The organism is Sphingomonas sp. GM_Shp_1 (genome assembly GCF_026540895.1).
Lineage (GTDB): Bacteria > Pseudomonadota > Alphaproteobacteria > Sphingomonadales > Sphingomonadaceae > Sphingomonas.
In genome coordinates this window covers 56557-109156 of record NZ_JALNUR010000007.1, presented here as the reverse complement: position 1 = coordinate 109156, position 52600 = coordinate 56557, and the positions used below count along the sequence as shown (strand labels likewise).

Below are 52600 nucleotides of genomic sequence, written 5' to 3'. Positions count from 1 at the left end.
CCTTAAGTTCCATCGGGATCACGTTGACGCTGAACGGGTGGACGGTGATCGAATGATCGTCCCCGTCGAGCACGACATGGGCATAGGCGGTGTGGTCGCGGCCGGGGTGGATGACGGTGCCAGGCCGGCCTTCGAGCTCCGCGCCCTCGCCCTCGATCGTCACCCGCGTCCCATGGTGCAGGTCGACCCCGTAATTGCGACGGACATAGGCATAGGGGTCACCGACCGCGCGCGTCGGACCAGCACAGCGCACCGAGACCAGCCGCAGGAAATCGCGGAAGGTGCAGTCGAAGGCGTCGGCATAGTCTAGGAACCGCGCGTAGACGGCAGCACTCCGACTGCGGGCGGCGATGACGGACGAACCGTATGGCTGCACCGTGACCTCGAACAGCGGCCATACAGCGGCGGCGGCGTCCCCCGCGCGATACTGGCTCGGCATTATGCCGCCTCCCGCGCGGCCAGCTGGGCCGCCATCCACGCCTCAATCTCATTCTGGCTCCAGCGCGACGACGTCCCGCCGACCTTGCACTGGACGGGGAAAGACCCGCCACGGATCTTGCGGTAGACCATCGCCTTGCTCAGTCCGACGGTGTCGAGGACCTCGCGCAAGGTCAGCAGCCGGTCGGCGGCGTCGATGCGCCCGATCGCGCTCATATCCAACTCTCCACGATGATAGGATGATCGGCCCCATTGCGGCCGAGATTGATGAGGCCGGGCGGGAGACAGGCACGCACCTGGTCCAGCTTGTCGGCGACGAAATGGTCTTCGGTCGGCCCGGCGGCGGTCAGCGGGTGGACGATGTGTCGCCGCGCGACATGCTTGCCTGGGAAGTCCGTTCGGTTCCGAGTGATCGTCCAGATCGAGAGCGATTCTTCCATCATAGTTCGATCCACACGGCATTGGGCCCGAAGGCGGCCTGCCGAGCCCGGAGCAGGTCCCCCAAACGGCCTTCGCTCGTGCGCGTGAACAGCATGTCACGGGCCACAGTGATGCGCTGCACCGGTCGCACTCGCAGTCCCCGCACGTCCAGCGCGGGCCACCAAGCCTGCAGATGAGGAAGATCGGGGTGACGCTGCCCAACAAACCCTGCGCGCCTCGCGTCCGTCTCGCAGTAGAAGACGATCAGTTCGGGCGGGAGCGAACGGCGGAACCCGAACCGGGCGGCGATACGGTCGATCAGCTTCGTCATGACGCGATCCCCAGGCGCGACGCGGGCCAAGCGATCTTGAGCGATCCAATGATCCCTCGAGCCGGATCGACGCGAAGGCCGAAGTCGCGGTCGACGGCTGGGCCGCCAATAATCGCGGATAGCACCTGATACCCGCCAGGCATTCGCTCGAGGTCGCGATCGCGGCCCCGAAGGTGCGGGCAGACGGTCAGCGCATAGTCCGCGCAGGCGCGGTGCACGGGCGCTTCAGTGGTCATGAAGAAGCCTTCCTGAACGCGCCCGAGGCGGAACCACCAGCGATCGGACGGCAAAGTCCGATCGCCACAAACCGTACAGCGCATTTCGGCGATCGACCGGCGCTGTCGCACCATGTGCGGCTTGGCGAAGATCGGCTTTCCAACCCCAGGACTATGGGGACTCCAAAGAGCCAACTTCCCCCCGACCCATCGGCATGGCCGGATCTCGTATCGATCCTCCGACGTCCAGCCTGCGTTCCAAGGTACGCGGGGCATGCCGGCGGCGGCGAAGGCGACGTGCTCAGCCACGGGTGATATCCTTCCATTCGGTCCAGCCGCTGGGCAGGATCACCTTCGCCCGGCGGCCGTCCCGCGTGATGGCGAGGGCGGGGAGGGTGCGACGTTCCTTGGAAGCGGGCAGGGTCCAATCGGTGGGGTGCTGCCGAAGCTGCACCGCGATCTCAACGGTTCGGCAGTGTTCCGGATCGTTGCAGCCATCCTGGTCGAGCACGATCAGCTGCTGGCGCGTCCATCGCGATCCTCGCACATCGGTACCGAACCAATGCGAGGACGGCGGCGGTGCCTGCTTGGTCGTTGGAATGCCCCGCGCAGCCATATCGCGCTGATAGCGCTGCATCCCTTCCGGACTGGGGAACCAGCGTTCGTTGCGCGGCTCGGCCCGCGTGCCGCGCCATTCGGCTAAGCCGCGCCGCTCGAGCGCGCACAAGACCGGATGCTTGCGCGGGAATGCGCGCCCCGTCGCCCGGTCAGCCACCAGCACCAGGAGCCATTTGTCCTGGGCATCGGTCAGGGGGATCAATTCCGCCATGGGAGGATCAGGCCATCACCTTGGCGCGCTCGACCATCCCGATCAGGTCGGCGATCGTCGCGGTCGGCTTCTCCAGGCGGACCAACTCCGCATGCGAAAGCTCGATGCCCAGGCGGTCTTCCAGATCGATCGCGACGCAGGCGATGTCGATATAGTCGACGCCCAACTTCGCGATCACCGTCTCCGGCTGGATGTCGTCGATATGGCGCGTGAAGCTGCGGCTCGCGATGCTGCGAACCTCGGATGCGATATCCATGGTCTGTCCTCGTTGAAGAAAAGGTTTCCCCGCTCGGCCAGCGGCGGATGGGAGGTCCGTCAGTGGGGACTTCGCCGGCCGAGCGGGCCGCGCCGGGGAGTGGCAGCGCGGATCTGTGAAAAGGGTTTGCGGCGATCCGCCTCGACATGGACGCGGCGCCACCGATCATCCGTGCCGGTTGACCGGCACACGTCGGAATTGCCCAACAATGCGTCGGCGATCCGCCGCCAGTTCGGGATGGTCATCACCAGGATGGTGCCGATCGCGACAAAGCCGGCGGCGCCGATCACGGCATATTGGAGGGCGGCGGCGATCACTTCGCGGTCGCCTTCGTTTCGCCGCGCCGGGCATAACCGGCAACGAAGCCAGCGCAGGCGCGGTCGGCGGCGACGCGCGCCTCGACAGCAGTGGCAAGGATCTTCTGGAGATTACCGACCTCGCGCTGGACCTGCCGCTCCTGGGCGACAGCCCGGCAATTCTCGTCGGCCAGATGGCGCGCGAACTCGCCGGTCGGCGCGAAGGTGTTAGCCTTCGACGCCGCCAGGTCCGCGTTGATCAGCCGCAGAAGCTCGTCGACGGTGGTGCCGAGTCGCTCGGCCCGACTGCCGATGTCGGCAAGCAGGCTCTGGATCTCGTCTTCCAGTGCGGCGCGTTCCCGCACCTTCGTCTCCGGCAGCGCGAAATGACTTGCCGAAAGCTGACGGATCCGAACGACCACCGGGCTGAACGCCGCGATCGCGTCGCGCAGGTCGGTATCCTCGTCGGCGGCCGCTTCAGCGAACAATGCTTGCTGCTGCATAATCTGCTCCTACGCCGGGCGTCCGGCTATGAGCAGATTTGTACGTCGCTAACGTACGTCCGTCAACGGTCTATGTACGTTTATTTCGTACTAGCCGAAAAAGGCCTCACGCATCGATATGATTCGGTGGAGGTGGGCTATTTGGCTATTGGGTACCTTGAACGTCAGTCGAGGCTCATACTGCTCCAACTCGATGAAATGAGCGGTGCGGCGGCGCAGGGTTTTGACCAATGATGCCACCACCTCCCCCTCACCATCGTCATTCCGCCGAAAAAGCTGAATGATCACATCGTCGCCGATCTGCGGAGGTCGTACCGGGTCAATGAAGACAGGTTCGCCTGGGCGGTATCGAGGCTCCATCGACGATCCGACGACGAAAAGGGCATAGGCTTTGTTCATGCCTTCCATCGCCGGCGGACGCCGAACATATGTAATTGCCTCTGTCAGTGTCAGTAGGGTCTGTTCGACTTCGACCTCCCCATCGCCGTCCGGAAACTTTAGGTCGGCTCCCAGCGCCGTTCCAAAGACTGGCAGGTCTCGTGGAGCCCCGCGAAGCGTTGGCATCGGCTGATCTATGGGGGCGACTTCGGTAGGCACGGGAATGCCTACAAGTGCCATGATCTCATGTCGCTCTATCGGCGGTGTGCCAAGTCCAACCAACGCCATGGCCAGTTTCTCGGCCACGACCGAGTCGAGTCGCGCCGGATCATAATGATTGGCGAAATAGGCTTGTACAGAGGATCGCCCTTTGTAACCGGCCCGTTTGGCGACATCGTCCAGCGACAGACCACTGCGCCGGCGAAGGTCGCCAAGGATAGACCCAACTGTTTGCTCTGCCATGCCGGACGTGTCCGACATACGGCGTCCGTTTTCATCGTTGACTGACGTACGGTCAAAACGTACATAGCGCTTATGGGCATTCGATCTATCATCACGCGCTTTGGCGGCATTCGACCGATGGCTGAGAAGCTCGGTCATCGCTCGCATACCACAGTGCAAGGCTGGTGGGACCGGGATGTCATTCCGGCGCAACGTCAGCGTGAGGTATTAGAGGCGTCAAGGCGCTTGGCCTTGGGCCTCGATGCTGAGGAGCTGATCGCAGCCGGTCCTAATCCGGTCGTCGCCATCTGCGCAAACTGCGAAATCCGGTCGGAGGACCATCGCGTCCGGTCGTGCACGTCGCCGCAATGCCCGCTCCGCGCGAAGGACGCGGCATGAGCGCGCTCACCCCCGAAGCCGAGAGGCAGGTTCGCGCGATCGTCGCCGAGATGATCGGCCGGGCGCTGAACGGCGCCGACGCACGCCTGCGCGCACCAGCACTCACCGAAGCGGATGAGAACGGCCGTCAACAGATCGTCGACGCCGCCCGCGGTTTGGTCAGGACCCTGGACGCGATTGCAATAGCCGAGGGGCGCGCTCCTCGTTGCGAAGAGCATGTTGAGCCTCGAGAATGTGGTGGTGCGCCCCGCGAAGATGCGCCGCACGCAACTTCGCCTCGAGTTCCGAAAGGAGTTCACTGACATGGTCGGGATCATGCCCGTCAAAGGCGCCCGTCCTGGCGACAGCGGTCGCGGTTTCCGCCACGAGCCGTGCCATGGCATCCACGACACTTCGCAGTTCGTCGAAATAAGGTCCCATCGTAATAGCCCTTCGTTGGTCCGGTGCAGCCCAACGATAGCCGAAGCCGGCGGCGCGTCCAGCGCCGCCGGTGGAGGGCATTGCGCATGACCACGGCTCAACGCTTCACCGGTCGCGCCGCCATCGCTGTGCTGGCGGTCACCATCGCCCTGTATGTCGGCGGCGCGTTTCTGGAACTCACCTGGGATTTCCGCGCCTGGACCCTGTCGACCAGGGGCTCGCTGGCAGTGCTCGACCTCTTTCTCGGTGGCTTCACGGCGCTCGTCGCCGGCGCCTCGGCTTTGGAGGATTGATAAATGCTCACCTGGGAAATCGTCGATGCGATCGCCGCCGAGCTCGGCGCGACGCCCGCGAATCGCCGCAAGTGGCGCCAGACCGGCCGACAAGTCCCGACCGCCTGGCGTATCCGTATTGCCGAGGCGCTGAAGGCGCGCGGCGAGGGGGTCGAGTTCACCGCATTCGACGACCTTCCGCCGCGTCCGGGTAAGTTGTGTGTCCATGGCGGCGACGAATGCCCGGCGGCGGCAGCGCTCGCACCGGGAAAGCGCAAGGCGAATTCCCTCACCCCCGAACGGAACCAGAACAATGGCTGATGCGCGGCTCACTGCCGATGAACAGGTGCTCGCCGCCGCCACCAAGCGGGCGGTGCAGGCTCTTGGTGGCCTGGATATCGCGTCGCGGGAGACGGGCCTTTCCGACACCCAGTTATCGCGCTGTTGCTCGCCCAACCATCGTGACAGCCTGACGCTCCGCGCGGTCGCCACGATCGAGAGCCTGACCCATGGCGCCGACGGCCATCCGCACATCCTTCACGCCCTCGCGCGCGTGGTCGGCGGCGTCATCGTCGTTCCCGTTCCGGAGTTCTTCGGCGATGGCGCCGGGCTCGTGCAGTCCACCTTGGACATCGCCACCGAGCTCGGCGGCCTGTCCTGCTCGATCAGCGATGCGATGCACGAAAGCAGCGCCGCCGGGTCGGAGGTGACGCCCGGAGAGGCCGCAGTCGCGCGGGAACGCCTGGACGCGCTCGATCGCGCAAGCGCCCGCCTCCGCCTTCGCCTCAACCATATCGCGGAGGGAGGGAAGTCGACGGAGTGACGGCGATCTAACCGCTGGCGGCGCCAGCATCAGGAGGAATTGATGGAAGACCAGAACAGCGCGCCGCCGTCCGCCGGCGCGACGGATAACGTGCGTCCGGCGGATATGCTGCCGGACGGAGATTACGCGATCGTCGAGGTGATCGGTCACCGCACGATCGTCGGCCGTATCAGCGAGGTCGAGCGGTTCGGCACGAAGCTGCTCGGCGTGGAGCCGATCTTCGCCGGGGCCTTGCTGCCGGTCGTGCTGATCGGCGGCGGCTCGATCTACCAGCTGACCAGCTGCACGCGGGAGGTGGCGGCCAAGAAGGGGCCGACGCGCCTTTACCAACTGCCCGGCAGCATCTCGTCGACGCTGCCCCCGGAGGCCGATGGCCTTCCGCGCCTGGGTTGGGTGGATCCGGTCAAGGGCGATATCATCGCGGACCTCGACGAGCTCGACGAAGACGGGATGCCGTTCTGATGGCCGCCCGTCATTCATTTTCGTCCGTCCAGGGGCTGACCCCGATGGAGGCTGCGGTCATGGAAATGCATGACGGCGGCGCATCGTTGGGGGACATCGCCACGGCCCTGGGCAAGCCTGTCGGGGCGGTGCGGAAAGTCATCTACACCTATTCCGATCGCAACGAGGAACAGCGCGCCCGATCGGCGGCCACGAAGAGCAGCCTGCGATTGCTGATCGCCCAGCTGCGGCATGGTCAGCACGATCTGCCGGGCGAGGATGCCTTCAATCTGTCGGCGCGGCTTGCCTTCGCCGGGGCGGCGCAGTGATGGCCGCGTCGAAGCGCCTGACCCCGATCGAGCGGTTGGCCGAGCATATGGCCGAGGGCTGCCCGACGGTGATCGAGGCAGCGCATCGCATGCGGCTGCCGATACAGGATGCCGAACGGCTGTGGACGCGCATCGTCCGTAGCCTGGGCGCGCAGGCGCGATGATGGCGGCCGAACCGGCGGCGATCGCGCGCACCCTGTCGCCTGCGATGTGCCGGACCTTGCTCCGGCGCCAGGAGGACCTGTTCGCCGACGACGCGATCCTCACCGGCCACGGCATGACGCTGAAGGCTCTTCGGCGGCGCGGGATCGCCGCTGGCAAGAAGCCGTGCCGGCTGACCGATGGGGGCCGCGCCGTCATCGCCATCGATCCACGAATATCGGGCGGGCCGCCGTAGCGGTCCCGCCCGACGATCCGAAACCGCTGACAGCCAGACAGCGGTGAGCGCGAAAACGCCCGAACGGACCAGGCTATAACGCCTGTGCGCTCCGGGCTCCGTACCAGCCTCGGAGAACACCCGTGACCAATAGCAGTATTCCCCCCGATCCCACCAGCATTAGCATGCTGCCGCTTTCCAGCCTGAAGCCGGGCGCCAATCCCCGTCGCTACTTCGACGAGGGCAAGCATCGCGAGATGGTGGCCTCGCTGCGGCTTCGCGGCATGCTCCAGCCCATCCTGGCGCGTCCGGACCCCACGGAGGCCGACGCCTATCAGATCGTCGCCGGTGGCCGTCGCCATAAGGCCGCGGTGGACGCCTTCGGACCCGAGGGTGTCGTGCCGGTCCGCATCCTCATGATGACGGACAGCGAGGCGTTGGAAGCGGCGATCGACGAAAACGACATTCGCGACGATGCCTCCGAGACCGAGCAGGCGGATGCCGCCGTCCGCATCCTGTCGGCGTGCCAGGGCGATCGCGCCGAGGCGGCGCGACGGCTTGCTTGGTCGACCGCGAAGCTTGATCGCCGCCTCGCGCTGGCGAACCTTGCCGAGCCGGTCAAAGCGGCACTCGATCAGCGTCGCATCAAGGTCGGGCATGCCGAGCTTCTCGCGGCGGTGCCTGGCGACAAGCAACCCAAGGCCCTGGAGACGATCGTCACCGCCGGGCTGGATGTCGCCAAGACCCGCGAACTGCTGATGCGGGTGACGCAGAGCCTTGCGGCCGCCGTCTTCGACAAGGCGGAATGTCTGACGTGCCCATTCAACTCGGGCTCGCAGCGCGTGTTGTTCGAAACGCACGTCGACGACGGGCATTGCACCAATCCGGGCTGCTACCAGCTGAAGGCCGAAGCGGCGCAGTCCGGCAAGGATCTCCACATTCGCGGGGATCAGCTTGCCGGATCGAGCATCCCCGCCGCTGGGCCGGGCCAGGACGGGCAGGCTGCACCCTCGGCGGCGGCAAGTGCGAAACCCGCGCCAAAACCGGCGCCCCCCCATGTCACCGTCACCGCAAAGACCCTCGCGGCCAAGACGATGACGATCCGCGATGCCGCATGGCGCGTCGCCCTGGTCAAGGCGGCCGAGGGCGATCCCGACATCGGTCGCGCGTTCGAAGCGACGTTGCGCGACACCTGGAAGGTGGATGCTGCCTTCCTGGGCCGCTTCGGGAAGGAAGAACTGAAGTTCATCGCCCGGGAATGCGGACTGATCGCGCACATGGGCGAGAAGGCTTTCGCCAAGCTGCTCGAAGCCAAGATCCCCGACATCATTGCCGGAATGCTGAACGCCAAGGGCTTCCGCTGGGAAGGCCGCCTGCCGAGCGCGATGACCATCGACGGCAACTATGGCGCGCCGCCGGCCGCCGCCGCTCTCGCATACAAGGATTGATGCCATGCTGATCACCAGCCTGTTGCCGCTGCTGTCTCGCTACTCGCTTGGCTTCGACCTCGTCGCCGGACCGGACGAGACGGTCACGCTGACCATCCTCCCGCGCAAGGCGGAGGGATCGAAGGTCGTCACCCCCGGCGAGCTTCGCCTGATCTCCATCACCGGTACCGCCGCCGAGATCGACGCCGAGCTGGCGCGCGGCGAGGAGGGCGCGCTTGGGCAGCTGATCGCCACCCGCAAGGCCATGGCCGATCAACTGGCGGAGCAACGCGCGGCGGCCGAGCAGGCCAAGAGTGCGACCGCGAAGGCCAAGCCGGCGGCGAAGCCGTCCGCCGAAAAGCCTGCCGCGTTGGCCGCACCGGCGCCCGCTGCGCCGCCTCCTGCTGAAACCAAGCCGGGCGAGCCCGCCAGTCTCTGGTGAGCGCCGCCTGACCGACCCCACTGAGTTTTCGAGGCCATCATGCAGATCAACCAACTCACTCGCGCCTATCGTTACGACGGCATCGACCTGCCGATCCCGCCGCATCTCGCCGGAGATCCCCAGGCCCTGCGCGCCTATCACGCCACCCTCTACCCGGCGATTCTGAACGCGGAGGCGATCGACGTCGGGGTGGCGGGCACTGTGCACGTCACCGAGTATCGGCGCGCCGTCGGCACCAAGGGCTGACCATGGCGTCCGCGCGACGCGGCGCCATCGCGCCCGCAACCCGAAAAACTCTCCTCGAATGGATCGAGATCGATGATGGCCACACAACTGGCACCACCCACCCCGTTTGCAGCGCCGCCGTCCAGACGCTTCACGCGCAGATCCTCCTCCCGGCCGGCGGCGGTCGGGGCTTTGTCGAGCCGCTCGAGCCGCCGCCCGGTCTCCGCCTCGCGCCCCTCGGTTGATATCGTCGGCCGACCGGTCACGATCTCGATGGAAGTGCCGGCGATCTTCGACGCGTCCCTCGCGCCGCATCACAAGTTGATCGGCCGTTGGGTCGCCGCGCGGGCGGGTTCGGATGAGCTATACACGCGCCACGAGGCGCGGCGGCACATCGAGCAGGTGTTTAAGGCGGCGGTGCTCGACATTCTCAAGCCCTTCGACCTCGCCGATCTCAGCGTGGTTGCTCTTGTCGGCGAAGCGAACCTGCCCCCGGCGCTGGCGGTAATCTGCGACAGCGTCGGCCAGATCGACCTGGGTTGGATCGAGAAGAGCAATGTCTTGTCGGATACCCTTTCGGGCCCCGTTGCCCCGGTAGGCTGGAGAGCGGCCGCTTACTCGCTGCTCGAGTCCACCCTCGGCACCGCGCTGCCGGTGTTCAGCTATGCCGATCTCTTCGAAGAGGTGTCCGCCTATTATTGGGATGGTGCCACTGACGACGCCGGGGCGCGCGCGACCCTGATCGAGTATCACGGCGAGGATCCCGACGTCCTGTACGACATGACCCTGCCATCGGAGATGAACGGGCGGCGTCCTGACTGGATGACGGGAAAGCCCGCGCCCCTGAAGGATATGCCGCGTCCCCTGCGCCTCGCGATCGCGCACGTCCGTGAGACGCATGCGGCGCTCAAGGCCGCCGGGCGCGGTAACAACGCGTGGTGCGTCGACCGGGAGCATTGGTCGGAATACCTCCCCGGGCTGGAGGATAGTTCCCACCTGCCGCCGCTGACCCTGGTCCCCTTCGACCATTTCGCGCGCGAGCTCGACGACGTCGGTCGGTTCGGGATGGAGCAAGGCTTCGACAACGTCGCAGGCCTGTGCCCACTGACCGACGCCGCCACGATCGATGCTTGGTTCGCAACCCTGAAGCTCGGTGCCGACTTCCTGCTCGCCGCGCAGCAGCTGATCAGCCTCGATCCCATGAACCGGGAGAGTGCACGATGACCGTTTCCGCATCTTTCGAAGCCACGGACGGCGGCCTGGTGCTGGCCAACGCGATCCTGCTCTATCGCAGCGAGGCTCCGCTATCATATGCAGCCAAAAAGTCCGGCGGCCCCACGTTCGCGAGCATGCACGTCGTCGACCATTCCGACGGCCAACCCATGATTGCCGCCGGCGTGCCCCTGTCACGGGCGCATATTCGCCAGTGGACGGCGGCGCTCGGCCAGACGGTGTTGCCGGAAATCCTGCCCGCCAACGTCCTGGTCTCGCATCCCGATATCCTCGTCTGGTGGGTGCCGGCGGCGGTGCGCACATCTTACTTCGCCCTGACGTCGCCGCCGAAGGGCCTTGCGGCACTGGCGGCGCGAACGGTCATGCCGTTGCCCTATCCGGCGCACGTCTTCATCGCCACCCGAGGCCGGCTCTGGGTCTATGCCTTGCCGACCAGCGAGAGGCCGGCGGCGGACACCGTGTTGCTGCATTCCCCGGTCCTCAACGTCTACACCGACGGCAGCCTCTGCTGGGGCAACATCGCTTTCCCGAAGACGATCACGGTGGCGGCGATCCCCGAGTTCGAGCGGGCCGTGTTCGATTCCTGGTCGACGCACCCCAATCCGGGGCAGGAGGCGACGGTTTCCGGCAAGGGCGGACTGGTGCGGCTGTGGGACCGTCTGGCCACGCGCAAGGCGGTGCGCTTCCCGACGCACCGCCTGAAACCCTTTCGCCCTCGGTCCGGCGGCAACGCGGCACCGCCGATGACGCTCGGCGAAGTGATCAAGCGGAGCGCACGCTCATGACGTGGCTCGCTGATGATCCCACGGCGGCGGCGGTACTGGCCGCAGTTCCTTGCCATCCCGTGCCGCCGACCGGTCGTTCGCCGGCCATCAACGCCTTGCGTGCCGCCCAGGCTGGTCATGGCCTGGCCGTCGGCCGCGACGGCATCATGCTGATCCTGCGGCGGCCATGGCTCGCGCTCGACGTCGTCGTCGCACCGCCGATTGAAGCGCACCTGCCTTACGGCAGCATCGGCGCGCCCCAGGCGTTCCTGCGCTGCGGCCTGATCCCCGGCTCGATACAGGACGCCATCGTCGTGCACCTGCGCGCAGCGCTGCCCAACGAGGCGGCGGCGTTCGTGATGTGGTGCGAAGCCACCGGCGAGTTCGCGATCGACTTCCCGTTGATCGACGAGGCCACCCCTTCGCGGCTCGTCTACCGAACGCCGGCATTGGCGGCCGGCTGGCACATGGTCTGCGACATCCACAGCCATGGCACCGCACCGGCGTTCTTTAGCGGCACCGATGATGCCGATGACGCGCACAGCACCAAAATCGCCATCGTCTATGGCCGCCTCGATGCACCCGGCGGCCCGGTGAGGGTCGCCCGTCTCTGTGCAGGCGGCATGTTCCTGCCGATGCCGCGCACTCCTTTCGCAGGAGATACCCATGCAGAATGACACGGCGAGCCGGCACTATCTCCCCGACCAGTATGGTCACCGTGTCATCAACGTCCTGCTGGTCGGCTGTGGCGGCAATGGCGCGCAGATGCTGATGGGATTGGCGTCGCTCGATGCGGCGATGCGCGCGATCTCGTCGCGATCGCTGCACGTCACCGTCGTCGACGACGATACGGTCAGCGAGGCGAACCTTGGGCGGCAACCCTTCTATCGGTGCGATATCGGCGCCTCAAAGGCCCGGACGCTCACGGAACGGATCAACATAGCGCATGGCCTGGATTGGCAGGCGGTCCATGGCCGCGCGCCAGCGGCGATCGGGCTCGATGGTATCGACCTGCTGATCAGCTGCGTCGACACGGCGGCGGCGCGACGCGCACTCGGCGGCGCGATAGGCGAGGGCCGTACATCGCCACGGTATTGGATGGACCTCGGTAATCGCGCGACGGACGGGCAGTTCATCATCGGTTGCCCCGAGCCGGCGCATGGAAGGAAAGCGAACCGCCTCCCGACCGTCCTGGAGTATTTTCCCGAGATCGCGGACGAAGGCATCGCCGAGGATGATGCACCATCCTGCTCCGTGGCCGAGGCGCTCGAGCGGCAGTCGCTGTTCGTCAATCGCGTCGTCGCGAGCCACGCCCTGGCACTGTTGTTCGACCTGCTGGGCCGTGGCTCGATTGGTCACGCCGGCGCCTTCATCAACCTCAGCAGCGGCCAGAGCATGCCCATACCGCTGCCCCGGGCACCATTGGCAACGGGAGCACCTCAATGACGGACGAGAAGATTAGCTGTGCCGCTCAACCGGCACAGAAGGGCCACCCTGTCGAAATAGCACGCATGATGGGGATCGAGACGGCGGCGGCCATGCTGGGCGGGGTCGGTGCGCTGGCCGTTGCCATGGGTATAAAGGAGCGCGGGACGCGCGCCAAGATGGATGGTGAGCGCGGCATATCCGATGAGAACCTGATCGATGTCGCCGACGCGCTCGACACCCGCGCCGCCGCGATGGTCGCCCGTGCCGACAAGATCGTCGAACATGCGCAAAAGCTGCGCAAGGAAGCGGGGTGTGCGTGACGCCTGAATGCGCTTCCTGGAATACCCGTATGGCCGACCGATGGCGTGCGCGCGCCGCCGTGTTGCGCCAGCAGCCTGACAAGGGGTCGCAGACCATTGCCGGCGTGCTGGAGCGCGTCGCCGCAGGCATGCTGGCCGAGGTGTCGGCGGCGGCCGTCGAACCTGCGCCCATCGCCGTCCCGGCGACAACGCATGACGCCGATTTCTGGTCTGCGCACCTCGCCGCCTGCCAGCCCTATCGCTGCCCGCGAAGCGGCGTGATGATCAATGAAGGGGAGATTATGGACCGCGTGCGCGAACGACTGCGCGCGCGGATCGACGGCCGCCCGCTGCCTCAGGGCCGGCAGACGACGAGTGTCTTGGTTTCGGCGGCTTCCGAGCCGGTGTTCGCGCCGCCGCCCGAGGTCATACCGTTCACCGTGGGTCCGCAGACCGACATGTTCGGGATGCTGGGATGAGCGTCGACCTGATCACCCGTTTGCTCGAGGCAGGCACGCCCGCACACCTCGTTGCAGAGGTCGCGGCGTTGTCGGCGGCGGCGGCGCTGGCCGACCAGCGTATCGCCGAAGCTATGACGGCCGATATGCGCAGCCCGGCCGCGCGCAAGCAGCAGCGTTATCGGGACAGGCTGAAGGCGGCGGCGCAAGGTAACGGCGTTACGGCAACCGTAACGGACGGTAACGACGTTACGGTCGATGACGGGGCAGGGGTAACGGTGCGTAACGGCGTTACCCAAGCGGTAACGACCGGTAACGCAGACCCCGCCCCTAATAAAAAATCCCCCCAAACCCCCAAAAAAATTAACCCCACCCCGTGTGTGAGCGAGGCGCGCACATACGCGAGGCCGATCCCGTTCGAGGTTGCGATCGCGCTGCTGGTCGCCGGTTGCGAACACCTCGCGGCCCGCCGCCCGGTGCGCAAGCCGATGCGGATCCCCGACGACTGGCAACCGCGCCAGCCCTATCCGGCCAGCGTCGCCGAGCTTGTCGCGCAGTGGCCGCCCGGCCGGGAGCAGCGGGAGCTCGATGGCTTCCGCGACTTCTGGCTGTCCCGGGGCAGGGACGCGACGAAGACGGATTGGGACCGCACCTGGTGGAACCGCATCCGCGACCAGCATGACAAGATCCTCTCGGAGGCACGACGCAATGACCACCGCACTCGCCAAGACCCACGACGCAACGACCGGAACGGCGGTTTCCGCGACCCGCTACTCGAGCGCTATGCTGGAGGCGGCGATCCCGAAATGGGTTGATCACCACATGCTCGATTGCTCGGTCCCCCACGGGTACGGCCTGCCCATCCCGACCGGCGCTGGGGAAGGGCTTCGCGCCGCCGCGATGGTGTATGCGGACGCTCTGGCGCCGAGCACGAAGGACGAACGGCATCGCGTGCTTTTGGGCCTGCGATCCGGGACGATTGTGCGGGATGAGCACGCGCAGGAAGCCGAGGCGACGCTGAAGCTGTTGCGCGTCCATCTCGAGGATGTGCCGCTCGACATACTGGAGGTGGCTTGCCGAGCCTATTGCAATGCGCCTGGTCGCCGGTTCTTCCCGCGATCCGCAGGCGAACTGCGAACGTTCATCAATCCCCTGATCCACCAGCGCAAGGCGCGCGCCGCACACCTCATACGGCTGGCCGACCAAGCCGACCGAGAGGACGCACGCGCAGCCGAACTCGCGGCCGATCCGCTGCGGCCAGGCGACGTGCAGGCGATCCTGGCGGAAGCCAGGATCAGTCGCGGGCTGGGCAATCCGATAACACCACCGGGTTTGGCAGCGTGAGGCGCATCGACTTATCGACCAGCATGGAGGAAATGAAAAAAATCGCCGGACCTCAAGGCTGCTGCAAGAAAATTGACCGCAGTTATGCCTTGGGCGACTATGACATTCGGCGCACGCGCCATCTGTTCGCCGGTGCGCGACGAATAGAAGCGTTTGACCTCGATCGCGATATCGAAGCCGGGAAGGTAGAAATCCAGGCGTGAGTCATTGCCGCCGCCGTCATCCGTGGTGAAGTCTATGCCAGCCTCGATCAATGCCTTCTCGATGATGCGTTCAACGGGATCATGCAATTGCGGCGTGCGCCTCAATGGGGCAGGTTTTAGCGCGCGGATAGCCGCTTCAGTGCGAGGTTCGATAGTGGCGGTACCGCGCTCAAGCCGCCCGATGAAGTCGCCGGTCAGGCCTAACGCCTGGCCAAATTCGGCTTGGGACATCTTGAGAGCCTTGCGCCGCGCTCGGATTTCCGCGCCGTCCATCTCGCTTCCTTATCAACTCGCCCATGGGAGGTGAGGCCCCGTTTGGACGGGGGCCTCCCTGCTCTATTGCCAGACCGGAGGTGGGGCCCCTTGTGGAAGGGGGCCCCGGTTGTTCACCCGATTCTGATGTCGATCTTCAGTGAGAGGTGGAACTTCACTTTGATCTGTTTCAGTTTCGAGATGAACCAGTGGAAGATATCCATCTTCGCCTCCGGTTCACCGAATGGCCGTATTGCCGTCCGGTGCATTCTCAATACGATGTGAGATCGCATCCGTCAATACAAATATGATGTGAAATCGTATTTTATGCCGGAGCCCCGAAGAGGTCAGGCGTAAATCGCCCTGACGAAACCCCATTTGTTCCGATATCAAGCATTCGGGGCCGATCCGGCCCTGGGCGGGGTTCACATGGACGGGAAGATTGGTGCGGCCGATGGTCGCAATGACGTAGCGAATGTTACGAACGACGGCTGGCGGCGGCCTAGCTGGATCATACTGCGGACAGCCGCGCCCCGGACCTTGCGCTTGGCCGAATCGCTTGCCGAGGCGGGCTTCGCCGTTTGGACGCCCCGACAGACGATCAGCCGCCGCATACCGCGATCAAAGGATAAGGAACGTCGGGAGGTTGAGACGCCGATCATCCCGACGTTCGTGTTTGCAGATGCCGAGCATAAGGATGCCCTACGAGCGTTGGCATCCCAGCCGCTCCACCCGCACCCGCCGTTCAGCCTGATGACCTACCGAGGGAAAGTCCCGGAGATCAAAGACAGCGAGGTCCATGGGCTGCGTATCGAGGAGCGCCGTATGCAGGCCGCCGCTGATGATCGAGCGCGACGTGCGCGGCGGAATGCGCGGGGCAGGGCGGTACCAGTCGGTGCGACGATCGGCGTCCCCACACCAGCGTTCAAGGGGATCAGCGGGATAGTCGAGGAAAGCGATGGCCGGTTCACCCTCGCGTTGATCGGCAATATGCGCCTCAAGATTGCGACTTTCCTCTTGGATCGTGATGAGGTAAATGACCCGTCATCCCAAGCGGGAGCCGCTGCCTAAGCAGCCTGCGAGCTAATCGGATGGTGTGACCACCCTCGCATATCGCGCACATCGATGATGTCGATGGGCGTCATTAAAAACTCGTCCAGAGAATGCGGGGGCCCGATGGCTCAACATGATGCACCGACAGGCGTTCGCCTGCGCCGACTGGCGCATGAGCTCGAGACCCTTGCCGAAGATTGCGACCAGCCCGCGCGCACGGCGTCGCGTGTCGAGCAGCGCATTGCTGAGGCTGAGCGTATCAGCCGCGCCGTCTGGCAGGCTGTCAGGGGCGGCTGACCCCGCCTAGGCACCATACCCCCCCTTTGGGTCCCCCCGGCGATCCGGGTGCGATGCGGGGGGCGAAGGCGCGGCCCGCGTGCGTTTCCCGTGTTCGGAAATCGTTACGCCTTATTATTACGGTTTTGGTTTTGCCCGCCCCCCGCTGAACGGGCGCTGGAGGCGTCATGGCGAGAGCAGCGACACCACGGCAGGCGCCGAAAAAGCGTAAATCGTCCGATCTCATTGTCAGCCTGGACGAGCTCGCCTCCATCTGCGGCGTCACGCCGGAGACGATGCGCAAGCATCTGGCGAACGCTCCGGCGGATGCCGAATGGATCATCGAGCGCGGGCGGCGCGGCGTCGGATACAAGATCGTCGCCGCCGGTGCCGTCGAGTGGTGGAAGTCGCGCGGGACCGCGAACGTTGAATCTGACGAGCGCAGCGCGGCGCTGGCCGAATGGCGGTTGTCTGCGCTCGGCGATGCAGGTGATGACGAAGGCCTCGGGCTCACCGGCAAACAGCGGTACGAAGAATTCAAGGCCGGTGAAGCCGAGCTCGCATACCGCCAGGCGATCGGCGAGCTCGCGCGCGTCGCGGACATTGAGGCCGAGACCGTCAATGCGGTGATTGAGCTCCGCCGCCAGTTGCAGGCGGTCGGCCGCGTCGTCCGCCGCCAGTTCGGTTTGGAAAAGGAGGTCGAGACGGCGATCGACGACGAGATCGCCAAGCGCCTGGCCAAGTTCGTCGCCACATTGGACGTCGATGTCGATCCCGGCAGTTAAGCCGGTCGCCGCCAGTCCGCGCCTGGGCGCGCTGTCGCTGCTCATGGAGCAGACGCGCGAGCCTCCCCGGTTCGCGAACGTGCGCGCAACGCTTCGTATCGCCTTCGGCGAGGTCCGCTTCCCCGAGAAGCTGACGCCGATGGAGGCGGCCGACCGGCACCGCAACCTCCGGAACCCGGGCGCCTATTCGGGGCCCTGGCGCGAGAGCCCGATCCCGATGCAGCACCTGGTGCTGCCGACCAACAATCTGGCGATGACCAGCCATTACGCGATCGTCGCGGTGATGGGGCCCAGCCAGATGGGCAAATCGGAGATCGGCAACAACTGGCAGCTGCATTCGGTCATCTACGACCCGGCTGACATGGCGTTCTATTCGCCGACCAAGGAATTGACCGCGTCGTACGTCACCACGCAGATCAACAAGCTCTTGGAGGAATGCCCCGACGTCGCCGCGCGTCAGCTGACCACCGCCAGCGCCGACAACATCTATCTCAAGCAGTTTCGCGGGTGCGACTGGCATTTCCTGTGGCCCACCGGGCCGAACTTTCGCGCACGTCCATTCTCGCGTGGGCGCCTCGACGATTACGACGACTTCGACGACGATATCGCTGACCAAGGCGATGCCGTGTCGCTGTTCTCCGGCCGCACCACCTCGTTTCTCGAGTACGGCTCCAAGCTCTACGTCAATTCGTCGCCGAAAAAGGGTCCGAAGCGCGGCATCGAGGCGCTGGTCGCGAGCGGTACCGCCCGGCGCTGGTGGGTCGATTGCCAGCAATGCGCCGAGCCGTTCGAGATGGCGTGGGAGCGACTGAGCTATCCCACCGATTGCTCCGCGATCGAGTCCGGCAAGAAGGCGGTGATGGTCTGCCCGCATTGCGGCCGACCCCATGAGCACAACGAAAAGTCGTTCCTCATGGCGACTGGGCGCTGGGTGGGGAAGGGCGAGATCGCCGTCTCGCGCGCCAGCGGCAAGAATGACGGCATCGACGGCGAACTCGAGCCCAACACCATCGATTCCTATTATTGGGACGGCGTGTTTGGCCTCGCGCCTTGGGCCAACATGGTCCAGCGCTTCCGCCTGGCCGAGCAGCGTTTCGAGGATCACCAGGACGAAGGCCCGCTCAAGTCCTTCTTCCAGACCGTGGTCGGCCGCAATTACGTCAGCCGGTCGTCGGGAGATGCGCCGATGACGGTCGATGCGCTGACCGAACGGGCCCGCGCGTCCGATTATCGCATGGGCGAGGTGCCCGACGGCGTGGTCGCGATCACGATGACCGTCGACCTTGGTGTCGATCGCTTTTCGGTGATGGCGGTCGGTCACGGTATCGGAAACCGCGCCTGGATCATCGATCGGTTCGACATCCTCACGCTCGATGACGGTATCACCAAGCTGGAGCCGTTCCGCCGTCGCGAGCATTGGTCAGTGCTGTATTCCAAGGTGCTCAAGCGGACCTATCCGCTGAAGCGCGACCCCTCGATACGTGTGCCGGTTTTCTGCACAGGTGTTGATACCGGCGGTTCAGACGACGCCACCGATAATGCCTTCGCTTGGTGGCATGACATGATGACCGGGAGCCGCCGCGAGCGCCGCCCGGCTCTGTCACCGACGCATATCACGTTGCTGAAGGGCGGAAACCGACCGAACGGTCGCATCCTGCCCTCCCCGACGCCGGATGCCAAACGCCAGATCCCGGGCGCGCCGCAGGTCGAACTGTTCGTCCCCAACGTCAACCGCGTGAAGGATATGGCTGATTATCGCCTCCGCCGAAAGGACCCGGGGCCTGCCTATATCGGTCTGCCCGTCGACCTAAGCGACAAGCATCTCGCGGAGCTCCGGGCCGAGGAAAAAGTCGAGGGCCTCTGGGAAAAGCCGGACGGCGCCCGCAACGAAACCTGGGACCTCTTCATCTACGCGATCGTCGTGATGATCCGCCTAGTCGGGTGGGATCAGAACCTGACGAGCGTACCCATGTGGGCCAGGCCGCCACGTCCTCCCGCGCCGGTCGCCGCGCCGCCGCCGACCCCTGATGACCCCAACCCGACGCCGACGCCACCCAGCGGCCCGCGCGTCACCGTATCCCGCCCGGCCGGGCCGCCGACAAGGCCCGGCGCTGGCCGATCAGGTGCCCGTCGCGGTGTCCGGGTGGTCCGATCACGCTGACAAGGAGATTGCGATGGTCGGCATCACGCTCGAGCTCGCGACCGCGAAGTTCAACCAGTATATGGCGGCCGAGGCCAAGGTGCTCGACGGCCAGTCCTATGAGATCGCCGACCGGAAGCTGACCCGCGCCAATCTGGCAGAGATTCAGGCCGGGATCACCTATTGGTCGGATCATATCGACCGACTGAACCCCGACAAGCCCGTCATTCCGCGTCCGCGCGCCGTCGGCCGGGTCCGTCGCGGCGGATATCGGAACCGCTGAGCCGTGAAGATCCAAGCGAAGCGGACCTTCTTGGATAAGGCGATCGGCTTTTTCAGCCCGAAGGCGGGGCTGGAACGTCAGGTCGCGCGCGTCCAGACAGCCGCCTCCGCCGCCATGTTCGGTGGCGGCAGCGGTGGTTATCGCGGCGGCCAGCCCGATCGGGCGGCGCGGCGCGGCTGGCGGGCCCGGGCGCGGTCCGCCAACGCGGATATCCTGCCGCAATCGGAGCGGTTGCGCGCCGAGCAGCGCGACGCGGCGATGAACCAGCCGATCGCGACGGCTGCCCTCAACCGGATGGTGACGTTCGTCGTCGGCACCGGCCTGATGGCGATCCCCGCGATCGATGGCGAGGCGCTGGGGCTGACGGCGGATCAGGTCGACGAATGGCACCGCCGTATCGCGACCGATTACGACGCCTATCTGTCGAGCAAGGATGTCGACGCGGAGCGCCGCTCGACCGGATATCGGCAACAGGCCGTCGCCTATCGCGGTACCGTCACCTCGGGCGACATTCTGGCGCTGCGCGTCATGCCGTCGGATCAACCCGGACGGGTGATGGAGACGGCCTGGAAGCTGATCGAGGCGGATCGGCTGAAGAATCCGCCGACCGTGTCCGACGGTGCGGTAGACCCGCGCACCGGCAACGTCATCACCGGGGGCGTCGAGACGGACGGCTACGGCGCCGCCGTCGCGTATCACATCCTGCGTCAGCATCCCGGAGATTTGCTACTGCGCCCGGGCGTCACTCCGATCCCGGAACGGATCGAGGCTTGGGATACCAAGCTGCAGCTTCCTCGGGTCGTTCATATCTTTCGCGCCGAGCGGCCGGAACAGGTGAGGGGCGTCGGCCTCCTCGCGTCCGTTATCGAGCCACTGCGGATGGCCTCGGACCTGTCCGACGCCGAGCTCTACGCCGCCGTCATGTCGGCCATGATCGCCGTCGTGTATAAAAGCCCGGGCGCGACCCCGCTGCCCGAGCCCGATTTCGGCGAAGAGGGCGAGGAAGGGGCGCCCGGCATCGGCCATAATGGCCCGCCCGATCAGCCGTCGGCCGACTATAAGTTCGAGGCGGGCTCGGTTCTCGAGATCGACAGCGAAGCCGAGGTCGACATCAAGAGCCCGGGTCGGCCGAACGTCGCGTTCGAGCCCTTCTTCAATGCGATCGTGCGCCAGATCGGTGCCGCGATCGGCGTGCCTGCCGGCGTGCTGATGCTGATGTTCAACAGCTCGTACACCGCATCGAAAGCCGAGCTCGAGGCCCTTTACATGATGATCCGAACCGAGCGCGCGTGGCTCGGCGGGGATCTCGCCGTGCCGACCTATGTCTGTTTCCTGGCCGAGAAGGTTGCGCGCGGCGATTATGTGATGCCCGGTTTCTTTGCGGATCTCCGCCGCCGCTCGGCCTGGTGCGGCGTCGATTGGCGCGGCGACGGCAAGATCTCGCTCAACCCGGCGCAGGAAGCGCAGGGCTTCAAGATCCAGCAGGATAATGGCTGGCGGACCGGTGAGGACATCACCGCCGAACTGACCGGCGGCAATTACCGCGAAAACGTCCGCAAGCGTGGTGCGGAGCACCGTGCCTGGGTGGCGGAGGGACTGCCCGTTGCCGTCTCGCCCGGCACTCCCGCCGCCAATTCGGGCAAAGCCAGCGCCGACGGTGGCGACGCCGGCGGCGGCGATCCGACGGACAAGGCGGACGAGAAGGACAAAAAGGCATGAGCTTCCGTTCATTCAGTCGCCCGGACATCATGCGGCGGCTGTTCAACACGCCGCTGGCCGTGATGCCGTCGACCGCCGCGATGGTGTTGGGCGTCGTGGGCCCGCGCTTCGACGTCAGCCAGCTGCTGATGCATGCCGGCGGGCAGGACCGCGATATCGCCGAGTTGGTAGCGCTGGCGCAGTCCAAGAATTTGCAGATCCAGGCCAAGCGCACCGCCGCCGAGGTCTATCCTGCCGCCGGCGCCGCCGACTGGCGGATGGATGTGCAGGACGGCGTCGCGCACATCAATATTCGTGGCGAACTGGTCGCGGAGAATGGCGGCGGTGTGAATCCGTCATCCGGTTTCACCGGCTATGACGCCGTACTGGCCGCCTGGACGATCGCGCAGCGCGATACCTCGGTGAAGGGCGTCATCGCCGACATCAATTCGCCCGGCGGGGAGGTCACCGACCTCAATGAGCTATGCGCCGCCATGATGGCGGACCGGGGCAAGAAGCCGTCGCGTGCGATCATCCGTGGCTGCGGCGCATCGGCGGCCTATGCGATCGCCGCATGCTGCGACGAGATCACCGTTCAGGATCTCGGCGTCGCGGGCTCGATCGGCGTCGTGACCATGCACGCCGATTTCAGCCAGAAGCTGGAAAACGACGGCATCAAGGTCACGATGATCCATGCCGGGGCGCACAAGGTCGACGGCAACCCCTTCCAGGCGCTGCCCGACGACGTGCGGGCGGTCATCCAGGCCAATATCGATCATGCCTATGGTCGCTTCGTCGGGCATGTCGCCACGGCCCGGGGCCTGTCTGAAGACGCGGTGCGCGGCACCGAAGCGCGTGTTTTTCGTGGCGAGGATGCGGTCAAGGCCGGTCTCGCCGACAAAGTCATGGGATGGGCGGCATCGCAGGCCGAATTCGTCGCATCCGTGAACGGCCGCCAGGCCAAAACCCAGCGGGGCGCCCGTTCCGGCGCCCGCGCCTCCATGGAGACAAAAATGGACCCCGAAACCGCGCTGGCGGCCGCTCAAGGCCTGTCCGGCATCACTTCCCTGACCGTCGTCGGCTCCGCTGCCCAGGCGACCGCCGTTTCCGCCGCCCTGACCGCCCTTGGCTGCAACATCGCCGTCTCGGCGATCGCCGCCGCCGGTGGTGAGGATGTCGCAGCGGCGCGCGCCCAGGCTTCGGAGGCCGCGACCGCCGCCGAACGCACCCGCGTTTCCGCCTTGGCCGCTCTCTGCCCCGAGACGAGCATGTCGGCCGGCCTTTCCGCCGCGATCGAGAGCGGTGCGGCGCCCGGTGATTTCGCAATCGGCCTCGCCCAGGCGGCGAAGACGCGCGGCGCGTCGATCGAGGACCTGCGCGCCGGCTCGGTCGATGAGAGCCAACTGCCGTTGACCGCGAAGACCGAGACCCCCGGCGGCAAGGCGCCCACCGGCCAAGCCCGCGCCGATGGCATCCTCGCGAAGGCCGCGCAGGTCGGCCACCGCGCCGTTGCGCATCTCAAGATCGGCTGATCCCCAGCCAAACCCCGCCGCGCTTTGCGGCGCCCTCAACATCAGGAGTGACATATGTACGAACGTGCTTCTCGCACGGTCGAGGGCGTCAACGCGCCCAAGACCTTCATTCGCGGGGATGCGCTACTGCGCACCCGCAAGGTCGTGCTGAACGGCGCGGCTTTTCTCGCCGCCACGGTGCTCGGCGCGGTCACGATCGGCGGTGCCGCCTCGGCGACCAAGGCGGGTGGCAACACCGGCACCGGGACCTTCGTCCTCGACGCCGCGCCGGTGCTCGCCCTCGCCAAGATCGGCACCTACACCCTGCGCTGCATCGCGGCGGCGGCGAACGGCGGCACCTTCCGTCTGGAAGATCCCGACGGCATCCCGCTCGGCGATTTCGTCCTGCCGGGCGCGGCGGGTGGGTCGATCGCCATCGCCGAGCATATCAAGGGCACGCTGACCGACGGCGCGACCGACTTCGTCGTCGGTGACGGCTTCGACATCGCCGTGTCGGCGGCGGCCAAGGTCGGCGGGCTCGACCGCGCCAAGACGGCCGTCCGCGCCGCGACCGACGGCAGCCAAGAGCCCAGCCTGGTGCTCGCCTATGATGTCGACGCGACCGGCGGCGATGTCGAGGCGATCGTCTATGAAAGCGGCGATTTCGTCCGCGAACAGCTGATCTTTGGTGTCGGCTGGACTGCCGACGCGGCCCGCGAGGGTCTGCGCCGCCGCAACATCACGATGGGCTGACGCGGGGACTGCCCGCGCCGCCTGATCCCCGCCGCCGTTCCAGGCGGCGCAACCCCGTTTCTCCCGGAGCCTTCCCATGGCCTTTTCGCTTTACGACACCACGACGCTGGTCGGCGTTATCCGCCCGCTCGCGACCCCCGGCAACTTCCTCCGTCGCCTGTTCTTCGGCACCGCCGCGCCCATCACCTTCGATACGCCCGACATCAAGTGGGACCGCGTGTTCGAAGACCGCCGCATCTCGCCCTTCGTCAGCCCCTATTCGCCGGGCAAGCCGCGCCAGGACAAGGGTTTCCAGACCGAAACCTTCACGCCTGGCTATCAGAAGCCGCTCGATCGCGTCGATCCGAGCAAGTTCCAGAAGCGCCGCCCGGGCGAACAACTGGGCGGCGAGTTGTCCCTGGCCGATCGTCGCGACCTGATGATGGTCGACTATATGCAGTCGCACAAGAACCAGATCGAGCGCCGCGACGAGGTCATGACCGCCGAAACCGTCCTGACCGGCAAGGTCACGATGACCGGCGAGGACTATCCGACCGCGATCGTCGACTACGATCGCGCGCCGAACCTGACCAAGGCACTGACGCTGACTGCGCGCTGGGGCGAGGCCGGCGTTTCGCCCGTCGCCAATCTCGAGGCATGGCTGGACGAGGGATCGACCGCCGCCGGTGCGGCCTACAGCCACGTTATCTTCGACAAGAGGGCGTGGGGTCTGTTCGTCGCCGATCCGGACTTCAAGACCAAGGTCGATACCACGCTGGGCCAGGCCAACAACTCGGTGCAGCTGGGCTTCACCCCGGGCGCGCCCGGCTCGCCCATCTTCAAGGGGCGGATCGGGACCGTCGAGCTCTACGTCTACAACGACTTCTATGAGGACGTCGACGGTACGACCAAGTGGCTGATCCCGGACTTCACCGTCATCCTCGGCGCACCCGCCGCCTATGAGGGAACGCCGACCTATGGCGCGATCCTGGATCCCGAGGCAGGCTATGTGCCCGTCGAGTGGTTCCCCAAGAACTGGATTTCGCAGAACCCCGCCGCCGAATGGGTGATGACGCAGACGTCGCGCCTGCTCGTGCCCAAGCGAGTCAACGCCACCATGGCTGTCGGCGTCCGGCGCTAACCGCGCAACCACCCTCCCAACTGTCCCACCGGCGCCGTCGATGCGGCGCCGGTCATGGAGTATTTCCTCATGGCTGCTACCACCAAGGCCGCGCGCGGCGCGGCGAAGCCCTCGCTTGCGACGATCGCCACCGCGATCACCAAGAACATCCTCGGCGCCGAGCTCGCCAAGCCGAAGACCGTTAAGCTGCCGCGCGCCGTTGCGGAAATTCACGTCTCCCCCGACGACGTGATCCCCGCCGGTACCGTCATTACCGACGAGATCGCCGAACTGGCGGGGCTCGACAGCGACGGCATCGATGCGCTCGAGGCGGGCGGCTATGTCGACTTTGTCGAGGTCTATGCTCAGCTGGGCGACGTCGAAGACGCCGACCCGACGCCGGCGGCCTGATCCCATGGCGATCGACTTCCTCGCGGATCTCGATGTGTTCTTCGACCCCGATGTTTTCGGGGAAGCGATCGCCTATACCGCCCCCGGCGCGCTGGCCCCGGTCGATGCGGTGATCATCGATGATCGGACCGTCGTCGCATTGCCGATGGGCGATACGCAGGTTCTAGCCGACTCCCACATCGTTCATTTCCCCAAGACGTCGACCAATCCCGTCCCCGCCCAGGGCGGGCAAATCCTGATCGTGAAGACGGGCGAGCATTTCATCATCATGGCCGAGCCCCGCCCGTCTCGTGACGGCGCGGTCTATGCCTGTGAAGTCGAGCCGGATCATGCTCCGCCCGCGCCTCAAGGCTCCTGACTTCGGCGAGGCCACGGCCGGTCTGGAAGACGAGATTGCCGGGTTCCTGACCGATGCGATGCGCGACACTACCGACGAGGTGAAGGAGGCGTTTCGCAATCAGGTCCGCGCCGCCGGTCTTGGTGAACGCCTGCCGAACGCCATCCGTGGCGTGACCTATCCGAACCGCGCCGGGCGGCGCAGCCTCGAGCCGACCGGTTGGATCTATGCCCAGCCATCGAAAGACGGGCGCGGCGCTGCCGCGATCATCGAGAGTTATGCCAACGGCCGCATGATCTATGCGCGGGGCGGCCGGAAATTCCTGGCGGTGCCGACCGACGACTGTCCCCGCAAGCGCAGCGGCAACGCGCTGACGCCGGAGGAGGTCGAGGCCAAATTCGGCCGCAAGCTGCAATTCATCAGCCCGAACGACAAGGGCTTCAAGACACCGTCCATCCGCCACAAGGCGGTCGGCTATCTCGTGCTCAAGGGGCTGGTGATCCGTAAGGCCTCCGGCCGGTGGCGCAACGCATCCGAGCGTGAGCGCGCGGGCAACACCCGCAACCCGCGCCCGGTGCAGGCGGTCATCATGTTCAGCCTCGTGCGCAACGTGAAGAAGCCCAAGTCTGTGGATCTCGCCGTTCCTGCCGCTCTCGCCGAGCAGCGTTTCGAGCCCAACCTCAACGCCCGCTGGAGATAAGCCGGATGAGAAAGCGTCTCGCTGTCCTCGCCGCCGCCAAGGCCATGGTCCAGGCTGCGCTACCCGCTGCGGACATCCGTGGCATGGACAATGACGAGGCGAAGCCGATCCGGGTCGGGGCGCAGGGGCTGGGCATCGTCCGGTCCGGCGATCCGGGGACGCCGGAGATCGACCTTTCGCCGCCGACCTGGTGGTGGGAGCACCGCATACCGATCGAACTCGCGGGTTATGAGGTTGCCGGCAAGACCAGCCAGCAGGCCCTGGATGAGATGATCGCTGCCATCGATGCGCGACGCCGCGCCGATCCGACGCTCGGCGGCCTCTGCATCTATCTCGACGCCGAACCGCCGACCGATGGCGAAACCGAAACCGTAGGCACCACGGTCCTCGGCTGGGCCGACTTCGCCCTCGTCGCCTCCTATTCGACCGATAGCCCGCTGGGCTGACCTTTTTTTAACCCCGCCACCACCTGGAGAAAGCCCATGGGCCGTCCGCTCGGCATTAACATGGTCATGAACGCCGTCGCCGAGACGTCGTATGGCCAGACCCCCGCCACCAACTTTTTCAAGCTGCCGCTCGTCAGTCATTCGATGGGCGAGGAACAGGCGCTGATCGAAGACGATCAGCTTGGGACGGGCCGCGAAGGTCTCGACCCGGTCTATGACGTCGTCACCAACGATGGTGATATCGTCGTGCCGGTCGACCTGCGCGCGTTCGGCTTCTGGCTCCGTCAGACCTTCGGCCCCCCGACGACCACCGGCCCGGTCAACGGCAAGTACACCCATGTTTTCACCTCGGGCGCGTCGTCGCTGCCGTCGACGTCGGTCGAGATGGGCAACCCGGATGAGCCTGCTTGGTCGACGAACTATGGCGCGGTCGTCAACACGCTGAAAATCTCGCTGTCCCGATCGGGCATGCTGAATGCCACGATCTCGCTGATTGCGCAGGGCGAGACGGACCCGGTCACCGTGTCGATCGCGGGCGTCGCGACGCTGCTGCGCGGTCCGCGCTTCGCCCAGGCAGTCGGCAACATCACGGTCGAGGGCGCGACCGCCGCCGATATCGTGTCGGCCGACCTGTCGTTCAGCAACAACCTGGACAAGGTCGAGGTGATCCGATCCGATGGCCGGATTGCTGGCGTCGACCCCGGCAAGGCGATGACCAGCGGGTCGCTCACGGGGCGCGGGCCGCGCGGCATCCTGTTCACCAAGGCGCGCGCCAAGCTGCCCGCCGGTGTCAGCTTCGGATGGACCCAGGACGGCGGCAGTCTCGTCTTTTCGCTGCCCCGCGTCTTCCTGCCCAAGCCCAAGCGGCAGGTGACCGGCCCGAAGGGCATCCAGGCGACTTTCAACTATCAGGCATCGGGTGCGAACGGCGCGCAGCTGACCACCACGCTCGTCAACGACGTCGCGTCCTACGCCTGACCCCGAGGAGACAGAGCATGGCAAACCAATTCCCCGCGGCGCTGGTCGCCGCTGTCACCGCGATCGCGGCGGGCGAAACGTCCGACGAGGTCCTGCGCAATATCCGCGTGGTCGACGCTGCGACCGGCGAGGAGATCATCCGCGTCATCAGCGCTGACACCGTGGCGGGCACCGTCACACGCTTCGTCGTCGAGGATGGCAACCTCGTGCGCGAAGACAATGCGTTCGCCACCGTGACGGAGGAGCGGGCGATCCGCATCGAGTGGATCGTGCCCCCCGAGGCCTCCGATGACGCCGAGCCGTCGGTTGCCGGCGATCCGGCGGCCCAGGATGAGGGCCGGGCCTGATGTGGGCACTCGCCAAGCCTGAGCCGGTGACCAAGGAATTGATCCCCGCGCGCGGGGATCATCCGGCGGTCACCGCCACCTTCAATCCCCAGCCATCGCCCTTGTCGCTGCGAGCCGCGCGCCGTGCCGTCGCCGAGGTCCTTCGCGCCGACCCGACCGCAGTTGAACGAGCCGGTGACGCCTTCACCGCGGCGATTATCCGCTACAACCTGCTCAGCTGGACCGGTATCGTCGGTCAGCAGGGCGAGGTGATCGAGCCCACGCATGACGTCGAGATCCGCGACGACGAGGATCGGTTCGTCGAGGTTCGGCCGGGCACCATCTCGGCCTTCATCGCCGAGCCACGCCTGTTCGAGGCGGCCGATCGCGAATATGTCCTGCCCTGGACGCAGCTGGACGCGGAAAAAAACGGCTATGCGCCCTCGCCGAATGGCACTTCGGAGGGGGCGATGCCGGAAACCGATACTGTCATCTCTCCTGCGACGCCGGAAAGCTCGGGCGATGTGACGAGTGCCCCTACCGCGAGCACGAAGCCCAAACGGAAGCAGGCGAAGCCGTCTGGCAAGTAATCACCGGGATCGGGTCGCAGATTCGGCCCGCTGTCATCCCCACGCCTGAAGGGTTCACGACCCGACCGCTCGGGCTCGATTTCGGCGCGATCATGATGATGGGCGCGGCGCGCGGCGTCGATACCGCCATGCTGGCCGAGATCCTGCCCCGGATCGAGGGGGCTGTGCTCAATCCGCCCGACCCCGACGCTTACGAAGAGGAGACCGACGATGGCGATGCGTAGCGTTGGTTTCCAGCTTCGAACGGACGGCAAAGCGGAGCTCAAGAACGACTTCGCCGAGGTCCGGAAGGCCGGCCAGGATGCAATGTCCGGTGTCGCGGAAGCGGCCGAGCAGGCTGCAGACCGCGCCGGCAAGGCGGCCGAGGCCCTCACCGAGCGGCAAATCGCCAGCTATCGCAAGCAGGCGAACGCGGCAAAGCTGGCGGCGGCGGGGGCGGACATCCGCTCGTCGATCGACGCCGCTAATGCCCAGCGTGGCAACGGCGCCCAGTTCGCGACCGTCAATCTGGATCGATCGACCGGCGCGGCGCGGGAATCGGCGGCGGTCTTCGAGCGCGAATTGAAGCTGCAGGATGAGCGAGCGGCCGCCCTCCAGAAGATCCGCGCGCTGCTCGATCCTCTTGCCGTCGCCCAGCGTCGCTATGACGACGAACTGGAGACGTATGCCGACCTGCTCGCGCGCGGCGACCTGAACGAGAAAGAACACGCGGCCGCCCTGGCGATTTCGCGCGACCGCCTGAACGCCGCCGCAAAGTCGCTCGATGCCCATAGCAATTCGCTGGGGCTGAACCGGATGCAGTTCATCGTCGGCGCAGCGGCGGCGCGCAACTTCATGGACAGCGTACTGGCGGGGGCCAGCCCCATGCGCGCATTCATGCAGCAGGCGGGCGACGTCGTCACCGTCATGCAGTCCGATGACGGTGGCGTTGCGGGCGCGCTGTCCAAGGTGCGCAACCTTCTTACCCCGACGCGCCTGGCACTCGGCGCGACCACCGCCGCTGTCGCGCTCGCGGCCAGTGCCTGGTACGACTATTCGTCGGCGGTCGACAAAATGAACGCCGTGTCGATGGGGTCGGGCCGGATGCTCGGCCTTTCCGGCGCGGCGCTGGAGGCGAACGCCGAAGCCGCAGCCAAAGCCGGCGATATGTCGGTGGCCGCCGCGCGCGAGATCGAACTGTCGTTCGTCGAAACCGGCAAGATCACGGGCGGTGTGCTGGTCGGGCTGACCGCCCTGACCAAGGATTTCGCGGCGGCGACCGGGCAGGACGCGAAGGGTGCCGCATCGCAGCTGGCCGCTGCGTTCGCCGACCCCATCAAGGGCGCGGAGGATCTCGCGACGCGCTACGGCGTCATCAACCAGTCGACCGCCGACTATATCCAGAAGCTCGTCGAGCAGAACGACATGACAGGCGCGCAGCGCGCGCTGCTCGATGCGCTCGGCCCCGCATTCAAGGGCGCCGCCGACAACGCCAACTTCCTCAAGCGGGCCTGGGACGGGATCGCCGATTCCGCGTCCAATGCCTGGACCTGGATGGGCAAGGCGATCGACCGCGCCGTCACGGGTGGGACACTGCAGGATCGCATCGCCGACCTCCAGAAGCAGCGGACGCTCGGGCCATCGGTCGGCCAGATGCTGTTGGGCACGACCACGGCATCGTTCCAGGCCGATATCGACCGTCAGATCGCCGGTCTGCGCATGCAGATGACCGCGGAGGCCCGCCGCGCCGATCAGGCTCGCGCCAATGCCGCCCAGGCAGGCGGCCAGCAGCTGGTCGACCAGTTTACCGGGGCGGATCAGCTGAGCGGCTATCGCGCCAATGCGGGCCGCTTGCGCGCGGCGCTGAACACCGGCGTCTCCGGCGAACAGCGCCAGCAGCTGACCACGACGCTCGACGCCTACAGCCACGCAATCGACACCTTCATGCCCAAGCAGGAGAAGGCCAACCAACTGGCGGCGATCGACGCCAGGATCGCCGCGGCGAAGTCGCCCGCCGCCAAGGCCGCACTGGCGTCCGAGCGCGCGCGGATCGAGATGTCGGGCGAGGTCGTGACCCGCGCCCAGGTCGAAGCGCAGGCCCTGGCCCAGGGCAACCGCGCCCGCACCCAAGCCGCGAATAGCGGCGCGGGCCATGCCGCCACGCTCGCACGCGAAGCGGAATCGATGGAAGTCAGCGCCCGCGCCGCGCTCGATGTCGCTGACGCCTATCTCAAGAGCAGCGCGGCCGGGGTCGAGGCGGAAGCCCGGCGCAAGGCCGCCACCGATGCGACCCGCAAGGGCATCGATGTCGACGCGCAGGTTCGCCGCCAACTCAACCTGCAAGTGTCCGAAGGCGTCGCGAACAGTGCCAAGACGATTGCGGGTCTTCGGGAGGAGACGGCGGCCCGCCGCGCGGCGAACGACAATGTCGCGGCAGGCAAGATCACCGCCGCGCAGTTGAACCAGACCCTTGCCGACGAGGCCGCGTTGCGCCCGCTGATCGCCATGCAGGTGATCGCCCAGGCACAGGGCCAGACCAAAGCCTATGAGGAGATCACGCGCGCCATCGCCGCCTATCGCCAGGCGCTCGCCGATGCCCATGCCGAGGAGGCGCGCAGCGCTGGCGCCGCAGCGGTCGACGCGACGAAGCAACGGACTGCCGAGACGGTTGCGTCCATTCTGGACCTCAGCAAGTCGCCGCTGCAGCAGGCTATGGAGGCGGCGCGCCGGGCGGCGAACAAGGAAGCCGACGACAAGCGATATACCGACGCCGATCGTGCCGCGCTGGTCGAGGCGCGGGTCGCCGATGCCCGTGCCAACAATGCCCAGGCGATGGCGCGCTACATCCTCGACGCCAGTCGATCGCAGGCCGACCAGCTGGAATTGTCGCAGCGTGAGCTCGAGCTCGCCGGGGTCAGCGACCAGGTCCGCGCCCGCGAACTGGAGAAGTTGCGCGTCCAGCAGCAGATACGACGTCAGTTCCCGGATATGGAACAGCAGGACATCGACGCCCGCATGCGCGGCATCGATACCCAGGACGCGATCAACACCAAGCTGAAGGTGACGGCGGCGGCGATGAACGAACTGCGCGGCTACGGCGCGGAGTTCGTGGACAATGTCCTGTCACCCCAGGCTTGGTCGGACTGGGAGACGCTGGGCAAGACCGCCACGAACAGCATCCGTAACGAGTTCATCAAGCTCGCGCTGCTCAACCCGTTGAAGAACCTGATCAACGGCAACAGCGACCTGCCGACGCTCGGTTCGGTATTCGGGAACATCAGCAAGCTGTTCGGCGGAGCCTCGGTGATGCGCCCGGATGTCGACCTCGGAAACTGGAGCGAGATCGACCCGACGAAGATCGGCCGCAACGCATCGGGCACCGCCCGTTGGTCCGGCGGACTGACCTGGGTGAACGAGAACGGCGGCGAGATCGCGGACCTCCCTGACGGCACGCGCATCTATCCGGCGGCGGAGACCCGGCGCATGCTGTCGGGCAACGACAATGGCCCGGCGCCGTCCTTCAATTTCGACCTTCGTGGCGCCGTCCTGACGCAGGACCTGCTCGAGCAGATGAACGCGATCGGTGCCGGCGCGGCGATGCGTGGCGCGGCCGGCGGCGCGGCCATGGCCGGTCGCAACGCCAGCCGAAGCGCTCGCCGACGCCTGCCGGGGACCTGATCTATGGCCGTCGAACTCCCTCAGCCGCGCTTGCCCCAGGTGGCGGTGCCCAAGCTGCTCGATTGGGGCTCGGATCAGAAAGCCCCCATGGGCGGCGGCTATCAGCGCCTGAACCGGCTGGGCAATCGGTTCGCCCTCGACATCACCTATCCCCGCCTCAAGCCCGAGCCCGATGGTCGCATCCTCATCGCCCGCCTGCGGCGCGCGAAAACAGAGGGGGCGCTGTTCCCCGTGCCCCAGCCCGGCCTCGATATCGGCAACCCCGGCAATCCGGTCGTCAACGGGGCCAATCAGGCGGGCAATGTGCTGGTGCTGCGCGGCTTCACCGGCGGCTATGTCCTGCGGGAGGGGCAGTTCTTCTCCATCATCCATGGCGGCCGGCGCTACCTTCACAATGCCGCGGGCGATTTCGTCGCGTCTGCTGGCGGGCTGCTGACCATCACCCTGGACCCTATGCTTCGGATCGAGACCGTCGACGGCTCGGTTGTCGAGGTTGCCAAGCCGTACATTGAGGGCATCGTTTCCGGCGCGAGCGTCGATATCGAGCAGACGATCGCCAAGTCGAAGATTCCCACCATCACCATCACGGAGCGTTTTTGATGACCGCGCTCACCCCCGCACTCGACGCCGAACTGCGGAAGGATTCCCCGACCGTCTTCGGTGCGGTGAAGATCATGCTGCCCGACGGCACGATACGGCTGATCGACGGATCGGGTGTCCTCCGCTTCGGCGGCGAGACCTATGTCGGCGAAGACCCCACCTATGGCGTCATTTCCGACGTCGAAAATCTGACCGATGGCGTCGGCGATAGCGCGCCCGCGATCGGACTGACCCTGTTACCCGCAGGCGATGCGGCGGCGGCGGCGCTGGCCGCCCCATCTATGCAGGGCGCCCCGGTCGATATCTATGTTGGGGCCGTCAACCCGGCGACCGGCGGCGTCATCCCCGATCCGCACCTCATCTTTGCGGGCGAGGTCGACGTGCCCACGCTTGATGCGGGCGAGCAGGGGCGCACCGTCGAGTACGAAGTGACCAGCGTTTTCGAGCGCCTGTTCGAGGATGACGAGAGCGCCCGGCTGTCCGCCGGGCACCATCGCAGCATTTTCCCGAATGAGGCGGGCATGGATTTCGTCACCGGTGTCGCCGAGACGGTCTATTGGGGCGTGCCGGGCGTGCAGGGAGCGGTGCAGACCTTCAGTGGCGGCGGGGCAGGCTATGGCGGCGGCGGTGGCCGGATGGTCGAGCAATGACCGACGATCCATTCATCCGCCGCACGCGCGCCGCCCAGGCGACGCTCGATCAGTGGTCGGCCCGGCCGATGCGGCTCGGCACCTCGGATTGCGTTCGCATGACCGCGGCTCACCTCCGCCGCCTCGGTCATAAGGTGAAGCTGCCCGCATCAGGAGCATACCGCACCACTCGGAGCGCCCTTAAGGCGCTGGAGGAACGCGGCTATACCAGCCTTGCCGACGCGCTTGATGCCATGGAGTTGGAACGCATCGCCCCGGCCGAGGCGATCGTCGGTGATGTCCTGATGTTGCCCGCCGAAGACAAGCTGGGGGCGCTGGTGGTAGCACTGGGTAATGGTCGGGTGGTGGGATACCATTCCGACGCCGTCGGTGCAGCCGTCCTGCAGCCGGTGGAGTACATTGCCGCGTGGCGAGCCTTCTGACGGTCACCTATCATCCGATCCCATAGCTCGTTCTATCCGTTCCAATCTCTGATCCAGGGCGCAAAAATAGCGTAAGATAATACCCCAAAAGAGCAGGGACCCACCGACGGAGAAGCAAAGAGCGGCGACCGCCGCTGCCGAATTGTAGGGCGTGGATGCAACGGCGGCGAACAGGCCGAAGGCCAGAAGCACAAGGCCCGTTACTCGCTGCCAATGGCCGCTTGGGATTTTCACATCATTGATCCTTGGCTTGCGGGGCACATGGCTCGACTATCGTTGACGGCAGCCATGATTTGACGCGTGTGCTTTCCCCGGACCTGTGAAGGTCGACCCTGGCCGCCGCCGATCCGGCGGAGACGCCGCCTGCCATCCAAACAATCATGACGTCATCTGGTCGATCCGGCTGACGGTAAACCTGAGGTGGAGAAAGCTGCCTAACAAGGCATCGCTCGATGTCCTCCAGGCGCGCTGAAGCAAGATATTCCGCCTCCGGTTTCCGCCCTTCGAATTTCCCAATCTGACTGCTGCTGACCAGCAGCGTCGCGATCATCAACATTCTCGTCTCTCCAGACGGGCACTTTCGGGAGCCCCGCCATGAGTAACGTACTCAAGACGGCTGCCATTGTCGTGGGCGCTGTTGCGCTCGTCGCGACAGGCATCGGTGCAGCAGGCACGGCGGGCCTTCTCGGCACAGCTATCGCCGGTGGCGGCTCGATCGCTGGCATTGCCACAGCGGGTGCGTTGACTACCCTGGGGACGATCGCATCTGCAGCGGCCGGCGCTCTTTCTCTTGCGGCTGGCCTGACTGCCAAAAAACCGACCGCTGACGCGACGGGATCACAGACCAGTTTCTCGGCCGACCCGGATGCCGGCGTCCCGCTCGCGATAGGTCGAACAGGAACGGCGGGCGACATCGTCATGCGTCGTGGCTGGGACACGCGCGACGCGGGCGACAATGACCGCCAGGCGTTCGCCGCGGTGCTATCACTCGGCCCGATCGCCGCGATCGAGGGGCAGACCGTCGACCGTGTGCCGGTAGCGTACAGCGACACCGGCGCCGCGATCGGCGCGTTCGCGGGCTTCATGTGGTCGATGACCCAGCTTGGCGCGTTGGCGTCGCCGGCACTGGCATTCGGCGCTGGCGCCGGGACGCCGCCGGGCGTGGGCGCCGACTTCAAGCTGTCAGGCAAGGCGGCGGCGACCTGGACGCTGCGCTTCGACACGAAGGCCAAGCTGTATCAGAACGGCGTGCCCGCCCCCATGTGGACGGTGCGCGGCGCGCTGGCCTACGACCCGACGAAGGACTCGACCTATCCGGGCGGCAACGGTCCGCACCGCATGGCCGACCCTGCCGATACCGCAGCCTATGACGCCGCCATGGCGACGTGGGAGTGGACGGAAAACCCCTATCTGCTCGGCCTGCGCTGGGCGCATGGCTATTGGCAGCGCGACGTCAGCAACCCGAACAGCACCTATCAGCGCGTGATGGGCATGGGCTCGCCTTGGCGGCTGATCGACGTCGCCGCATTCGTCGAGGGCCGGAACATCGCCGCCGCCAATGGCTGGACCTGTGGCGGGATGATCTATTCCCGCGACGAGAAGTGGGCGACGATGAAGAAGATCCTGCAGGCCGGGATGGGCGAGCCCATGCCCCTTGGCGCGCGGATCAGCTGCCTCGTGAACGCGCCGAAGGTGTCGCTCGCGACCGTGACAATTCAGGACGTCATTGGCCAGGCGCGGGTGGCGACCACCCAGCCGCGTCGCAACCGCATCAATACCGTCACGCCGCGATACCGGCTGGAGGAGAACAACTGGCAATTCCTGCCCGGATCGCCGATCAGCATTGCCGAGCACATCGCCGAGGACGGCGGCAAGCGGTCGAAGGTGCTCGACTATCCGTTCATCCAGAACACGAAGCAGATCGGCACGGCGGTCCGCTATGACATCGAGAACTCGCGCGAGTTCGGCCCGATCACGCTGCCCCTCAAGCTGTTCTGGATGGGGTACAAGCCGGGCGATTGCGTCACCGCCGACCTGCCTGAGGTGGGCCTGAACCGGCAACCCATTCTCCTGCTCAACCGCGACCTCGATCCGGCGGGCGGCGTGACGACCTTCACCGCTCGCAGCGAGACGAATGCCAAGCATGCCTTCGCGCTCGGCCAAGCTGCGACCCCACCCCCGACGCCTGGCGTTACCGGACCGCCCCTCGTGCCCGTTCCTGCCGTCGACGCCTGGGCGATCAGCGCGACCAGCCTGATCTCCCAGGCGCAGACGGTTCCAGCATTGGTGGTGACCGGTTCGGTTGACGCGAGCACCGGCGATGCGGTGGTCATCGAGTATCGACCTTTCGTTTCGGGCCAGGCGCCGAACGTTGGATGGACCTCGGCGGGCATCTGGTCGGTCGGCGCCAGCCGCGTCGAGATCACGAGCGTTCGCAGCGGTGCCCCCTATGAGGTGTCGGTATCGTATCAGCGCAACGGCGTGACCGGCGGGCGACGCATCCTCGGGCCGGTGGTCACCTCCGGGGTGGCGGTCGACTACGGCGCTGTCGTTGGCCCAAATCGACCTGAAAACGGCGCGACGGTCGGGGCACCGGCGGGAACGACGATCGGCGGAGTCCGCCAGCCGGACGGCAGTTATGTCGGAGGGAAACTGGCCGCGCAGATCCTCACCGACATTCTGACTAATGCCGGAAACACGGCGGACCTGGGCGCCAATATCGGTGCCTACAAACTGTTGATCGATGGGCTGGCGCGCGCGCCGGATGGCAGGTCGCTGGTGGAGATGGTCGACCAGATCGGCATCAAAACCGAACAGAACGACTTGTTCATCAAGAACCTCCAGCGCCTCGATCCCGCCACCGGCACGGCCTTGGCGATGTGGTCGGTGGGGGCGAACGGCGTTGTCAGTGCGATTTCCCAGCTTGCGGGACCGGCGGGCAGCGTCGTCGGCATCTACAGCGATGTCTTCGTCCTCTGGGACCGCAATGGCGGCGGCCAGCCGATCGAGGTCTTCCGATATGCGGGCGGCAAGCTTCGCATGTACGACGTCGAGGTCGACACGCTGAAGGCCAAGTCGATCGATACGCCAGCGCTGGCCGACTATGCGATCCGGCGCAGCTACACCGCCGAGCTGGCGAGCAACGTGGCGCTCCCCGGCAGCGACGGCGGGCGGGTGCGCTATCTGACGCTGGGCGTCACCAAGCAGCGCGCAGACAGCAGCATCCGCCTGGAGTGCAACATGGCACCTCGCCCAGGCCGGGACTATGCGGGCTACTTCGTCTTCGGGCGGACCACCGATGGCGTGGACACCGTCATGGACACCAAATGGTATTGGGTCGCGTCCTGCGTTATCAACGGTTTCCGTTCCGTGCGGAGTCCCTTTTACTATGGCCGCGCCTTTGCCGGGCTACCGGTCGGCGCGCACAGCTTCTGGATTGATTTCGTCGCCTATGGCGGCGGCAACGACCAGGGCTTCATGGAAGCCGGCTCAAACTTCTACGTCGAAGAAATAAAGGTCTGACATGGTCCTGATCGTGATCTTTGGGCCGGACGGCACGCGCCTGCGCAAGGTCCTCTGTCCTCGCGAAGATATCGCGGCCCAGCTCGCCCCCGGTGAAACCTATGAAGAGATGGACCCGCTGGTCGACGGCTTCGGCACGGTGGAGCCGGAGTGATGGAGCCCGAGCTTTCGGCCCAGATCGTCAGCTTCATCGCGCGGGCGAACGACACGCTCCAGGACGTGCACGACTGGTCGACCGGCACGGCGACCGGCGGGCCGGGCGAGGATGGCTTCTACCCGATCCGCAATCTGTCGGGGCAGTCCAACCTTGCCTTGTCACCGGCGGGCGTCGCGGCCCGGATGCCGACCGGCCAGCCGTTCGACTGGCTGTTCGACTGCTACGGCCCGCGCGAAATGGTGCGCGTCGCCACCGGCCTGTCACCGCTGCGTGCGCCGCGCGCGTTGATTGTGACGGAGGTTCGGGCGTTCGCCATCGCCCCCGATCTGTCGCCCGCGCAAACCCTTGGCATCCGGCTCAATGTCCTGGTGAACGGCGGCTCGATCCTGTCGTCGCCGCTGCGCATCCTTCCCGGTCAGCTATCGAGCAAGGCGGACGGCACACCCCAACCGGTCATTGCCACGCCGCGCATTCCCGACGACGCTCCCGTCACCATCGAGGTCGAGGCGGCGGGCTCGGGCGCGCAGGGCCTGATGGTCTATCTGAAGGGCAACCACGAGTGATCCTCCAGAACCGAAAGGCGCGCATTCCGCTGCGCGCCAACTTCGTCACGGGCGACTATCAGGCGAACAACGCCTCGTTCACGTCCGTCATGTCGATGAAGGAAATCGCGATCTCGGGGCCGGGCGGCGTGTCGGCGGCATTGTCCGGCGCGTTGTATATCGCCCCGGCCGGGCAACCCCGGATCATTCCCGGCTTCGGTTTCCTGCGCGAACCGGCGGCCACGAACATGGTGTCCATGCGCAACGCCGCGCCGGTGTCGACCGCGGGGTGGACGCTTCTCAACAGCCGACCGAGCGGCGCGTCGGCGGCCCTTGTCGATGATACCGACAGCCTCCGGTTTGCCCGCACGCCTGACGGCAGCGAGTATATTTTCAAGGCGTTGCTGGATAGCGGCGACATGAACGGCAATGTCGTCGAGTTCTACAATCCCAGCACGACGACCGACTTTGCCATTCCGTTCTTCAGCGCCGGGGCGGGCGCGCAGGTGGCATCGAGCGTCTACGCCAAATGCATCACCGGGGCCTGCTATCTGACCGTCACGGGTGGCGGTGGTTCGACGCCTGACTATTTTGGCGGACAGTGGGCGCGGATAGGTCGCGTGCATACGGCGACGACCACGGGTGGACAGGGCCGCCTTGTGGTGCGGGCGGGTGGCCGGGTCCGCGTCATCCTCGCCCAAGTCGAAACGGACGTCATCACGAGCCCCATCATCACGCTCGGCCAGCCCGCCGGGCGTGGCGACGACTTTCTGGAGGTGCGCGGGCGCAACCTGTTCGATCGGCCGCATACGATCGTCGTCGAGGCGGAGATCGCGGCGCAGAACAATATCGAGCGCACGTTCATGCAGCTGGGCAACGCGACCGGCAAGGTGATGACGGTCGCGCGAACCACCGACCATGCCCTGACCGGCACGCAATGGAACAGCGCGAAGCGGCCTTGCGTGCCCCGGCTCTATGGACCGGGCAAAGTCCGCATCGCGCACCGGATCAGCACGCGCGGACACACGGTTGCGGCGGCAGGCCTAGCCGCCCATGCGCCGTTCCTGGAGCCGCCCGCCCAGCTCGATCGCCTGGCCGTTGGGGCCAGACTGGACGGGTCGCTGCCCATGTCCGGGTGGATACGCTCGATCGAGATCCTGGACGAGATCAGCGACGACGATCTTGAGGCGCTGGTCGCGAACGACAACGATGCTTTCCTGGGCGAAACCCGCCGGTACGTCAGCCCGACGGGTGACGACAGCAACGACGGACGGACGCCGCAAACCGCGTGGAAGACGCTCGCCAAGGCGGCGGACGGATCGCAGTTTTGGCCGGGCACCCATTTCTTTCTGGAACGGGGCGGATCGTGGTCGGAGACGCTGCGGCCCGGCAACCGCTGCACATACCGAGCATATGGCAACGGGGCCGCGCCCAAGGTCGGCACCGGCCAGTTGTTCGCCCTGGATGAGAACAGTGCCAGCGACTTCCGGGTTATGGGCCTCCACCTGACCGGCGCGACGCAGCGCGGCGTCAACGCCTATGGCGGCTACGGCATCATGCTCGTCGACTGCGAGGTGTCGGGCAACGGCTCGCGTACCGACAACAATTCGATCGGCATCGCGATCCGCGGCAATACCCGCAAAGCCGAGTCGGTGCTCGTGTCAGTGCCGTCCGGGGTTCAGGTCCAGTCCTACGCTATCACCGAAGCGGTGTTGACTGGCATAGTCCGGATCGAATGCACGACCGGCGGTACCGGGTCGGCGACCCGCTGGCGCGTGCGGCGGCCCGACGGGACGTTGCTGGCCGGTACCGCCAGTGGCGGCGTGGCCTTCGATCAGAATGGCATCGCGTTCACCCTGACCGGCACGGCGTCGGTGGGCGACGTGATCGAGATCCGGAACAAGCCCTTCAGCGAGATCCCGCTCCCTACGTCCGCGCTGGCCGAAGACGTGTGGATCGAGCGTTGCAACGTCCACGACAATATCGGTAAGGCGGCAGGCGACGCCATCTACATCGAGGGCATCGGCGGAATCATCGCCGTCATCGGCTGCAACATTCCGCCGCCCGAAGGTGTGCAAGCCGACTGTATCCAGATCGGCCGCGCCAGCGCGCTCTACGTGCGTCGTCCGGCCCATGCGATCGTCCGCAATAACCGCGTCGCGGCCTATACTGGCGGCGGCAAGGGCGCGATCGTGGTCAGGTCGGAAACATGCCTGATCGAAGGCAACCATGTGCGCGGGCACAATTTCTGCATCGCCGTCATGGCGAGCGGCATCATCCGCTGGAACTACTGCGAAAACGCCGATCTCTATAACTACTCCTGGGGGATCGGGCCGGGCGAGGATAACGATGTCATGGATCAGCAGATCTATGGCAACACCATCGTCGGCTGTCGTCGTGGCGTGTCGATCTCCGGCAACGGCAACTCCACCATGACGCTGGATGGCCGGGTGCCGCGCCAGCAATATCGCTCGCGCATCGCCGTCAACGACAACGACATTCGCGATGCGGATGCGGCCATCTTCGTCGACCGCGCGACCAGCGGGCGCATCCAGTTCAACCGCGCCAGCAACGTCACGACGCTGATCGATCGCCGAACCCAGGCGCTGCCGCCTGGCGAGACCGAACTGCGCATCAACTACAACATCGCTGCCTGAGGAAATGACCATGGATGGCAAATGGCTTGCGGCCGACGAGGCCGCGAAATGACCGCGCTCGGGCACATCATAAGCACGGCCGCCATATGGTGGCTGATGCTGACCGGCGCACGCTTCGGGGTCGCAAGCGTTCAATGGCTGGGGCCCGCGCGCCGGGCGCTGTGGCAGTTGATTCGGTGCCGGGAACCAGGCCGGGCGCAATGCCGCGCGGAATTCCGCGCCACGATCGAGCGGCTTCACGTCGACCTGCGCGACGCCATGACAGCGCCATGGTCTGCATCGCTGCTGTTCGTGGGATCGGCTCTAATCGGGTTCGGCTTCACCTTCGGATGCGCGGGCGACCTAGCGAAGCTCATCTCTCGCTCGCCCGCCACGTGGCAGACCTTCGACATCGTGACCGACTGCATCGCGGCGGCAATGGCCGTGACCGGCATGGCCTTCGTCCAGGCGGTCACCGCTACGCATCGCACCGTCAGCCTCATGGTGTCGATCGGGCTCGTAATCACGGGGTTGGGAATAGGGGTGGTGACGCTGTGAAAGAGTGGCAGCACTATGGCATCGGGGTCTTTGCCGTTGCGGCGGGGCAGTGGCTTCGCATCGGCCAGAAGATCGAGGCCAAGCAGCCCGTATCCTGGCGTGATATCGCCGTCCTCATTTCGCTGTTGCCCGCGTTCGGTGCGATCGGCGGCGCGGCGGCACAACATTTCGGCTGGCCGCTATGGGCCTATCTGACGGTATCCATTTCCTCCGGGTGGCTGGGGTTCGGCGCGATGAAGTTCGTGCTCGGTGCTGCCCGGGCGATCATTGGAACGGTCGCTGGCATGGCGACTGCCAAGGATAAGCCGGACACCTGACCAAGTCGCCTCGCCCCGTTGCTGACCAGGCGAGGCGACCTGCTGTCCGCCCGGGCAATGCCGGGCACTCAGTTGATAGAAATCAATATTGTCAGAATTGCGATGCAGGGCCTGCCAGTTGGGAGAAAGGGCAGGCCCTGCGACCGAGCGTCTTCGGGGGAAGTCGGCCCGGTGAGACCTGCATAGCGCCGCCTGACTTAACCGTCTCCAACAAAGGATAATTCGATGACCGAACCAACGTGGCTGACCGCCGCGCGGGCGAAACTTGGCGTGCGCGAGACGCCGGGACCCGCGAGCAATCCGACCATCATGGGCTGGGCGAAGACGCTGGGTGCCAAGGTGCTGGGGATGGTGTTCAATGCCGACAGCGTCCCGTGGTGCGGCCTGTTTGCCGCGAAGTGCGTCACCGAAGCCGGGCTGACGCCTCCCCCGATCGCGGTCCGTGCGAAGGCATGGGCGACCTGGGGCAAGCCGATCGCGGCCAACGCGCTGGCACCCGGCGCGGTGCTGGTGTTCGAGCGCGAGGGCGGCGGGCACGTCGGCTTCTATGTCGGCGAGGACGACACGGCGTATCGCGTGCTGGGCGGCAATCAGAGCGATGCGGTGACGATCACGCGCATCTCGAAAGAGCGGTGCGTCGCCCGGCGCTGGCCCGCTGGCCTGCCGGTCATCGGCAAGCCCGTCCGCCTGTCCGCCGCCGGGCAGCCGCTATCGGTCAACGAGGCGTGACCATGGCGAGGCTGGCCCGCCTATGGCCGTTCGTCGTGATCGCGGTGCTGGGCCTGTGGATCGCCCGCCTCGACTATCTCCGCGCCGATTACCGACTGACCCTGACCAACGAGCGCGCGGCGTGGTCGGACAGCCTCGCCGCCGCCGACCGGGCCCGCCTGAATGCGCAGGCCGGTTATTCGGACCGCCTGGCGAGCGCAGCGCAGGGATACGCCGCCGACCTCGCCAACCGGCAACCCATCATCCTCCGATCCAGAGACACGGTGACACGCTATGAACAGACCGATGCTGGCCGGGCTCTGTGCCTTGCTGCTGACCGCGTGCGGGGAGCGGCGGCCGATCGCGACGCCCTCTTTGCCGAACCTCCCCGATCGACCGAAGGCGGCGGCGGAGCCGTGCCTTCCGTTCCCGCTGACCACCCAGGCTGACGGCAGCATGTCGAGCGCCGACGCCGAGCGGGCCATCCGCAACGGCGACATCGCGCTGGCCGCCTGCGAGGCCAAGCGCCGCCTCTTGTGGGGCGGCTGGCCCACCCATTCCACGACCCCTCGAAAGGACTGATCTATGAGGATCCTCCTATGGGTGGGCGCTGTCGCGCTCGCCTGCCTGTCGGCAAACGCCGCCGGCCAGACGCAATTGCCCCCGGTAAAGGATTGGGCCGGACGCACGGTCCCCGGCGGCGCCAGCACGCTCGTCGACAGAACGGGTGCGGCCTATGATATCAGCAACCCTGTACCCATTACCGCTGTCCTGCCTCAGATCACGTCGACCAACCGGAGTGGCATCTTTGGTATGACGGCGACGCAGCTGATGCCGGCAAATCCTTCGCGCCGCTTCATCCAGGTGCAGGTGCAGAATTCGGCGACCTGTTACATCAGCGGCCTCGCGACTGCGACGGCCGATCAGAACAGCCTCTTGCTGCCCGGCGGAGGCCAACTGTACGAAAGCAGCACTCACGTCACCACGGGCGCGATTTCGATCATCTGCACCGCCGCCTCGACCCCCGTCTATGCGCGGGAGGGCTGACGCATGGCTTTCAAGTTCAGCATTGGAGGAAGTGGCGGGCCGGGTCTCTCGGCCAGCAAGTCCACCTATTACACCACCATCGCGCAAGGGGCGCTGATCGCCGCCCTGACCGATCCCTTTGGGGCCGGCTCGACCTACACCGTCGTAGGCAGCGCGCCCGCGCAGCTGGCCTTGGCATCGGACGGCCGGATTGTCGCCGGCATGGGTGCACAGGCCGTTGGGCAGGCGTACACGATCGTGGTTCGCGCGACCAAGGGTCAGCGGGCGGTCGAGGAACCATTGACCTTTACGGCCATCGCCGATCCACTCGAAACGCCGGTCACGGACGCGCAGCGCTACATGTTCTGGTCGACCCGGTCGCGCTTCCCCTCCGGCTCGCTGGTGACGGCAGCGTCGGCGACGAATTACGTGATGACGCGGATCGTGCTGGCGTCGACCGTTCACACCGTCACCAATCCCCGGTTCCATTTTTCGGGATTCGCCTCGACGGAGGGCGGTAACAGCCCGCAGGAAACCGTGCTGCCGGGCAACGCCACGGTGATTGATGGCGTGTGGATCAGCGTAAACGGGGCTGCCCCGGTGGCGCTGACGTTCGGGGGGCAGGCTGGCGTCTCGATCGCGAGCGGCAACATCGGCGCGTGGACGGATGAGCCGACGATCACCGTTCCGCGCGAGGCCAGCGTGGCAATCTACACCCTCTACCACACCGCCGCCGCGGAGAAGCAAATCCCGGTCTATCGCATCCAGACAGCGCGGGGTGAGCGCGTATGGGGTGCTACGGACGCCGCGACCCTTACGCCGATGCTGAGCGCGCCCGCGACCGCTTCGACCGCGTCGCTCGATACCGGTTTTGGGCAGAGCCAGCCTGCCTATTACGGGCCGGACATGACGGTCGCGCGGGGTTGGGATGGTCGTCCCGTCGTGCTGGGCGTTGTCGACAGCATCGGCGAGGCCCGGCAGGAATATGCTGCGGAGGCGGACACGCGCGGCAATCTCGGCTGGCTCCGGCGCTGGCTCGATAAGGACGATCCAAGCTATCGCCGCGTCCCCTTCATGATGATGGGTATGCCGGGGGCCGGATCGGCGCGCGAACTTGGCACCAATGCCACGCTTCGCTGGCAGGTGCTCGACCAGGCGGCGGCGTTCAATGCGAGTAGCGCGCTGCCGTTTACGGTCGCGGTCAACCAGTTGGGTCAGAACGACAGCAACTCGACCTATTCCACCATGCAAGGCAACTGGACCGGCTTCGTGGACCGGTTCAAGACGCGGTATCCCGGCATGAGGATGATTGCGACCGGCGTGCTGCCCCGCACCACCTCGACGAACTTCTGGACCACGCGCGAAGGGCAGACGGCGTCCCAGTACAATGAATGGGCATCCACGACCAACGGCTGGGGCAACGGCTTCAAATGGCAGTTGGAGGCGTTCAAGGAAGCGGGCGGCGGTGGTCGCCTGGCTGGCTATATCAGCACGAAGCCCTATTGGTACGACGCCGGGGCTCCGGGGACGTGGCCCATCGTCGCCGACACCTATACCTTAGCGGCACAGGCTGGCACGGACGGCACCACGCCCTACACGTCGTTTCAGACCACGACGCCGCCGAGAATCGCGGACATCCTCATCGGCGGCGGCGCGGCGCTATCCGTGCTGTCGGTCACGGGAACCGGCCCATACACCGTGACGACTTCGTCCAACACGGCGGTCGTTCCGTCGGGGACCGTGATGCGGCCCCAGGTCAGCCCCGAAGGGGTTCATCCTTTCCCTTCGGCAGTGCAAGCGATCGTCGCGGCCATTCCCCAGTCGCAAAAGGCGTTGCTCGCCCCATGATCGAGCCTTGTCCCCATTGTGGAGCGGATCGGCCGGATCGCGTGGAGCGGTTCGGCCTGGCCGTCCAGCGCGATCCTTACGCGGTCTATTGGCGGGGCGTTCGTCATCACCGGCCGCGCGGCGAGGTGGAGACGCTCTATCACCTCGTCCGCCGGGGCCGGGCCTCGCATCTGAGCTTGGCCATGCTGACTGTCAGCGAGGAGGCTGAGACGAACGTCGCCAAGGTCAGGATATGCCGATTGCGGCACTGGCTGCGCCGCCTGGGCGGCGAGATCGAGATCCGCAACGAACGGGGATGGGGCTACGTGCTGGAGCGAGCGCCACCGGCATAACCGCATTGACCAATGTTCCCTTTATGTTCCATCATGGCTGGTGTACCGATTCGCTGGAATACCAACATGATGCAGCACGATCCCCGGCTGCGCGCCGCTGCGCGCGCCATCTATGACGCATGCTATCCGTCCGATGAGTGGACACCCCTCTCCTTCATCGAGGCGGAGAAATATGCGACCGTCCAGTATCGGCAGGCGGTCGATGGCGCGCGTGCGGCGCGAGCGTGCTTCGCCTCGATGGGCGAGCAGCTCACGCTCCCTGTAGCGTGAACCGGGCTCAGAGGGCGCGGATCGTCTTTATGGGGCTGGTCGCGCTGGATGAAGCGGCTGAGCGCGCGGGCCGTCAAAGGGCCGGTCGAGACGTCACTGTCTGATCGCGTTATTCTCGCTACACTGTACGCGATCGCCGGGCGGGGCCGTTCGTCCTTCTATGGTTTCTGGCAGGCTTTACGGCGCCCGCGCGTGGAAGATCCTGGCAGAGGCACAGCGCATGACGGGATCGGCCGTAGCAACGATCTACACATGTATTTCAACGGAATGCTCAACGCGCTCGGTATCAAGAACACAATCGCCTTCAACTCGGCACTCGCCGAGGCCCGTACAGAACCTCTGCGGGGCTTCCGTAAACCAGAGCCATTCCCCGAGGACGAAGAGCGCGCCCGCTTCGCCGAGTTCCTGCGCGAGACGATGAACGAGCAGCGAGATGCCGATCGAGCGCGGCGCGTCGCGCGTGAATGTGGGCTCAGGGGCTGACCGGTTCGGAAATGCCACGTGTCGGGAAGATCGGCCCTCGCACCGTCATCCGCTCCGCTGGGTAGGGTTGCTGGAGCGCCACCACCTCGTCAGCTGGCGCGCGCAACCAGGTCGTCACGTCGTCGGGATGCAGGATCGTGATCATCGCCTTAGGGTGGATCGGCTCAACCAGGCTGTTCGGATCGCAAGTGACCATGGCGAACGAGCGTCCGTCCTTCGTCTCCTGCCAGAACCCGGCGACGGCGAAGACGGGCTGGTCCGTCACGCTGAACCACATCTCCCCTTTCAAAGGCGCCTTGCCGTCGTCTAGGTCGTGCCGGTCCGGCGTAAACTCACAGAATTCGGTGAGCGGGATGACGCACCGGTTCGCCGGATCGGCCGCCAGCTTGCGCCATTGCGGTAGCGCGAGGTTGCGAACGTTCGTCATGGGATAGGTCTTTCCGCCGAGCACGTCCCACGTCATCACGTCCCAGGCGCGCTCCCCGCCCGCCTCGCGGATCACATAGGACCGGGACCGGGGGCTGAGCTCCTGCGGGTAGAAGCGGTTATCGCGGGGACGCTCATCGAACAGCTTCGCCGCCGACTGGAACAGGGTGTCCGGTTCGCCCGCATACCGCGCTCGGTTGCACATCAGGTAACTCCCATCACGTAGCACACGGCGCCCCAAGCAAGCGCAATTGTGCCAGTGACGAGGAGAACCCCGAAGCCGAACACCTCGATCCATAGGGCCAAGTGATCCCACCGGCTGGGCGGCGGCTCATCATCGTTGTCCGGCACCATTGCCGGCGGGGTCGAGCGGCGGGGCATTCGGCGCATTCCTGGCGATTATCATCGCGCGATGGCGATCACCATTCGGGCCCGATTAGAATTTTACGAACACGTCCGATCCGGTCGAACGACCGGGCGGGGGTGCCGTGCGCCAACACGGCAACCGACGGACCTGGGATCCGTCACGCGCGGCTGGTCATGCCGCAACATCCGCCGCCCGGCCACGCGCCGGGCGGCTCCCAATGAGAGCAACAATCCCACTATGTCTCCAACAATCCCGGTTACCCCGGGCATCGACTTCACCCGGCATCATGGCGTGGCGGGGGAAACGTCTGGCTACCTCTTTCCAGTCGGCGGCGGCGACGCGATCGGGTTCGGTGATCGGGCATTCCACGTCACGATGCTTGATCGGCAGATCGCAAACGAGATCGTCATTGCCAATCACTACAGCGGGCGGATCTATCGCGGCTCGACCCTCCATCTCGGTGTCTGGATCGACGGCCGGCTGCTCGGCGTCCTGCAGTTCGGCTATGCGATGAACCCGGCCTCTGCCGGGAGCGTCGTGACCGGCACTGCCATGAGCGAGTATCTGGAGCTGAACCGCATGTGGCTCGATGACGAGGCCCCCCGGAACAGCGAAAGCCGGTCACTTGCGGCCGCGATCCGGCTGATCCGCCGTGTCCGGCCGACCGTGAAATGGATTCAGTCGTTTGCCGATGAACGGTGCGGGTTGTTCGGCACCGTCTACCAGGCCGCCGGCTTTACCTTCCATGGCGAGCATCGCGGCATCTTCTGGGAGTTGGACGGCGAGTTCTATCACAACACGCTGATGACGGCGGGAGGGCAACGAGCCAAAGCCCCGCGCGCTGCCCACCTATTGGCGAACAAGGATCGCGCGGTGCGTCACAACCTCCGCCAGTTTCGATACCTTCGCTTCCTGAAGCCGCGTTTTGCGAAGGGCTGCCGGTATCCCGCCCGCCCCTTCCCAAAGCCCGACTATGGCTGAGCAACGGTGTGACTAATCGGCCGGTGAAATATGTCACTCGATATGCCGATTAGCAGTTGCCTCTTTGTTCTCTTGAAGGCACGAGTTGGGTGCGGCCCGTCCAGCGGACGAGCGCGGTTCCCCCGCGTGCGAGGACGGTGCGACCCCGTCGGGCCGCTCCATTGCCGCAAAAGCGGGTACATTTTTCATCCATGGTATGATCCATGGACATTCCGTCCCACAGCGCTGGGAAGCGACGGAAATCCGCCACTCTTGGCGTTTAGTTTGACTGCCTCCGTCTCCGCCATTGTTGTGCTGAAATAATGCCCGCCGGCATCCCGCATTCGCGGCGCTTTTCCTAGAACCGATCGACATTCACGCGGAATGCTCGTCATTCCTCCCGGTAAGGGGAGAGGGACCATGCGCAGCATGGTGGAGGGGTGTCCTCCTATCAAGAGCGCGACACCCCTCCGTCAGGCCTTACGGCCTGCCACCTCCCCTTACAGGGGAGGAATGCGTGAATATCGATCCGCACCAGACATCGGTAAAGCCCGGCGAGCGCCGCTCGCTGGCCTTCACGCCCCCGTGGTCGTCGGCGCCGCGCATGGCACGTTATCGGCGGTCCAGTCGATTTCGTCGGGGGCGGGGACTTTTTCGCCCTTGCCGATCTCCGCTTTTTTTCCGGTCGGGGTGTAGGTGATATAGCCCTTGCTGTTGTCGAAGGCGGCGATGCGGGCATTGTCGCGTTCGGCGGTGGCGACGTCGATTTCCGTCTGTTCGGTGCGCGAGCCGCGGATCATGCGGATCGTGCCGTCGCGCATCTCCCAGGCGCGGTGATAATGGTGGCCGAACAGCCGCTGGTCGAAGCTGGCCGTCGCCGACCATTGCCGGGCCTCCGTCCCGCTGGGCAGGCGGATGGTGGTGGCGTGGCAATTATAGACGGGCTTGGCGTAGAAGGGGACGTCCTTGCGCGCATCGGCGCCCCGGCTGCGCCGCTCGGGTGGGCTGAAGCCGCCGCCGGGCAGTGCCAGCGACCTGGTCCCGCCGGTGCCATTTTCCCAATCGACGTTGCCGGTGCCCTTGATGGTCAGGATGCTCGCCTGGGCCTTCTGGTCGTAGCGCCATGTGACGCTGTCGATCGCCTGCCAGAATTCGCCGACCGCGTTCTGGCGCAGCGCGTCGAGCAGTTGCGCCGGGGTGATGGCGGAGAATTGCATCTGCTGCTGCAATCCCTCCACCCCGCGCGTGATGGTGGTGGAGGTCAGCGTGGCGGGCTTGTCGAACCCGGCGCGCGCGTCGATCTCGGTCAGCGTGATCTCGTCGGGCACCCTGGCCATCTGCCAGCCCAGCTTCTCCAGGCCATGGCCCTTGGCCGTCAGCGGCAGCACCCATTGTACCGGAAAGACCGGCCGCGCGGCGGGCGTCGCCACGGCGGGCAAGGTGCCGTCCAGCCAATAGCTCTGGCCGTCGATATGCGCGCGGACCAGCACATGGTCGAACAGGCCGGGATTGGGCAGATGCTGGTCGAAGCCGTCGTCGGCGCCGCTGGAATTGACGATCACCGCCTCCGCCTCGATTCCCATGTCGCGGAGCAGGGCGAGCAGCAGCGCCGTCTTGCCCTTGCAGTCGCCATAGCGGCGCTGCCACGTCTCGTCGGCGCCGGCCGGGGTCAGGTTGCCGCCGTTCAGCCCGACATAGATGTAGCGGACATCCTGCTGGACGAGCTTCAGCGCGGCGGCGGCGCGGTCGAGCGGCTTGGGGTTTGCGGCGGCGATGCGCGCGGCCTCGGCCTTGAGCGGGGACGCAGGGGGCAGGGTCGATGCCTTGACGTAGAGCGGCGCGAAATGGCGCGACACCGACTCCCAGTCGGCAAAGTCGCTATATTCCGCGATCCTTTGCCACTGGTAGCGCGGCGGCGCGTCCTTGGGCGGGGTCAGGGTCGGCGGATTGTCGAAGCGGAAGTCGAGGGCCGTGTCGCTCCACTGGGCCGCCGAGGCCAGGTCGGGCGTCATCTTGACGTTGGGCTTGTGCCCGGCGTCCCAGCTCAGGCCGACATGATAGCGGCCCGGCGCCGGGCTGGCCGCCAGCGCCAGCAGCCCGGAGGCCTTGTTGCCCATCACCGGATCCTTGGAAAAGCTGGTCCATTCGATTTCCAGCTCGTCGCCGACGCGCAGATCGGGGACACGCAGCACGGCGGTCAGCATGCCGTCGAGCTTGGCTTCCTCCAGCTTGTCCTCGCGGCGCAGGATCTCGAACGCGGCGGTCTTGAGCACGTCGATGGTCTGGCCGTCGCGGATGACGATGATGCCATGGACGATCGGCGGCCCGGCGGCAGGATCCCAGGCCAGCGAGATATTGCCGATCTGAAGCGCATTGGATTGCAGGATCTTGACGCGGTAGCCCAGATACTGGGCCTGCCCCTTGTCGTCGAGATGCGCCTCGACATCCTGGCGGCGGATGAAGACCGGGCCGCCGGCATCCGCGGGGATGGCCAGGGGTTCGGACCGGGTGGCCCAGGCGGGCAGGGGGCCGCGCCGGACCCGGTCGGCCTGTCCCTGCGCCGTTCCGACCGCCAGCATCGACACCAGCGCCATCGCCATCATCCGCACCGTCATCCCCCCAAAATCCCGTCATCAGCCCCGAGCCCCATAGTGACAGAAGCTTTGGCGGGTTCAAGCCGGGGCCGGTGCTTGCCCGGTCGTGGCGGAACGTGCATCGACGGACGCACTGCCGCAGAGCGACCGACCATGAGGAGTCCTGATGCCCGTCACCGACATCGCCACCCGCGTCTATAATCACGGCTGGCGGCTGGACCCGGTCGTGCGCAGCCTGCTCGACACCGATTTCTACAAGCTGCTGATGCTCCAGATGATCCGGCAGCTTCATCCGGAGGTGCAGGCGACCTTCTCGCTGATCAACCGCAGCCATTCGGTCCGGTTGGCCGAGGTGATCGACGAGCGCGAATTGCGCGAGCAACTGGACCACGCCCGCACGCTGCGTTTCACCAAGAAGGAGCTGATCTGGCTGGCGGGCAACAGCTTTTACGGCAAGCAGCGGATGTTCAAGCCCGAGTTCATCGACTGGCTGGCCCGCTTTCAATTGCCCGATTACGAGTTGCGCACGGTCGACGGCCAGTTCGAGCTGCATTTCGACGGACCCTGGGCGCAGACGACGATGTGGGAAATTCCCGCGCTCGCCATCGTCAACGAACTCCGCTCGCGCGCCGCGCTGAAGGGCAAGGGGCGGTTCGAGCTCGACATTCTCTATGCCCGCGCCAAGGCCAAGCTGTGGGACAAGGTCGAACGGTTGCGCGAATTGCCCGACCTCGTCCTCTCCGACTTCGGGACGCGGCGGCGGCACGGCTTCCTGTGGCAGCGCTGGTGTGTCGAGGCGCTGAAGGAAGGGCTGGGTGATCGTTTCATCGGCTCGTCCAACGTGCTGCTGGCGATGGACAACGACCTGGAGGCGATCGGCACCAACGCGCATGAACTGCCCATGGTGATGGCCGCGCTGGCCCCCGACGATGCCGGGGTGGCGGCGGCGCCTTACCGTGTGCTGGAGGAGTGGCAGGCGCTGTATGACGGCAATCTGCGCATCGCCCTGCCCGATGCGTTCGGGACCAGCGCCTTTCTGCGCAACGCCCCGGACTGGCTGGCGGACTGGACCGGCTTCCGCCCCGATTCGATGCCGCCGATCGAAGGGGGCGAGCAGATCATCGCCTGGTGGAAAGAGCATGGCCGCGACCCGAAGAGCAAGCTGCTGATCTTTTCCGACGGCATGGACGTGGACAGCATCGAGGCGACCTATCGCCATTTCCATGGCCGGGTGCGGATGAGCTTCGGCTGGGGCACCAACCTGACCAACGACTTCCGGGGATGCGACCCGGCGGGCGAGGCGGGGCTGGAACCGATCTCGCTGGTCGCCAAGGTCATCAGCGCGGACGGGCGACCGGCGGTCAAACTGTCCGACAACCCCGCCAAGGCGACTGGCCGGCCGGACGAGATCGAACGCTATCTGCGGATATTCGGGCAGGAAGGGCGGCAGGCGTCGGCGGTCACGGTGTGATACGATCCTCCCCTGCAAGGGAAGGTGAGGGAAGGGGGCTTCTTCACAGGACGTTCCTGCGACCGGATCAACCTTCAAGCGGAAGGTTCATCATTCCTCCCCTGCAAGGGGAGGGGGACCATGCGCAGCATGGTGGAGGGGTGTCACCCTCTCGATAGCGGGACACCCCTCCGTCAGGCCTTCGGCCTGCCACCTCCCCTTGCAGGGGAGGAATGGGTGAATGTCGATCGGCCCTGGCGGCGAGCCCCCTCCACCACCGTTTCGCGGCGGTCCCCTTCCCCGTGCCGGGGAGGATGGTATCGACTTTGGTCTATGATGGTGGTGCCCCGTGGCGGCGCATGATAACTTCATGAAATGGCGGGACGACATCGCCTGGCCGGATCAAGGGAGAAGACCATGCGCAACGCCGATCGTCGGACCATCATC

Annotated in this window: 70 protein-coding genes (2 of these 70 running past the window's edge); 56 read left to right on the top strand and 14 right to left on the bottom strand. The window is 66.0% G+C overall.

Annotation, left to right across the window (positions count from 1 at the left end):
- The 10 genes from OXQ33_RS06205 to OXQ33_RS06160 all read right to left on the bottom strand — a co-directional run.
- On the bottom strand, window positions 1–439 hold the 5' portion of the coding sequence (locus OXQ33_RS06205; RefSeq protein WP_267433825.1) for a hypothetical protein. Its footprint begins 17 nt before the window's first position; only the first 439 of its 456 coding nucleotides appear in the window; the start codon lies at window positions 437–439; its stop codon lies off the left edge, out of view.
- On the bottom strand, window positions 439–654 hold the full coding sequence (locus tag OXQ33_RS06200; protein WP_267433824.1) for an AlpA family phage regulatory protein: 216 nt from the start codon (window positions 652–654) through the stop codon (window positions 439–441). Before OXQ33_RS06200 ends, OXQ33_RS06205 begins: the two co-directional genes overlap by 1 nt.
- Window positions 651–881 (bottom strand): hypothetical protein, encoded by a 231-nt coding sequence (locus OXQ33_RS06195; protein WP_267433823.1) that lies wholly within the window; start codon window positions 879–881, stop codon window positions 651–653. The genes OXQ33_RS06200 and OXQ33_RS06195 overlap by 4 nt, the downstream gene beginning before the upstream one ends.
- The gene (locus tag OXQ33_RS06190; RefSeq protein ID WP_267433822.1) at window positions 878–1189 is read right to left on the bottom strand and encodes a hypothetical protein; all 312 of its coding nucleotides are present in this window, start codon (window positions 1187–1189) and stop codon (window positions 878–880) included. The genes OXQ33_RS06195 and OXQ33_RS06190 overlap by 4 nt, the downstream gene beginning before the upstream one ends.
- A complete protein-coding gene (locus OXQ33_RS06185; protein ID WP_267433821.1) occupies window positions 1186–1539 on the bottom strand; it encodes a hypothetical protein in 354 nt (117 codons plus the stop codon). Before OXQ33_RS06185 ends, OXQ33_RS06190 begins: the two co-directional genes overlap by 4 nt.
- Window positions 1540–1705: 166 nt before the next feature.
- The gene (locus tag OXQ33_RS06180) at window positions 1706–2233 is read right to left on the bottom strand and encodes a hypothetical protein (RefSeq protein ID WP_267433820.1); all 528 of its coding nucleotides are present in this window, start codon (window positions 2231–2233) and stop codon (window positions 1706–1708) included.
- Window positions 2234–2240: 7 nt separating this feature from the next.
- Window positions 2241–2489 (bottom strand): hypothetical protein, encoded by a 249-nt coding sequence (locus OXQ33_RS06175; RefSeq protein WP_267433819.1) that lies wholly within the window; start codon window positions 2487–2489, stop codon window positions 2241–2243.
- 59 nt (window positions 2490–2548) lie between these two features.
- Window positions 2549–2806 (bottom strand): hypothetical protein, encoded by a 258-nt coding sequence (locus OXQ33_RS06170; protein ID WP_267433818.1) that lies wholly within the window; start codon window positions 2804–2806, stop codon window positions 2549–2551.
- Entirely contained in the window at window positions 2803–3288 is a 486-nt protein-coding gene (locus tag OXQ33_RS06165) for a hypothetical protein (RefSeq protein ID WP_267433817.1), read from the bottom strand. Before OXQ33_RS06165 ends, OXQ33_RS06170 begins: the two co-directional genes overlap by 4 nt.
- Before the next feature lie 90 nt (window positions 3289–3378).
- Complete coding sequence (locus tag OXQ33_RS06160) at window positions 3379–4266, bottom strand: XRE family transcriptional regulator (protein ID WP_267433816.1); 888 nt, start codon at window positions 4264–4266, stop codon at window positions 3379–3381.
- 236 nt (window positions 4267–4502) lie between these two features.
- Between OXQ33_RS06160 and OXQ33_RS06155 the strand changes: the two genes are divergently transcribed.
- From OXQ33_RS06155 to OXQ33_RS06065, 19 genes are all read left to right on the top strand, one after another.
- Window positions 4503–4808, top strand: coding sequence for a hypothetical protein (locus OXQ33_RS06155; RefSeq protein WP_267433815.1), 306 nt, complete (start codon window positions 4503–4505; stop codon window positions 4806–4808).
- Window positions 4809–5012: 204 nt separating this feature from the next.
- Window positions 5013–5219, top strand: coding sequence for a hypothetical protein (locus OXQ33_RS06150; protein ID WP_267433814.1), 207 nt, complete (start codon window positions 5013–5015; stop codon window positions 5217–5219).
- Window positions 5220–5222: 3 nt separating this feature from the next.
- The gene (locus OXQ33_RS06145) at window positions 5223–5519 is read left to right on the top strand and encodes a hypothetical protein (protein ID WP_267433813.1); all 297 of its coding nucleotides are present in this window, start codon (window positions 5223–5225) and stop codon (window positions 5517–5519) included.
- Window positions 5512–6021, top strand: coding sequence for a phage regulatory CII family protein (locus OXQ33_RS06140; RefSeq protein WP_267433812.1), 510 nt, complete (start codon window positions 5512–5514; stop codon window positions 6019–6021). The genes OXQ33_RS06145 and OXQ33_RS06140 overlap by 8 nt, the downstream gene beginning before the upstream one ends.
- Window positions 6022–6063: 42 nt before the next feature.
- Window positions 6064–6483: a hypothetical protein gene (locus tag OXQ33_RS06135; RefSeq protein ID WP_267433811.1), complete on the top strand. Its 420-nt coding sequence runs from the start codon at window positions 6064–6066 to the stop codon at window positions 6481–6483.
- Window positions 6483–6791 (top strand): hypothetical protein, encoded by a 309-nt coding sequence (locus OXQ33_RS06130; RefSeq protein ID WP_267433810.1) that lies wholly within the window; start codon window positions 6483–6485, stop codon window positions 6789–6791. The genes OXQ33_RS06135 and OXQ33_RS06130 overlap by 1 nt, the downstream gene beginning before the upstream one ends.
- Complete coding sequence (locus OXQ33_RS06125; RefSeq protein ID WP_267433809.1) at window positions 6791–6955, top strand: hypothetical protein; 165 nt, start codon at window positions 6791–6793, stop codon at window positions 6953–6955. Before OXQ33_RS06130 ends, OXQ33_RS06125 begins: the two co-directional genes overlap by 1 nt.
- The gene (locus OXQ33_RS06120) at window positions 6952–7188 is read left to right on the top strand and encodes a hypothetical protein (protein WP_267433808.1); all 237 of its coding nucleotides are present in this window, start codon (window positions 6952–6954) and stop codon (window positions 7186–7188) included. Before OXQ33_RS06125 ends, OXQ33_RS06120 begins: the two co-directional genes overlap by 4 nt.
- A gap of 164 nt (window positions 7189–7352) precedes the next feature.
- Window positions 7353–8615 carry a PRTRC system ParB family protein gene (locus OXQ33_RS06115; RefSeq protein ID WP_267433842.1) on the top strand — a complete coding sequence of 421 codons (1263 nt, stop codon included), beginning with the start codon at window positions 7353–7355 and terminating at the stop codon, window positions 8613–8615.
- Window positions 8616–8619: 4 nt separating this feature from the next.
- A complete protein-coding gene (locus OXQ33_RS06110) occupies window positions 8620–9036 on the top strand; it encodes a PRTRC system protein E (RefSeq protein WP_267433807.1) in 417 nt (138 codons plus the stop codon).
- 39 nt (window positions 9037–9075) lie between these two features.
- Complete coding sequence (locus tag OXQ33_RS06105; protein WP_267433806.1) at window positions 9076–9282, top strand: PRTRC system protein C; 207 nt, start codon at window positions 9076–9078, stop codon at window positions 9280–9282.
- A 72-nt stretch (window positions 9283–9354) separates the two neighbouring features.
- Complete coding sequence (locus OXQ33_RS06100) at window positions 9355–10485, top strand: hypothetical protein (RefSeq protein WP_267433805.1); 1131 nt, start codon at window positions 9355–9357, stop codon at window positions 10483–10485.
- Entirely contained in the window at window positions 10482–11279 is a 798-nt protein-coding gene (locus OXQ33_RS06095) for a PRTRC system protein B (RefSeq protein WP_267433804.1), read from the top strand. Before OXQ33_RS06100 ends, OXQ33_RS06095 begins: the two co-directional genes overlap by 4 nt.
- Window positions 11276–11935 carry a PRTRC system protein A gene (locus tag OXQ33_RS06090; protein ID WP_267433803.1) on the top strand — a complete coding sequence of 220 codons (660 nt, stop codon included), beginning with the start codon at window positions 11276–11278 and terminating at the stop codon, window positions 11933–11935. The genes OXQ33_RS06095 and OXQ33_RS06090 overlap by 4 nt, the downstream gene beginning before the upstream one ends.
- On the top strand, window positions 11925–12704 hold the full coding sequence (locus OXQ33_RS06085) for a PRTRC system ThiF family protein (protein WP_267433802.1): 780 nt from the start codon (window positions 11925–11927) through the stop codon (window positions 12702–12704). The genes OXQ33_RS06090 and OXQ33_RS06085 overlap by 11 nt, the downstream gene beginning before the upstream one ends.
- A 65-nt stretch (window positions 12705–12769) precedes the next feature.
- On the top strand, window positions 12770–13006 hold the full coding sequence (locus OXQ33_RS06080; protein ID WP_267433801.1) for a hypothetical protein: 237 nt from the start codon (window positions 12770–12772) through the stop codon (window positions 13004–13006).
- A gap of 29 nt (window positions 13007–13035) precedes the next feature.
- Window positions 13036–13464 (top strand): hypothetical protein, encoded by a 429-nt coding sequence (locus tag OXQ33_RS06075; protein WP_267433800.1) that lies wholly within the window; start codon window positions 13036–13038, stop codon window positions 13462–13464.
- The gene (locus OXQ33_RS06070) at window positions 13461–14258 is read left to right on the top strand and encodes a hypothetical protein (RefSeq protein ID WP_267433799.1); all 798 of its coding nucleotides are present in this window, start codon (window positions 13461–13463) and stop codon (window positions 14256–14258) included. Before OXQ33_RS06075 ends, OXQ33_RS06070 begins: the two co-directional genes overlap by 4 nt.
- Window positions 14227–14787, top strand: a complete 561-nt coding sequence (locus tag OXQ33_RS06065; RefSeq protein ID WP_267433798.1) for a hypothetical protein — start codon at window positions 14227–14229, stop codon at window positions 14785–14787. Before OXQ33_RS06070 ends, OXQ33_RS06065 begins: the two co-directional genes overlap by 32 nt.
- Window positions 14788–14798: 11 nt before the next feature.
- Here OXQ33_RS06065 and OXQ33_RS06060 read toward each other — a convergent pair whose 3' ends face one another.
- On the bottom strand, window positions 14799–15263 hold the full coding sequence (locus OXQ33_RS06060) for a helix-turn-helix domain-containing protein (RefSeq protein ID WP_267433797.1): 465 nt from the start codon (window positions 15261–15263) through the stop codon (window positions 14799–14801).
- A 525-nt stretch (window positions 15264–15788) separates the two neighbouring features.
- Between OXQ33_RS06060 and OXQ33_RS06055 the strand changes: the two genes are divergently transcribed.
- The 20 genes from OXQ33_RS06055 (at window position 15789) to OXQ33_RS05960 (ending at window position 33957) form a co-directional block, all read left to right on the top strand.
- A complete protein-coding gene (locus OXQ33_RS06055) occupies window positions 15789–16313 on the top strand; it encodes a hypothetical protein (RefSeq protein WP_267433796.1) in 525 nt (174 codons plus the stop codon).
- Between the two features lie 446 nt (window positions 16314–16759).
- On the top strand, window positions 16760–17356 hold the full coding sequence (locus OXQ33_RS06050; protein WP_267433795.1) for a hypothetical protein: 597 nt from the start codon (window positions 16760–16762) through the stop codon (window positions 17354–17356).
- A complete protein-coding gene (locus tag OXQ33_RS06045; protein ID WP_267433794.1) occupies window positions 17337–19517 on the top strand; it encodes a terminase gpA endonuclease subunit in 2181 nt (726 codons plus the stop codon). Before OXQ33_RS06050 ends, OXQ33_RS06045 begins: the two co-directional genes overlap by 20 nt.
- A 13-nt stretch (window positions 19518–19530) precedes the next feature.
- On the top strand, window positions 19531–19779 hold the full coding sequence (locus OXQ33_RS06040; RefSeq protein WP_267433793.1) for a DUF6148 family protein: 249 nt from the start codon (window positions 19531–19533) through the stop codon (window positions 19777–19779).
- A 3-nt stretch (window positions 19780–19782) separates the two neighbouring features.
- Window positions 19783–21498, top strand: coding sequence for a phage portal protein (locus OXQ33_RS06035; protein ID WP_267433792.1), 1716 nt, complete (start codon window positions 19783–19785; stop codon window positions 21496–21498).
- Window positions 21495–23009, top strand: coding sequence for a S49 family peptidase (locus OXQ33_RS06030; protein ID WP_267433791.1), 1515 nt, complete (start codon window positions 21495–21497; stop codon window positions 23007–23009). Before OXQ33_RS06035 ends, OXQ33_RS06030 begins: the two co-directional genes overlap by 4 nt.
- Window positions 23010–23063: 54 nt before the next feature.
- A complete protein-coding gene (locus OXQ33_RS06025) occupies window positions 23064–23741 on the top strand; it encodes a head decoration protein (RefSeq protein ID WP_267433790.1) in 678 nt (225 codons plus the stop codon).
- 76 nt (window positions 23742–23817) lie between these two features.
- Window positions 23818–24861: a major capsid protein gene (locus OXQ33_RS06020; protein WP_267433789.1), complete on the top strand. Its 1044-nt coding sequence runs from the start codon at window positions 23818–23820 to the stop codon at window positions 24859–24861.
- 69 nt (window positions 24862–24930) lie between these two features.
- Entirely contained in the window at window positions 24931–25251 is a 321-nt protein-coding gene (locus OXQ33_RS06015) for a hypothetical protein (protein WP_267433788.1), read from the top strand.
- Between the two features lie 4 nt (window positions 25252–25255).
- Window positions 25256–25609, top strand: coding sequence for a hypothetical protein (locus OXQ33_RS06010; RefSeq protein ID WP_267433787.1), 354 nt, complete (start codon window positions 25256–25258; stop codon window positions 25607–25609).
- A complete protein-coding gene (locus OXQ33_RS06005) occupies window positions 25581–26288 on the top strand; it encodes a DUF6441 family protein (protein WP_267433786.1) in 708 nt (235 codons plus the stop codon). The genes OXQ33_RS06010 and OXQ33_RS06005 overlap by 29 nt, the downstream gene beginning before the upstream one ends.
- Before the next feature lie 5 nt (window positions 26289–26293).
- A complete protein-coding gene (locus OXQ33_RS06000; protein WP_267433785.1) occupies window positions 26294–26734 on the top strand; it encodes a hypothetical protein in 441 nt (146 codons plus the stop codon).
- A 66-nt stretch (window positions 26735–26800) separates the two neighbouring features.
- Window positions 26801–27712 (top strand): phage tail tube protein, encoded by a 912-nt coding sequence (locus OXQ33_RS05995; protein ID WP_267433784.1) that lies wholly within the window; start codon window positions 26801–26803, stop codon window positions 27710–27712.
- Window positions 27713–27729: 17 nt separating this feature from the next.
- Entirely contained in the window at window positions 27730–28059 is a 330-nt protein-coding gene (locus OXQ33_RS05990; protein WP_267433783.1) for a hypothetical protein, read from the top strand.
- Entirely contained in the window at window positions 28059–28628 is a 570-nt protein-coding gene (locus OXQ33_RS05985) for a hypothetical protein (protein ID WP_267433782.1), read from the top strand. The genes OXQ33_RS05990 and OXQ33_RS05985 overlap by 1 nt, the downstream gene beginning before the upstream one ends.
- Window positions 28629–28720: 92 nt before the next feature.
- Window positions 28721–28852, top strand: coding sequence for a hypothetical protein (locus OXQ33_RS05980; RefSeq protein ID WP_267433781.1), 132 nt, complete (start codon window positions 28721–28723; stop codon window positions 28850–28852).
- A gap of 82 nt (window positions 28853–28934) precedes the next feature.
- Complete coding sequence (locus OXQ33_RS05975; protein ID WP_267433780.1) at window positions 28935–32285, top strand: phage tail length tape measure family protein; 3351 nt, start codon at window positions 28935–28937, stop codon at window positions 32283–32285.
- Between the two features lie 3 nt (window positions 32286–32288).
- The gene (locus OXQ33_RS05970) at window positions 32289–32885 is read left to right on the top strand and encodes a hypothetical protein (protein ID WP_267433779.1); all 597 of its coding nucleotides are present in this window, start codon (window positions 32289–32291) and stop codon (window positions 32883–32885) included.
- Complete coding sequence (locus OXQ33_RS05965) at window positions 32885–33535, top strand: hypothetical protein (protein WP_267433778.1); 651 nt, start codon at window positions 32885–32887, stop codon at window positions 33533–33535. The genes OXQ33_RS05970 and OXQ33_RS05965 overlap by 1 nt, the downstream gene beginning before the upstream one ends.
- Entirely contained in the window at window positions 33532–33957 is a 426-nt protein-coding gene (locus OXQ33_RS05960; RefSeq protein ID WP_267433777.1) for a hypothetical protein, read from the top strand. The genes OXQ33_RS05965 and OXQ33_RS05960 overlap by 4 nt, the downstream gene beginning before the upstream one ends.
- 235 nt (window positions 33958–34192) lie before the next feature.
- Here OXQ33_RS05960 and OXQ33_RS05955 read toward each other — a convergent pair whose 3' ends face one another.
- On the bottom strand, window positions 34193–34513 hold the full coding sequence (locus OXQ33_RS05955) for a hypothetical protein (protein ID WP_267433776.1): 321 nt from the start codon (window positions 34511–34513) through the stop codon (window positions 34193–34195).
- A 38-nt stretch (window positions 34514–34551) separates the two neighbouring features.
- On the opposite strand from OXQ33_RS05955, the gene OXQ33_RS05950 reads away from it, so the two are divergent.
- The 14 genes from OXQ33_RS05950 to OXQ33_RS05885 all read left to right on the top strand — a co-directional run bounded on the left by OXQ33_RS05950 (window position 34552) and on the right by OXQ33_RS05885 (window position 46356).
- Window positions 34552–37479 (top strand): hypothetical protein, encoded by a 2928-nt coding sequence (locus OXQ33_RS05950; RefSeq protein ID WP_267433775.1) that lies wholly within the window; start codon window positions 34552–34554, stop codon window positions 37477–37479.
- 1 nt (window position 37480) lies between these two features.
- Window positions 37481–37633, top strand: coding sequence for a hypothetical protein (locus OXQ33_RS05945; RefSeq protein WP_267433774.1), 153 nt, complete (start codon window positions 37481–37483; stop codon window positions 37631–37633).
- A complete protein-coding gene (locus tag OXQ33_RS05940; RefSeq protein ID WP_267433773.1) occupies window positions 37633–38199 on the top strand; it encodes a hypothetical protein in 567 nt (188 codons plus the stop codon). The genes OXQ33_RS05945 and OXQ33_RS05940 overlap by 1 nt, the downstream gene beginning before the upstream one ends.
- On the top strand, window positions 38196–40835 hold the full coding sequence (locus tag OXQ33_RS05935) for a hypothetical protein (RefSeq protein ID WP_267433772.1): 2640 nt from the start codon (window positions 38196–38198) through the stop codon (window positions 40833–40835). The genes OXQ33_RS05940 and OXQ33_RS05935 overlap by 4 nt, the downstream gene beginning before the upstream one ends.
- Window positions 40836–40883: 48 nt before the next feature.
- Window positions 40884–41372 (top strand): hypothetical protein, encoded by a 489-nt coding sequence (locus OXQ33_RS05930; protein WP_267433771.1) that lies wholly within the window; start codon window positions 40884–40886, stop codon window positions 41370–41372.
- The gene (locus OXQ33_RS05925; RefSeq protein ID WP_267433770.1) at window positions 41369–41689 is read left to right on the top strand and encodes a hypothetical protein; all 321 of its coding nucleotides are present in this window, start codon (window positions 41369–41371) and stop codon (window positions 41687–41689) included. Before OXQ33_RS05930 ends, OXQ33_RS05925 begins: the two co-directional genes overlap by 4 nt.
- A gap of 225 nt (window positions 41690–41914) precedes the next feature.
- Entirely contained in the window at window positions 41915–42418 is a 504-nt protein-coding gene (locus OXQ33_RS05920; RefSeq protein ID WP_267433769.1) for a TIGR02594 family protein, read from the top strand.
- 2 nt (window positions 42419–42420) lie between these two features.
- Window positions 42421–42846 (top strand): hypothetical protein, encoded by a 426-nt coding sequence (locus OXQ33_RS05915; RefSeq protein WP_267433768.1) that lies wholly within the window; start codon window positions 42421–42423, stop codon window positions 42844–42846.
- A gap of 7 nt (window positions 42847–42853) precedes the next feature.
- Window positions 42854–42979, top strand: coding sequence for a hypothetical protein (locus OXQ33_RS05910; RefSeq protein WP_267433767.1), 126 nt, complete (start codon window positions 42854–42856; stop codon window positions 42977–42979).
- 3 nt (window positions 42980–42982) lie between these two features.
- Entirely contained in the window at window positions 42983–43444 is a 462-nt protein-coding gene (locus OXQ33_RS05905) for a hypothetical protein (protein WP_267433766.1), read from the top strand.
- A 3-nt stretch (window positions 43445–43447) separates the two neighbouring features.
- Complete coding sequence (locus OXQ33_RS05900) at window positions 43448–45271, top strand: SGNH/GDSL hydrolase family protein (RefSeq protein WP_267433765.1); 1824 nt, start codon at window positions 43448–43450, stop codon at window positions 45269–45271.
- Window positions 45268–45603, top strand: coding sequence for a hypothetical protein (locus tag OXQ33_RS05895; RefSeq protein ID WP_267433764.1), 336 nt, complete (start codon window positions 45268–45270; stop codon window positions 45601–45603). Before OXQ33_RS05900 ends, OXQ33_RS05895 begins: the two co-directional genes overlap by 4 nt.
- Before the next feature lie 69 nt (window positions 45604–45672).
- Complete coding sequence (locus OXQ33_RS05890) at window positions 45673–45873, top strand: hypothetical protein (protein ID WP_267433841.1); 201 nt, start codon at window positions 45673–45675, stop codon at window positions 45871–45873.
- 48 nt (window positions 45874–45921) lie between these two features.
- On the top strand, window positions 45922–46356 hold the full coding sequence (locus tag OXQ33_RS05885) for a hypothetical protein (RefSeq protein WP_267433763.1): 435 nt from the start codon (window positions 45922–45924) through the stop codon (window positions 46354–46356).
- On the opposite strand, the gene OXQ33_RS05880 is transcribed toward OXQ33_RS05885, so the two are convergent.
- Window positions 46346–46987 carry an SOS response-associated peptidase family protein gene (locus OXQ33_RS05880; protein WP_267433762.1) on the bottom strand — a complete coding sequence of 214 codons (642 nt, stop codon included), beginning with the start codon at window positions 46985–46987 and terminating at the stop codon, window positions 46346–46348. The genes OXQ33_RS05885 and OXQ33_RS05880 overlap by 11 nt on opposite strands.
- Window positions 46988–47122: 135 nt before the next feature.
- Here OXQ33_RS05880 and OXQ33_RS05875 point away from each other — a divergent pair, with 135 nt between their 5' ends.
- Window positions 47123–48130: a hypothetical protein gene (locus tag OXQ33_RS05875; RefSeq protein ID WP_267433761.1), complete on the top strand. Its 1008-nt coding sequence runs from the start codon at window positions 47123–47125 to the stop codon at window positions 48128–48130.
- Between the two features lie 554 nt (window positions 48131–48684).
- Here OXQ33_RS05875 and OXQ33_RS05870 read toward each other — a convergent pair.
- Window positions 48685–50724: a DUF3857 domain-containing transglutaminase family protein gene (locus tag OXQ33_RS05870; protein WP_267433760.1), complete on the bottom strand. Its 2040-nt coding sequence runs from the start codon at window positions 50722–50724 to the stop codon at window positions 48685–48687.
- Window positions 50725–50869: 145 nt separating this feature from the next.
- On the opposite strand from OXQ33_RS05870, the gene pncB reads away from it, so the two are divergent.
- Window positions 50870–52174, top strand: a complete 1305-nt coding sequence (gene pncB / locus OXQ33_RS05865; RefSeq protein ID WP_267433759.1) for a nicotinate phosphoribosyltransferase — start codon at window positions 50870–50872, stop codon at window positions 52172–52174.
- Window positions 52175–52570: 396 nt separating this feature from the next.
- Window positions 52571–52600: the 5' portion of a Gfo/Idh/MocA family oxidoreductase gene (locus tag OXQ33_RS05860; RefSeq protein WP_267433758.1), read on the top strand. The gene runs 1062 nt beyond the window's last position; 30 of the gene's 1092 nt are visible here — the first part of the coding sequence; its start codon is at window positions 52571–52573; the stop codon falls past the right edge of the window.

Excerpts from the sequence above, each read along its gene's own strand:
- OXQ33_RS06185 (WP_267433821.1), bottom strand. The coding sequence starts at position 1,539 with ATGGTGCGACAGCGCCGGTCGATCGCCGAAATGCGCTGTACGGTTTGT.
- OXQ33_RS06200 (WP_267433824.1), bottom strand. The coding sequence starts at position 654 with ATGAGCGCGATCGGGCGCATCGACGCCGCCGACCGGCTGCTGACCTTG.
- OXQ33_RS06010 (WP_267433787.1), top strand. The coding sequence starts at position 25,256 with ATGGCGATCGACTTCCTCGCGGATCTCGATGTGTTCTTCGACCCCGAT.
- OXQ33_RS05920 (WP_267433769.1), top strand. The coding sequence starts at position 41,915 with ATGACCGAACCAACGTGGCTGACCGCCGCGCGGGCGAAACTTGGCGTG.
- pncB (WP_267433759.1), top strand. The coding sequence starts at position 50,870 with ATGCCCGTCACCGACATCGCCACCCGCGTCTATAATCACGGCTGGCGG.
- OXQ33_RS05990 (WP_267433783.1), top strand. The coding sequence starts at position 27,730 with ATGGCAAACCAATTCCCCGCGGCGCTGGTCGCCGCTGTCACCGCGATC.
- OXQ33_RS06120 (WP_267433808.1), top strand. The coding sequence starts at position 6,952 with ATGATGGCGGCCGAACCGGCGGCGATCGCGCGCACCCTGTCGCCTGCG.
- OXQ33_RS06190 (WP_267433822.1), bottom strand. The coding sequence starts at position 1,189 with ATGACGAAGCTGATCGACCGTATCGCCGCCCGGTTCGGGTTCCGCCGT.
- OXQ33_RS05870 (WP_267433760.1), bottom strand. The coding sequence starts at position 50,724 with ATGACGGTGCGGATGATGGCGATGGCGCTGGTGTCGATGCTGGCGGTC.
- OXQ33_RS06070 (WP_267433799.1), top strand. The coding sequence starts at position 13,461 with ATGAGCGTCGACCTGATCACCCGTTTGCTCGAGGCAGGCACGCCCGCA.
- OXQ33_RS05970 (WP_267433779.1), top strand. The coding sequence starts at position 32,289 with ATGGCCGTCGAACTCCCTCAGCCGCGCTTGCCCCAGGTGGCGGTGCCC.
- OXQ33_RS06040 (WP_267433793.1), top strand. The coding sequence starts at position 19,531 with ATGGTCGGCATCACGCTCGAGCTCGCGACCGCGAAGTTCAACCAGTAT.
- OXQ33_RS06110 (WP_267433807.1), top strand. The coding sequence starts at position 8,620 with ATGCTGATCACCAGCCTGTTGCCGCTGCTGTCTCGCTACTCGCTTGGC.
- OXQ33_RS06155 (WP_267433815.1), top strand. The coding sequence starts at position 4,503 with ATGAGCGCGCTCACCCCCGAAGCCGAGAGGCAGGTTCGCGCGATCGTC.
- OXQ33_RS06000 (WP_267433785.1), top strand. The coding sequence starts at position 26,294 with ATGAGAAAGCGTCTCGCTGTCCTCGCCGCCGCCAAGGCCATGGTCCAG.
- OXQ33_RS06085 (WP_267433802.1), top strand. The coding sequence starts at position 11,925 with ATGCAGAATGACACGGCGAGCCGGCACTATCTCCCCGACCAGTATGGT.
- OXQ33_RS06150 (WP_267433814.1), top strand. The coding sequence starts at position 5,013 with ATGACCACGGCTCAACGCTTCACCGGTCGCGCCGCCATCGCTGTGCTG.
- OXQ33_RS05975 (WP_267433780.1), top strand. The coding sequence starts at position 28,935 with ATGTCCGGTGTCGCGGAAGCGGCCGAGCAGGCTGCAGACCGCGCCGGC.
- OXQ33_RS05945 (WP_267433774.1), top strand. The coding sequence starts at position 37,481 with ATGGTCCTGATCGTGATCTTTGGGCCGGACGGCACGCGCCTGCGCAAG.
- OXQ33_RS06095 (WP_267433804.1), top strand. The coding sequence starts at position 10,482 with ATGACCGTTTCCGCATCTTTCGAAGCCACGGACGGCGGCCTGGTGCTG.
- OXQ33_RS06030 (WP_267433791.1), top strand. The coding sequence starts at position 21,495 with ATGAGCTTCCGTTCATTCAGTCGCCCGGACATCATGCGGCGGCTGTTC.
- OXQ33_RS05895 (WP_267433764.1), top strand. The coding sequence starts at position 45,268 with ATGATCGAGCCTTGTCCCCATTGTGGAGCGGATCGGCCGGATCGCGTG.
- OXQ33_RS06145 (WP_267433813.1), top strand. The coding sequence starts at position 5,223 with ATGCTCACCTGGGAAATCGTCGATGCGATCGCCGCCGAGCTCGGCGCG.
- OXQ33_RS06075 (WP_267433800.1), top strand. The coding sequence starts at position 13,036 with ATGGCCGACCGATGGCGTGCGCGCGCCGCCGTGTTGCGCCAGCAGCCT.
- OXQ33_RS05940 (WP_267433773.1), top strand. The coding sequence starts at position 37,633 with ATGGAGCCCGAGCTTTCGGCCCAGATCGTCAGCTTCATCGCGCGGGCG.
- OXQ33_RS05905 (WP_267433766.1), top strand. The coding sequence starts at position 42,983 with ATGAGGATCCTCCTATGGGTGGGCGCTGTCGCGCTCGCCTGCCTGTCG.
- OXQ33_RS05885 (WP_267433763.1), top strand. The coding sequence starts at position 45,922 with ATGAAGCGGCTGAGCGCGCGGGCCGTCAAAGGGCCGGTCGAGACGTCA.
- OXQ33_RS06175 (WP_267433819.1), bottom strand. The coding sequence starts at position 2,489 with ATGGATATCGCATCCGAGGTTCGCAGCATCGCGAGCCGCAGCTTCACG.
- OXQ33_RS05915 (WP_267433768.1), top strand. The coding sequence starts at position 42,421 with ATGGCGAGGCTGGCCCGCCTATGGCCGTTCGTCGTGATCGCGGTGCTG.
- OXQ33_RS06160 (WP_267433816.1), bottom strand. The coding sequence starts at position 4,266 with ATGACCGAGCTTCTCAGCCATCGGTCGAATGCCGCCAAAGCGCGTGAT.
- OXQ33_RS05980 (WP_267433781.1), top strand. The coding sequence starts at position 28,721 with ATGATGATGGGCGCGGCGCGCGGCGTCGATACCGCCATGCTGGCCGAG.
- OXQ33_RS06005 (WP_267433786.1), top strand. The coding sequence starts at position 25,581 with ATGCTCCGCCCGCGCCTCAAGGCTCCTGACTTCGGCGAGGCCACGGCC.
- OXQ33_RS06015 (WP_267433788.1), top strand. The coding sequence starts at position 24,931 with ATGGCTGCTACCACCAAGGCCGCGCGCGGCGCGGCGAAGCCCTCGCTT.
- OXQ33_RS05930 (WP_267433771.1), top strand. The coding sequence starts at position 40,884 with ATGACCGCGCTCGGGCACATCATAAGCACGGCCGCCATATGGTGGCTG.
- OXQ33_RS06130 (WP_267433810.1), top strand. The coding sequence starts at position 6,483 with ATGGCCGCCCGTCATTCATTTTCGTCCGTCCAGGGGCTGACCCCGATG.
- OXQ33_RS05995 (WP_267433784.1), top strand. The coding sequence starts at position 26,801 with ATGAACGCCGTCGCCGAGACGTCGTATGGCCAGACCCCCGCCACCAAC.
- OXQ33_RS05950 (WP_267433775.1), top strand. The coding sequence starts at position 34,552 with ATGAGTAACGTACTCAAGACGGCTGCCATTGTCGTGGGCGCTGTTGCG.
- OXQ33_RS05985 (WP_267433782.1), top strand. The coding sequence starts at position 28,059 with ATGTGGGCACTCGCCAAGCCTGAGCCGGTGACCAAGGAATTGATCCCC.
- OXQ33_RS06165 (WP_267433817.1), bottom strand. The coding sequence starts at position 3,288 with ATGCAGCAGCAAGCATTGTTCGCTGAAGCGGCCGCCGACGAGGATACC.
- OXQ33_RS06025 (WP_267433790.1), top strand. The coding sequence starts at position 23,064 with ATGTACGAACGTGCTTCTCGCACGGTCGAGGGCGTCAACGCGCCCAAG.
- OXQ33_RS06045 (WP_267433794.1), top strand. The coding sequence starts at position 17,337 with ATGTCGATCCCGGCAGTTAAGCCGGTCGCCGCCAGTCCGCGCCTGGGC.
- OXQ33_RS05910 (WP_267433767.1), top strand. The coding sequence starts at position 42,854 with ATGTCGAGCGCCGACGCCGAGCGGGCCATCCGCAACGGCGACATCGCG.
- OXQ33_RS06125 (WP_267433809.1), top strand. The coding sequence starts at position 6,791 with ATGGCCGCGTCGAAGCGCCTGACCCCGATCGAGCGGTTGGCCGAGCAT.
- OXQ33_RS06180 (WP_267433820.1), bottom strand. The coding sequence starts at position 2,233 with ATGGCGGAATTGATCCCCCTGACCGATGCCCAGGACAAATGGCTCCTG.
- OXQ33_RS05890 (WP_267433841.1), top strand. The coding sequence starts at position 45,673 with ATGCAGCACGATCCCCGGCTGCGCGCCGCTGCGCGCGCCATCTATGAC.
- OXQ33_RS06020 (WP_267433789.1), top strand. The coding sequence starts at position 23,818 with ATGGCCTTTTCGCTTTACGACACCACGACGCTGGTCGGCGTTATCCGC.
- OXQ33_RS06195 (WP_267433823.1), bottom strand. The coding sequence starts at position 881 with ATGATGGAAGAATCGCTCTCGATCTGGACGATCACTCGGAACCGAACG.
- OXQ33_RS06080 (WP_267433801.1), top strand. The coding sequence starts at position 12,770 with ATGATGGGGATCGAGACGGCGGCGGCCATGCTGGGCGGGGTCGGTGCG.
- OXQ33_RS06135 (WP_267433811.1), top strand. The coding sequence starts at position 6,064 with ATGGAAGACCAGAACAGCGCGCCGCCGTCCGCCGGCGCGACGGATAAC.
- OXQ33_RS05955 (WP_267433776.1), bottom strand. The coding sequence starts at position 34,513 with ATGTTGATGATCGCGACGCTGCTGGTCAGCAGCAGTCAGATTGGGAAA.
- OXQ33_RS06105 (WP_267433806.1), top strand. The coding sequence starts at position 9,076 with ATGCAGATCAACCAACTCACTCGCGCCTATCGTTACGACGGCATCGAC.
- OXQ33_RS05965 (WP_267433778.1), top strand. The coding sequence starts at position 32,885 with ATGACCGCGCTCACCCCCGCACTCGACGCCGAACTGCGGAAGGATTCC.
- OXQ33_RS06090 (WP_267433803.1), top strand. The coding sequence starts at position 11,276 with ATGACGTGGCTCGCTGATGATCCCACGGCGGCGGCGGTACTGGCCGCA.
- OXQ33_RS06050 (WP_267433795.1), top strand. The coding sequence starts at position 16,760 with ATGGCGAGAGCAGCGACACCACGGCAGGCGCCGAAAAAGCGTAAATCG.
- OXQ33_RS06140 (WP_267433812.1), top strand. The coding sequence starts at position 5,512 with ATGGCTGATGCGCGGCTCACTGCCGATGAACAGGTGCTCGCCGCCGCC.
- OXQ33_RS05960 (WP_267433777.1), top strand. The coding sequence starts at position 33,532 with ATGACCGACGATCCATTCATCCGCCGCACGCGCGCCGCCCAGGCGACG.
- OXQ33_RS05900 (WP_267433765.1), top strand. The coding sequence starts at position 43,448 with ATGGCTTTCAAGTTCAGCATTGGAGGAAGTGGCGGGCCGGGTCTCTCG.
- OXQ33_RS06065 (WP_267433798.1), top strand. The coding sequence starts at position 14,227 with ATGCTGGAGGCGGCGATCCCGAAATGGGTTGATCACCACATGCTCGAT.
- OXQ33_RS06115 (WP_267433842.1), top strand. The coding sequence starts at position 7,353 with ATGCTGCCGCTTTCCAGCCTGAAGCCGGGCGCCAATCCCCGTCGCTAC.
- OXQ33_RS06100 (WP_267433805.1), top strand. The coding sequence starts at position 9,355 with ATGATGGCCACACAACTGGCACCACCCACCCCGTTTGCAGCGCCGCCG.
- OXQ33_RS06060 (WP_267433797.1), bottom strand. The coding sequence starts at position 15,263 with ATGGACGGCGCGGAAATCCGAGCGCGGCGCAAGGCTCTCAAGATGTCC.
- OXQ33_RS05880 (WP_267433762.1), bottom strand. The coding sequence starts at position 46,987 with ATGTGCAACCGAGCGCGGTATGCGGGCGAACCGGACACCCTGTTCCAG.